This is a genomic window from Clostridium pacaense (assembly GCF_020709765.2).
Classification (GTDB): Bacteria; Bacillota; Clostridia; order Lachnospirales; family Lachnospiraceae; genus Enterocloster; species Enterocloster hominis.
The window spans coordinates 230,685-288,355 of record NZ_JAJFEB020000003.1 but is presented as its reverse complement, the minus strand read 5'-3'; the positions used below and the strand labels follow the sequence as shown (position 1 = coordinate 288,355).

Here is a 57,671-nt window from a genome sequence, read left to right as displayed (position 1 = left end):
TAGGGTTCTCCATGGCAATCCCCATATCGGTTCCCAGTATCTGGGCCAGCAGCATCAGAAGATATTCGCTTCCGGCGCCAATCAGGATCTGATCCGGGCTGCAGTCCACGCCTCTGGCTGAATGGAGATATTCCCCCACCGCAATCCTCAGGGACAGCTCTCCCTGTGGATTTCCGGCTGAGAACATTTCCTTATTGTCATCCACCAGGGTGTTACGGCTCAGCTTCCGCCAGGTATTGAAGGGGAAGCTGTCCAAATCAATGCCCCTTGGTGAGAAATCCACCTCAAACCTATGTTCTTCCCAATCCTTTTCCAGCACAAAAGAACCGGCGGACTTCTGCCGGACCTCCACCAGCTCCTCTATCTTTGAGACATAGTATCCCCTGTAGGGCTGGGCCTCTATATAGCCTTCCGATACCAGCTGGTCATAGGCCATCTGTGTGGTGCTCCGGCTCACCTTCAGATTCTGCGCCAGGATCCTGGTGGATGGCAGCCTGCTTCCCGCCCCCAGCCTTTTGCCCCGTATCTCGTCCTTGATATACTGATAAATCTGCTCGTAAAGCGGGCTGTCGGACTGGCTGTCAAATGGTACGATCAGCTCCATGATACCGCCTTTCTGCCGCAAACTGGCATTGTTATATTGCAATAATTCAATCCGGTCCATCATACCAGAATCAGACCATGCTGTCAATGTGGGAGGCATGCCCTGTGCCGCAGGATGCTTGCCCTATGCCGCAGGATGCTTGCCCTATGCCGCAGGATGCTTGCCCCATACCACCTGCCCTCCCTGAGCCTCCCAAGACCGGATCCCGGATTCCCAATGCAAAATGGCTGCCATACCCAATATTAGGCACAGCAGCCACGATATCCCTGTCACGGTCCAGCCAACAGCCACCCCAGGCATATATGGATTGGCATGCCCTGACCTTACTTTGGCAGCTTAAAGGAACTTTTAAGGGACACAATCCGGTTGAACACAGGGTGCTCCGGCGTGCTGTCCTTACAGTCCACACAGAAGAAACCGTTGCGCACGAACTGGTAGCTGTCATAGGCCCTGCCCTCTGCCAGGGCCGGTTCCACATAGCATTCACTTAAGACAGTCAGGGAATTGGGATTCAGGTTCAGGCTTCCGTCCTCATTCAGCTTGCCCTTTTCCTCATCCACGATATTCTCATAAAGGCGGCATTCCACCTGCCTTGCCGTTGGTATGCTGACCCAGTGGATGGTTCCCTTTACCTTACGGCCTTCAAAACCGGAACCGCTCTTTGTCTCCGGGTCATAGGTCCCGTGGACAACGGTTACATTGCCGTCTGCATCCTTCTCACATCCGGTGCACTTAACAAAGTAAGCGCCCATGAGACGCACTTCATTGCCGGGGAACATGCGGAAATACTTCTTAGGAGGCTCCTCCATGAAGTCATCCCTCTCAATATAGAGTTCACGGCTAAAGGGCACCTTCCTGTCGCCCAGTTCCGGGTTCTCCAGATTGTTGGGCACGTCAAGCATCTCTGTCTGCCCCTCCGGATAATTGTCAATCACCAGCTTGACCGGGTTTAGCACAGCCATCATACGCGGCTTCTTAAGCTTTAAATCCTCACGGATGCAGTACTCTAACATGGCGTAATCCACAGAACTGTTGGCCTTGGAAACACCCACCAGCTCCACGAACATCTTGATGGCCTCGGGCGTATATCCCCTTCTGCGCAGGGCAGCGATGGACACAAGGCGCGGATCCTCCCAGCCATCCACAATCTTGTCCTCAACCAGTTTCTTGATGTAGCGCTTGCCCGTAACCACATTGGTCAGGTAAAGCTTGGCAAACTCAATCTGACGGGGCGGATCCTCAAATTCACACTCCCTGACCACCCAGTCATAAAGGGGCCTGTGGTCCTCAAACTCCAGGGTGCAGATGGAATGGGTGATATGCTCAATGGCATCCTCAATCGGATGGGCGAAATCATACATGGGATAGATACACCACTTGTCCCCGGTGTTGTGATGGGACATATGGGCCACACGGTAGATGACCGGATCCCTCATGTTGATGTTGGGGGAAGCCATGTCAATCTTGGCACGCAGGACCTTTTCCCCATCCTGGTACCTGCCCTCCTTCATCTCTTCAAACAGCTTCAGGTTCTCTTCAATGCTCCTGTCCCTGTACGGGCTTTCCTTGCCGGGGGTGGTAAAGTCGCCTCTGTATTCCCGGATCTGTTCCGCGGTCAGGTCACAGACAAATGCCTTCCCCTTCTTAATCAGGAATACCGCGCACTCATACATCTGTTCGAAATAATTGGACGCAAAAAACAGCCTGTCCTCAAAATCAGCGCCCAGCCACTTCACATCCGCCATGATGGATTCCACGAATTCCGTCTTCTCTTTTGTGGGGTTTGTATCGTCAAAACGCAGGTTGAACTTGCCACCGTACTTCTGTGCCAGACCGTAATTGAGTAATATGGACTTGGCGTGTCCGATGTGTAAATAACCGTTGGGTTCCGGCGGGAAACGGGTCTGGACATGGCTGTACACGCCCTCTGCCAGGTCCTTGTCAATCTCCTGCTCAATGAAATTCTTGGAGATTACCTCCTTTTCCTCTGTTTCCATTACGGTGTCTTTCTCTGCCATGATTGTTCCTCCGTTATTGTTACTTTTATAATCAAGTATAATAAATAATAACATATTTATCTGGTCTATGAAAGGGGAAAATACATTTTATAGTGGAAATCTTCCCTTGTGTCTGCTATACTATATTAATGTGCTAAAATGTGTACATTTATAAGGAGATTTTACATATCATGAAAAAAACAGCAAAGTTTGCCTTAATCAAGACTATCCCTATCTTCCTGGGATATATTTTTTTGGGGATTGCATTCGGGCTCCTGCTTCAGAAATCCGGCCTTGGCGTCCTGTGGGCCTTCCTCATCAGCGCCCTTGTCTACGCAGGCTCCATGCAGTTTGCCCTGGTAGGCATCCTCACCGGGGGCCTGAGCTTCATCACCACGGCCGTCATGACCCTGTTCATCAACAGCCGCCATGCATTTTACGGCCTGACCTTCATTGAACGTTTTAAGGAAATGAAAAAGGCTTATCCGTACATGGTCTTCTCCCTGACGGACGAGACATACTCCCTGCTCTGCTCCATGGCCCGCCCGGCGGATTTTACGGACAGGGAATGGAAGCAGGCCACCTTCTTTGTCTCCCTGTTTGACCAGTGCTACTGGGTCCTTGGCTCGGTGCTTGGCGCGCTCATGGGGGAACTGATTAAGTTTGACACCACTGGCATTGATTTTGCCATGACCGCCCTGTTCGTGGTCATCTGCGTGGACCAGTGGAAGGCGGCAAGGACCCACATCCCGGCCGTGGCCGGATTCATCTGCGGCGCCCTGTTCCTGATACTTATCCGCACATCCAATTTCATCCTGCCTGCCCTGGCAGCCACCGTGGCCATCCTGCTGTTCCTTCGCAGGACCGTGGAACAGAAGATGGAGGAACATAACCCATGATCAATACACTGACCCATACATTGACAGATCCAGCCTATGTGCTGATTACCATCCTGGTCTGCGCCCTGTGCACCCAGGTTACCCGCTGGCTCCCCTTCCTTTTGTTCGGAGGGAAAAAAGAAGTCCCCCGCCTGGTCCGCTATCTGGGCGCCATACTTCCGGCTGCCATCATGGCCGTGCTGGTCGTTTACTGCCTGAAGGGAATCACTCCCCTGGCATATCCATACGGCCTGCCCGAACTTATCTCCGTGGCAGCAGTGGTAGCACTCCACCTCTGGAAGGGGAATACGCTGGCAAGTATTGCCCTTGGCACGGTGTGCTATATGATACTGGTGCAGATGGTATTCTAAGGGCGGATTTCATGTCACTTCCTGCACGCCGGCTCAAACCCGGGCTTGTCCGTTGGCCGTGTGGACAGCATGGAACATGCATCAAACAAGGACTTTAGCAAAGAACCTTCCTGAAACCTTTATAAAGGTCTTGCAGGAATCATACCTCATGGAGCAGAAATGCCGCCCAATCACAAAGCAGGTGATTGGGCGGCACTTTCTTGCATATGCATTCCATTCCAAGGTCACTCCGTGTCCGGCCTCGATGGCATTATGATTTTCCCCTCTGTCATGACCCGGCATTCCTGCCGTCTTCCACCACATCCCCTTCACTCAGCACCGGCTTTACGGTCCCGGATGCAATCAGTTCCACAAACAGGGGTACAAGCTCCGGGTCAAACTGGGTTCCGGCGCCTTTTTCCAGTTCATTGATGGCAAACTCCACCGACATGCTGGATTTATAGCTGCGCTTTGAAACCATGGCGTCAAAGGAATCAGCAATGCAGAGTATCCTGGCTGCCAGGGGAATGTCCTTTCCCGCAATCCGGCGGGGATAGCCTTTGCCGTCGTAACGCTCATGATGGCCGATGACAGCCGGGATGACATAATCCATGGACGGAAGGTGGCGGATGATTTCCACGGATGCCTCCACATGCCGCTTCATGACTTCGTATTCCTCGGCCGTAAGCTTTCCTGTCTTGTTCAGTATGTTCTCGGGAATACCGATTTTACCGATGTCATGGAGAAGCGCCGACTCCTTGAGTATTTCCCTGTATTCCCCGCTGGTGTGCAGGGCCATCCCGATAGCCTCCGCATAATATGACACGTTCTTGGAATGCTGGAATGTATAATGGTCCTTGGCGTCAATGGCAGCTGTCAGGGCATAGATGGTCGGCGCATATTCCGAATACATACTCTTATGCTTTTTAGCCAATCCCTCATTTGTCTCCCGTATTCCTATGATGCCGTCTGAATATACCCGGATACCGTTCTTGCCGGAACGTTTTACATGGTACACGGCACAGTCCGCATTGGATACCAGTTCCTGTATGGACGCTGCCGCATAAGGAATGGCGCAGATGCCGCAGCTGACGGTCAGGGGCTTCAGATAGGTCTCAGAACTGTCACGGTTCATGTTCTGTATCTGCCGTGAGATATTCTCTGCCAGGTTCTGGGCTGAGTAGATATCGTACTCGGGCAGGATGACGGCAAACTCCTTGCCGCTGTACCGTGCGCAGTATCCGTTGTCCCCCACCGTCCCCTGTATGATACGCGCAATATGTATCAGGGCCTGGTCCCCTTCCTGGTTGCCGTAAAGCTGGTTATACAGCTTAAAATCATCCACATTGAAAATGGCCAGGGCAAGGGAGGTGCGGCTGCATTTTTCATATGCATCCTCCAGCATCCCGTAGAAATACTTCCGGTTCAGCAGTCCGGTCAGTTCATCTGTCCTTGCCTCCTCATAGGCCTTTTCATAAAGCCTGGAATTCTTCACAGCAATGGAGCTTACCGACTCTATGGAATTGAGGAAAATGATATCTTCCTCCGAATATCCCGAACGCAGCTTTCCTTTGTGTTCCTTGCCGCCCAGCATCACAAGCCCGGCCAGGTCATCCCCGTCCTTTAATGGAAGGAGGCACTCTATTTTGAGTATTTCCAGCTGCCTTTTCTCCTCTTCCCACATGGATTTGTAATCCACGGTCCGCCTGAAATCACGGAGGAGCAGGCAGGAATCATGGTTCTTAAGCCAGTGGATCAGGGGCGCATCCCCATCCATCATGAAATTCTTGTCATCCAGGGGGCTGCTGCTGAAAACGGCCGGATAATTACCCTGGTCATCCTTGATGCAGATATAGATCTTTTTGGTATGCACCGTATCGGTAATGACGCTTACCAGGCCCTGAAGTATCTCATTCAGACGCAGGGACTGGGACACCAGCAGCGTATATTCGCTCAGCCGCTCGGTCTGGCTGACTTCCTCCCGTATGAACAGCTTGTCAAAAAAGCATTTCGCCAGCTGATAGATGATCAGGGTCACGATCATGGTCAGGGTGGCCACAATCATCACGCTGAAGGATGACAGCATGGGAACGCCGGTCCGTATCAGGTACTCCAGTGTCTGGGCTATATTATAAAATGCCAGCGCGCTGATGCCCATGGCAATGATGTAGCAGTTTCCCCGTGAAACCAGAAGGGTCATCTTAAACACATGTTTGGAATACAGCGTATAGAACATGACCCCTGCATTGACCGCGCCTGCCAGGATATCGATGGGGAACCCGTTAAAGACCGGCACCGCCATGTTGCCTGCAAACAGAAGCAGGATTCCTGACAGAAGGGGAACCACTTTGGAACAGACTGCCCGGTTCTTCCTGGAGCCAAAGATGATTACCGCGGAATGGATGATCACAAGAAAACACAGTCCATACATGGCAGTGACCCGCCAGGTCATATGGTAGACGAAGAAAGCCTTGTCGCCGATTCCCGTAATGGCCGGGGCTTCCAGCAGGTTGCCGGTGGTCATGTTATATAAGTTGACCAGCACGATCAGTATCAGCCATATCCGGTGGGAGGGTTTGGCCGAATGCCCGCAGAAATCCCTGATAAAGCAGAAAAACGCATACGGTACCAGGCAGATTCCTGCCAGTGAAACATGGAACCACATGTGATAGGAAGGCCACGCCATAAGCCTCATGAGAAGCGAGCCGCCCGTCCATAAAATCATAGCACCCAATACAGCAATAAAATCCCTGACCAGCCTCGACTTCTTAGCCGACATGAAGGCCAGCATGAGGAACATGTAGAAATATAATGCTGTAATGGAAATAAAAACATAGCTTCTCATACAATCAGTATCTCCTCTGCCTGTCAAACAGCTCCTGCATCTTCACCAGATCCTGCACATCGTGTATGGATGGGTTAATATGCCGCAGCTTTTTTCCTGTCTTGTTCTTATATTCCTTAAACGTACCGCACCTTAATATGGTAACCTCCAGGGGATTCATGCCCAGGATACGTTTTAGATCATGGTAATCCTGGTCCACATACTTAAAGTAAATGGTAAGATGCTCCTTCAGAAGTTCCCTGCTGACCGCCCGGTTCACCACTGAACCAGGGGACATTTCCACGTACATATGCAGATAAGGACGTCCCTTATCAACAGTGAACTCCTTAAGCGCCACCCAGTCCTCCACCTCCAGCCCTGAAAGGCCGATGACATTCTGGATGGAATTTTCTGATATCCTGGTAAATCCGGCAATATCAATGATATCCGGCACCCGGTCCATGTACTCAAACCGGGGAATCCTTGTCTCATCATCCTTGCTGGTAAGCCCCAGGCACCGGTACATATCCCCCACCCGGTATCTGGCAAAGGCGCCGCCCCTCAGCACGGTGGGCACAAGTTCATAGACTTCTCCCGGAACCACCTCATCCATGCAGACGGTCCTTGGCACATAGGACGGGTCATCCATATTGCGGTACATCTCCTCCTCCGGAATGAATTCATAAAAACATGCGTCCGGGAAAAAGTACAGACCATTGCGGTTCCATGTCTCCGTGCCCACAAAGCTTGGCTCCGTGCCTGCAAACACCTCCACCGGCCTTACGCCCCACAGTTCCTCCAAATCATCCTTGTAGCACCGGTTATCCGTGCCCGCGCACAAAAAGCCCTTGAGTTTAAAAAGGTCCTTTGGCATCAGCGGCCGTTCCTCTTTCCTGCACTGTTTTTTAGCCCTGAGATACTTAAGGGTCATGGACGGAGGCATGGTGAACAGCTTCTTAAGGCTGGATCCGCCCTTCCTACCGCTCTCGGAAAGACTTGCGACACTCATGCTCACATAGTAGGCAACGCTTCCCATCCCGAAGAAGAAATCAATGCCTTTACTTAACCCCATCTTAAAGCCCCGTTTGTTGCGCTCGGAAAAGGTCATATCCACAGCCTCTTTTACAGGCGGAAGGAATTCCATATGGAACTGGTCGGACAGCCCCAGCGGGATCAGGCCCGTGATATAAGGCAATGGCGCCAGGCCATAGAGGAACGTATCCCCGATATCAATATCAAAGCTTCCCCTTCCCTTGCTTGTGGCCATCATAAGACAGGTTATGATATTATTCTTAAAGGTCTCAAGCATACCGCTGGTATAGGGCGCCACTTTAATAGGATGTTTCCCGCCTTCCCATGTAGTCTGGATCCATATGATGGGCTTGTCCGGCAGCATATCCTCCTTTTTCAGGAGAAGCACATCCGCATAATCGTCATAGGTGGTAAGGGGCACCATGGACCGGAACTCCTCAACCGTTGCCGGATTCCTGCCCTTCAGTATCTTTTTTCCGATGGGGCTGCTGCACCAGAGCCGCATCTGCTCCGCCAGCAGCCTTTTCTGTATCTTCATATAGGAATCCATATCCAGGTCCAGGAACCCGCAGTATTCCTGCCATATCCTGTCATACTCCTGGTTCACAAGCTTTTCCTCAAATGTCATAAACTCACCGCCCCTTTTTCATTTTCGGTAACAAAAATGGCACAGACCTCCGGTAATCCTCATAATCAGAAAACTCCCTTACAAAAATATACCGGTCCTGATACCAGGCATACAACAGATTAAGAAGTGACAAAACAAGGCAGAACACAACACGCTCCCCTGTTCCTGTAGACATCCCAAGACAGGAAAAGCAGCCGAAAAACCACCAGATACCCGGATGGCGGCACCAGCCGTATATGCCCGACCTGCACGCCTTATGCTGGTCAGCCTCCCTGCAATAGGTACTGTCAAAGGGAAGGGCAAAATACAGGGTGTAGATAAGGCCTGCCAGGCATATGGCGGACAGGCACAGCCAGAATGCCAGGGACAGGCCTGCCCCCGGTTTCCCTAAGCTGAGTGAAAATGCCTCAAGGACCAACCGGACCGCCACCACGGCCAGGCAAATATTCCCGGCTGCAAATAATGGATTCATCCAGCTTTTTTTTACAAACACACGGTTCCAGTCATATATAAAAAACATTGCAAAGGCTCCCAGGCCAAGCATCCAGTCCAGCATCATTACTCCCCCTGCCCAAACAAAAAACGGAAGCCAGTATTATCTAAAATATCTGACTTCCCAACGTTATCTTCCACCTGTTTTCCCATAATCCCCTCCATATATGATGCAGCCCGTGTAACCGGCATTGTCTCCTGTGAAACGCCCCACAAAAAGATTGTATTTTACGGACAATATTCATCTTATCACAAATAGGCCAAAAACGGAAGGGATTACCCCGGATATTATTTTTCTATTTCCAATTATTTTTGACTTATTTTGTAATTATGGGGAATATTCTAGTAATTACGGACAATTTAAATGCCCCTCCCTGGTATTTCTGCCTGGATAGATACAGGCATGATATCCATTGGACAGGTTCCGGCAAAAACGGTGAGGAATCAAAACAAGTTCATTTTTATTTTTGCAAACATATTGCAGCTTTTTGTCAAGCTTCCACGCAAAAGCAGATGCATCTGCACAGATACACAAAAAACCCTTGAAAATTCAAGGGTTTCACCGAGCTGCTGACGGGAATCGGACCCGTGACCTCCGCACTACCAATGCGACGCTCTACCGACTGAGCCACAGCAGCTTTTATTTTGTTCCGCTCACGCGAACCTTGTATATATTATCATGAGGGGAGAAATTTGTCAACAATAAATTTGAAAAAGTTTTCATTTGACTCAAAATCCCAGAAAGGATCATATCAGCGGCCGATGGATCTGTATTGTCCCTTCGGCTTTCAGGGCTTCCACAATGGAGGAAACCTTATCCTGGGGCATATATAATTCATTTGATACCTGATAGGCCGTGGGTGTGTACCCATGCCTCTTTGTAAATTCTTTTATATAAAAAAGTACCCTATCCCTGTTGTCATTCATAGTATGCTACCTCTTATCTGCGTGATATATGGGATAGTATGCCCCAGAATCAGGAATATCATACACAGCCCCAGCTATCCTTATAATCCCTATTCCTTCCACTTCCTCAGTCTTTCTTTACACTTATCCACAATTATGATACTACCAGATATAGATAAGCACAATACCGACACCAAATATCTTGTACTTCCGGTGGATAATGTGGATAAATATGTGGATATCCTGTTAATTGGGTGTGGACAGATTTTAAGCGCATAAAAACAATAAAATCGTAAAGTTTTTCACATTTAATTTATAGACTGCTCAAACTTTGGTCACAAAAGTCCTGTATACTGTAGTCATAAACAAGGAACCAATCCTTTTGATATAGATTTTCCATACAAAGCCGGTACGTTGTCCCCCATCGTACCGGCTCCTCTCATTCTTAGTGCCAGGCTCCTCTTATCCTCAGTGCCGGCTCCTCTTATCTTAAAAAATCCCGTCGAAACTCTCCCGCAGCGTATCGCATGATCTGCCCAGCTTATCCAGTTCATCCTCTGTCAGCGACAGAGGAAGCACGCGCTGGATCCCATTCTGGTTGATAATACAGGGCACGCCCACATATACATCCCGCTGTCCATATTCTCCCCTAAGCATGGCTGACACGGTAAGCACACTGTGTTCATCCCCAAGGATGGCTTTGGTAATCCTGGTCAGGGCCATTCCGATTCCGTAGTAGGTGGCGTTCTTGGCTTCAATTATCTTATAGGCAGCAGTGCGCACCTCTTCTTCAATCTCGTCAAACCTTCCCCTGCATCCCTCATCCCCGGATTCATTGCAGAGTTCCAGGATGGGCTTGGTGGCCAGAAGGGCCTGGCTCCACGGCACAAACTCACTGTCCCCGTGCTCGCCCATGACATAGGCGTGGACATTCCTTGGATCCGCTTTCAGATAATCCCCCAGAAGGTAACGCAGCCTGGCCGTGTCCAGGGCGGTTCCGCTGCCCAGCACACGTCTTGGATTAAAGCCGGAAAGGGTGCATGTTATCCTTGTCATGATATCCACCGGATTGGTCGCAACCAGGAAAATACCATTAAAACCAGATGATGTCACAGGGTCTATGATGGAGCGGAACACCTCCGCATTGCGTTTGAGCAGATCCAGCCTGCTCTCCCCTGGCTTCTGGGCAACCCCTGCACAGATCACCACGATATCCGCATCCGAACAGTCCCCGTACCCGCCTGCATATATGGTCATGCTGGAATTGGCGAATGCAAGGCCATGGTTCAGATCCATCGCCTCCCCCTCCGCCCGTTTCTTATTCACATCTATTAACACCAGTTCATCACACACTGACTGGTTGAGCAGGCTGTATGCATAGCTCATGCCTACCATTCCTGTACCCACAATTACTACTTTCCGTTTATCAACTTTCATAAAAGACTCCTTTCCCCGGATATCTGCTTCCCCTGCCATAAACATGACAGGATGTATTTCCAGACACGCTCTGGATATAGTATATCTGGAAAGGCTTATCCTTATTCCACGGATCAGCAGCCCGGTATGTAACTTCGATATATAGCCGGACGCCTGCTCCTGAATCACTCCTGTTACCTGGACAGCTTCTTTTCCATCAGCTCACTGTTACTGCTGTAAGCCACTGCATTTTCACGTGATATGGCGCCGTCCCGGTAAAGCTTGATCAGGCTGTTGTCCATGGATACCATGCCCTCCTCCTGGGACGTGGCAATGACTCCGTCAATCTGATGGATTTTAGATTCCCGTATCATATTGCGGATTGCGTTATTCAGGAACATGATTTCAAATGCAGGCTGTACGCCACCGTCCAATGTCGGTATCAGCTGCTGCGATATGACTGCGTCCAGCACCATGGCCAGCTGGGTCCGAATCTGCTGCTGCTGGTTTGGAGGGAATGCGTCAATGACACGGTCAATGGTATTGGCCGCGCCAACCGTGTGCAGGGTGGACAGGATCAGATGACCTGTCTCAGCCGCTGTCATGGCAATGCTGATGGTCTCATAATCCCTCATCTCGCCTAAAAGGATGACATCCGGCGCCTGCCTTAAGGACGCCCTGAGACCGCTTACATAGCTGTCCGTATCCGTCACGATCTCCCTCTGGGTCACAACGCTCATCTTATGCCTGTGGAGATACTCAATGGGGTCCTCCAAGGTAATGACATGGGCATTCCTGGTGCGGTTGATTTCATCTATGATACATGCCAGGGTGGTGCTTTTCCCGCTGCCGGCCGGGCCTGTCACAAGCACCATTCCCTTGGTCAGCCTGGACACATCGATAATGCTCTTTGGCAGATGAAGCTGCCCCGCATCCGGCAGTTCAAACCGGACCACCCGGATGATGCCTGCCAGGGAACCCCTCTGCCGGAATACACTGGCACGGAACCTGGACACACCTGGAATGGCAAAGGAGAAGTCATCATCCCCATGGCTCTGTACCTTTTCCATACTCCGGTTCTTGGCCAGTTCATAAATCTGTTTAATCATACCATTCATCTCGTCAGGCATGATCCTGTCATCTCCCTGATAGATGATCCGGCCCCCTATCTTATAGGAAAAGGGCATGCCGGGAATCAGGAAAATGTCCGCCGCATCCTTTTCCACTGCCGATGTAAGTAATTCCATAACATTCATATATCTATGCTCCTTTATACCATTCTGTATACGCGTTCTCCGAAAAACCAGATACCCTCATGGAGTCCCAGCCGTCCCTTTAAGGCCATCGGCTTACCCTTCTGTGGGAGTCTCCCCGCCCCAGACCGGCATCGATGTATCAATCTCATACTCCTCACTGTTATACACATACCAGGATTTTACCTCGTACCTCTTTTCCCCGCACATCAGCACCAGTTCGATGCGAAGGGACCGGCCCCTGTCCATTGGTATGTCCGTGGATATAAGCCCGGTTTCCCTGTCATAGAGGTCTCCCAGCCTGTCTTTTATCTCCAGGCTGCACTGGGCGGAATCCTGGCCTTTCCCCATTTCTTCCATAAGGACCCCATCCACATCCTTCAGCCACTGCTGTCCTTTATTGTCAGCCTCATAATACCCCTTTACCGCATCCGCATTGCGCCTTGCAAGCTTTAAATCCCCCTGGGCGCTGCTTAAGGAAAGCAGGCCAAAGGTGGCCATGCACAACACAATGAATATCAGTATCAGTGACGAGGCTCCTATACTCACTTTATTCCTGGAACTTTTTTCTGCCATCTGCCATCTCTCTCCTGTACATGATGAATCATACCTTACTGCGCCTCATAGCTTTCTGTCTGCAGGCGGTAGAGAAGTTCCCCCCTGTCATCCCCTTTGCCGTAACGCAGGACCAGTACATCGGTCCTTCTCATGCCGTCCACCGTGCCCTGGTATACAATCCCCAGGTACGGCGTGTTGAAGTCTGGTTCCGTTACCCTCCAGCTGCTGTCCCAGTAAATGGCATGCATTCCCTCATAGCCGTCACTTTCCACCAGTTCCCTGTTCCATTCAGCATAATCTTCATTTTCATCATCTGCTTCCGCCAGATGCTGCCAGATATTCCGGTCCGGCAGCTGCTGGCTCCAGCGCGGTTCTGCGCCGGCCTTCAGCTCCTCGGTCAGGCTCTCTGCCATAAGCACTGCCTGGTTGATGTCCCTGGCTTCCCGGCTGATATTGTCCGACTTTGCAAAAACCATGACGCAGATGCTGGCACAGATAATGAAAAAACCTACCACTACCAGCATTTCCATTAAAAATGGCCCTGAACCGGACCCGCTTTTCCTATTCATCCGCCTCAAGTCCTCCGCTTCTTAAGGATAGGCTCACAGCGCCTCCGCCTTCCCCAAGTGTCTCAATGCGAAGCAGCTTCCCATCCTTTGACAGGTCAAGCCCTCCGCACTCCAGTATGGTCAGGCCGTCCTCCAGTCCCAGTCCGCTGGATGTATCTGTAAATAACTCCCGGATGGTCCCATCCTTCCAGTAAATCCAAGTAACATATTCAGAATCCCCGATTTCCTGCTTCATCTCAAGGACAGGAATCCCGTCCACGTCCACCACATCCACAAGGCCTGCCCGGTCTCCCTGGCGCACCTTGTTGGCAATATAGCTGAGGGCCGTATTGCCCGTGTAGCTTGCATCGCTGCGCACCGTAATGTTCTCATATACCCGGCTTCCGATCAGCACGGTAAAGAGGGCACTCAGAACAAATACCAGAAACAGCAGCATGGTAAAAAGCACACTCATCATATGGCCTTTTTTCTCTGTCTTCTGAATCATTCTGATGCCCCCTGCTCTTCTATGGGTATGATGTTGATCTCCGGCATTACATTGGATGCAAAGCCGTCATAGAACACATTATATTTTTTGCGGTTAATCTGTACACCGTAATTTTCTTCCAGATACTCCACGCTGGGCGGATAGCGCCCTTCAATGGCGTAGCACTGGACCGAAGCCCGGGTAACCGCTTTCTTCAGGGTTTCCTCTTCCCTGCTTCCGGTCCTGCCTGCAAAGCTTATCACGGCTCCCGCAAATATTGTAACAGCAGCAGCCATGGCCGCCGCTGACAGCAGGTAGCCATAGATGCTGCTCTTTTCCTTTTTCCTGTTTTGAACCTTCATAATCCGTCCTCCTTATCCGATTGCGGATAACACTCCCACCAGAGGAAGCATGACAGACAGAAGCACCAGGCCCACGGATACTGCCAGCACCGCCACAATGGTGGGTTCGAACCTGGCTATCATATTATCAATGGAGGCATCGGCGGCTTCCTCGTAGTCCCCCGATATCTCCTCCATGACACTGTCCAGATGGCCGCTTCTGCTTCCCACCTTAATCATCTGTATGTAAAAACCGGAGAACAGCCCGGTATCCTTCATGGACTGGTAATAACTTTCCCCCACCTGCAGCTGCTCCGAGCATCTGCTGATGCGCTCAGCCACCTTTTCATTGTCCACAAGTTCCTTCGCCAGCTCCATGCCCTTTTCCAGTTCCATCCCGCATTTAAGGGTCAGGGAAAGGACTGCAGTAAAGCGGCGGTTGGCCACTGCCAGGGCAATCTTGCTGCGGCATTTGACATAATTGATGAACCGCTCCACCAAACCGAACTTCCTGCCAAACCTGGACGCCACCCAGATACCGCCTGCCAGCAGTCCCAGGAGGGCAGCCACAACCAGGGCCGCGCCGCTGAACAGGCCGCCCAGACGGATGGCGGACAGCGCCACCGGCGACATCTGCGCCCCCAGCTGTTCATATACCTTGTTGAACACAGGCATGACCCGTGTAAACAGGACAAACAGCACCACCAGAAGCATGATTACCATCATGACAGGGTAGGTCACTGCATTCTTAATGGCTTGTATCAGCCGGTATTCCTTTTCATAATATACGGACAGGGATTTCATCATCTGGTCCATGGTTCCCGTGCTCTGGCCCAGCTTTGCCATCTTAACCACATAGTCCGGGAATACCTTGGTATCTTCCAGGACCTTAAAAAACGGGTCCCCCAGTTCCACGCCCTCCGCCATGTAGAGCAGCATGTCCTTTTCCTTTTTGTCAGCCGCATCCTCTGCCATGATGGCAAGCCCCTCATCCAGGGGTACCGCTGACTCCAGAAGCAGGGATACCTGCAGGCAGAAAGCTGCCAGTTCCCGGTAGGAATAGCGGTAATATGCCTCACCTTGCTTTTCCATGTCATTGCCTCCCAATTAATAGCTGTATTTGGCCTTATAGTTAGCGCCGTTGCCGATATACTGCATGATTTCCTGGCTCTGGCCGCTGGAGGACGCAAATGTGGGATCCATCAGTTTCCAGCTGTTGCCGTCAAAATAAATCACATTGTCCACCCAGCCCTGGCCTTCCAGATAAACATTAATCCAGGCATGATACAGGTTGCCTGTATAACCAACCACCAGCTTGGTGGGTATGTCCTGGGAACGCAGCATGGCTGTCATCAGGGCCGCATAGTCAAAACAGATACCCTTTTTCTGCGCCAGCACCACGTCCACATTGGGAAGGTAGCCTGACTGCACGGATGTGGCCTTGGCCGTGTCATAGGTAACATTGCTGATGACATAATTGTAAATATCAGTCACCACGCCAATCTGGTCCGCTGCGCCTGCTGCCACGGCAGCGCCCGTCTGCACGGCAGCGCTGGCAGAGTTAAAATTCACATACTGGTTCGGATATAAAAATGGCCCGAACTGGTTGGTGATACCGGCGTCAATGGACTGGCTGAAAGCCTGGGAATACTGGTTGCCCTGGATATTCTCAAATACCTTCACCTGATAGGAGCCGCTGCCCTCTGACAGCGGGAATACTTCGTACACCCCGCTGTTATTCAGATCATATGTATAGGTCTCAGAGCCGCTTTTTGTAATCTGTATCTTAATCTTTCCCACGCTTCCTGTGTACTTGACCATGATATAGCCCTCTGATACATTGGAAGCATCCAGGGTAGCCTTCTCATTCTTATAGGTGGTCACGCCGGAAGCAATGGGGGTCCGCACATAACTGCCGGCAGGCTTATTATATAAAGGCACCTGGGTATCTTCTATCACCACCGCATCCCGGCCGGACCCGGCCCATGCCGCAGCAGCCGGGAGACTTCCCGATACAATGGCCGCGGCCGCGACGGCAGCTGTTAACTTTATAACTGGTTTACGTATTATTCTCATCATAAATTCACCTCCTGCCTGCCTATGGGGAATATTATGGCATCATGCGCTGTCTCACGATTTCATATGCCAGGACCCCGGCTGCCACGGATGCATTCAGGGAGTCAATATCGCCCTTCATGGGAATGGAGGCCGTCATATCGCAGTGTTCCCTGACCAACTTGCCAACGCCTTCCCCTTCATTGCCAACCACAAGCCCAATGGGGCCTTTCAGGTTCACCTTATACATGATGTCGCCGCCCATGTCCGCGCAGACAAACCACATCCCCTTTTTCTTCAGGTCTTCCATGGCAGCCGTCAGGTTGGTGACCTTTGCAACCGGGGTATAGTTAAGGGCGCCTGCGGATGTCTTGGCAACCGTGGCTGTAAGCCCTGCCGCCCTCCGCTTGGGGATGATGACCCCGTGTGCGCCTGCCAGGTTGGCTGTCCTTATGATGGCCCCCAGGTTATGGGGATCCTCTATGCCGTCTAACAAGATGAGGAACGGCGGTTCCCCTTTCTCCTCTGCAGCCTTCAGCATGTCCTCCACCTCTGCGTACTCATAGGCCGCCGCATAGGCAATCACGCCCTGATGCTTCCCTGTCTCCGATATCTGGTCCAGACGTTCCCTGGCAACGTAATTCACAATGGTATCATGTTTCTTGGCTTCCCTCACAATGGTGCGCACGGGTCCGTCCTGACAGCCGTCCAGCACGAACAGCTTATCAATGGTCTTGCCGGAACGGAATGCTTCCAGAACCGCATTACGCCCCTCTATGGTCAGTTCTTCATATCTCATGTCATGTCTCCTGTCTCTTGCCCAGCCCCGGTGTCTGCGGCTGTCCTGTCCTGCGCTGCCTGCCCATCCATGGCAGCCGTTTCATCTTCCCTGCCCGGCAGTTCCCCAAGCCTTATGAGGCCCTGGCTTACCAGATATACCAGCCTGTCATACCGTTCCTTAAGGAACAGCCAGCCCGCCAGGGCTTCCAGTCCCGTGGCCGTCCGGTAATCAATCACCGATGCGTTCTTGGCCGTTGTCACGGATTTGGCGTTGCGCCCCCGTTTGTACACGGCGTGTTCTTCCTCTGTCAGCAGGTCTTCAATGGCCCTTATAAGGGCTGCCTGGGTTCCTGCCTTAACCAGTCCGGCGCTGCGCTTGTGCATCTTATTCACCTGCATGCTGCCATGGTTGACGACCCTGGAACGGATCATGAGTTCATACACCGCATCCCCAATATAGGCCAGAACCAGTGGCGAGTACATATTCGCGTCCACTGGTTCAAGATTCATACACTGTTTATAATATGTCAGAAAATCAACTGAAGTTACACTCTCTTCCACTTTACGCCCTCTCTGGTATCTTCCAGTACAATGCCCATATCAAGAAGCTTTCCGCGGATTTCATCTGCCAGTGCAAAATCCTTATCTTTTCTGGCCTGCTGTCTGGCCGCAATCATTTCCTCAATGTCGCTGTCCAGCACTTCTTCCTTCTTCTCAGTTATGATGCCCAATACATCGCACAGCTGCTCAATGTTCTTCTTAAGGAAGGACACATACGCCTTGGTGCTGCCGGAATCAGCCGTTGTATTGGCCAGCTTCACCAGCTCGAAGACAACCGAGATGGCATCCGCTGTATTGAAATCATCGTCCATGGCTTCCTCGAACCTGCCCAGCAGCTTCCCTGCCTCTTCCATGCTGCCCTGCTCCGCACAGGTTTGTGCCGCGCCCTCTGCCTTTGCCTCCAGGTCCCGTAACTTATCCACACAGGTCAGGATACGCTCCAGGCCGTTCTTAGATGCCTCCATCAGGTCGGCGCTGAAGTTAAGGGGACTGCGGTAATGGGCGCTGAGCATGAAGAAACGCAGCACCTGTAAATCGTACTTTTCGCTGATTTCACGGACCGTAAAGAAGTTGCCCAGGGATTTGGACATTTTCTTATTATCAATGTTAAGGAATGCGTTGTGCATCCAGTAGGTTGCAAACGGTTTGTCATTGGCGCACTCGCTCTGTGCGATTTCATTCTCATGGTGTGGGAAGATTAAGTCCTCGCCGCCCGCATGGATGTCAATCTGCTCGCCCAGATAGCGTTTGGACATGACGGAACACTCAATATGCCAGCCCGGACGTCCGTTGCACCAGGGTGACTCCCAGAAAGGCTCCCCTTCCTTTTTCGGCTTCCACAGCACGAAATCACTTGGGTCTTCCTTCCCCTCCTCGCCGGTCACCTTAATCTCGCGGAAACCGGACTGCAGCTCATCCAGATTCTTATGGGACAGCTTGCCGTACTCCTTGAAGGAACCGGTCCTGAAATAAACCGTGCCGTCCTTTGCCACATACGCATGGCCCTTGTCAATCAGGGTCTGGATCATCTCCAGCATGCCGCAGATTTCCTGGGTTGCCTGGGGATGTACCGTGGCTGGCTTGACATTCATGGCCGCCATATCCTTTTTGCACTCCTCAATATAGCGCTGTGAGACAGTGTCCGCGTCCACGCCCTCTTCAATGGCTTTCTTTATGATTTTGTCATCCACATCCGTAAAATTGGATACATACTTCACATCATAGCCCTTATACTCAAAATACCTGCGTACTGTATCAAATACAATCATGGGCCTTGCGTTGCCGATGTGGATTAGGTTATACACCGTGGGGCCGCATACATACATCTTGACCTCGCCCGGTGTCAATGGCACAAATTCCTCTTTTCTTCTGCTCAGTGTGTTAAATATCTTCATACTCTTATTCTCCTCGTGGATAAATTCTCTCTTATCTACCTGATTTTCCTTAACCTTTATATGTCTTTTATCTCATCCCCGGCCACAGCCAGGACAGCTTTTACAGCCCTCAGACATCATTTTATTATCATAGCAGTAGTCTGCCGGTTCCGTCAATAAGGTAATTGCCTGAGAAGAAATCCCTTCCCCTGTTCCTGTAAAGCCAAGCCCCTCCTCTGTAGTGGCCTTGACACTGACCCTTCCTGCATCCAGGTGGAGGGCCTCCGCTATATTGGCCGCCATCTGCGGCCTGTACGGTGCAAGCTTAGGTTTCTGGGCAATGATGGTTGCATCGATATTCTCAATCACATACCCCTTCTCATCCAGAAGTTCCCCTACCCTTCTTAACAGTTCTATGCTGGAAATCCCTTTATATGCAGGGTCCGTATCCGGGAAATGCTGTCCGATGTCCCCCAGCGCGGCTGCCCCTAAAAGGGCATCCATCACTGCGTGGACCAGCACATCTGCATCCGAATGGCCAAGAAGCCCCTTTTCATAGGGAATGGCCACTCCTCCCAGAATCAGGCTGCGGTCCTCTGCCAGCTTATGAACATCGTATCCTTGTCCGATTCTCATAGATTCTCCTTACTATATGCTTTACCATATACTTTCTTATCTTGGTTTTCTTTCCATGGGTTTCTTTACCATGGACATCTTTCCATGACGTACTATACCATCATCCTTACCTTCCTGGCAATACATCCCGCCTGGATATCCGTCTGGAGGCCGCAGTTCTCACCATCCGCATGGACCGGAAGGGCCGCCTCCGTATGGATGGCAATCTCCCTGCACTCAAAGCTGCGCACCCCCTTCTGCTTTCCCTTACGCCTTGTGAGGGCTGAAAGCAGGACCGGAATCAGCCTTGCCTTGGCGGCATGGCTGACCACGCATATATTCATCTTCCCATCACTTCCATCCGCTCCCGGTGCAAACAGGAAGCCGCCGCCTTCTGAAGGCTGTATGTGGCATGAGATGAAAAGAATATTATTAAATTCTACTTTCTTCACCCCGTCCAATACGATATAGCCCTTGGAGGACTTACATCGGAAAAACTGGCGTATCCCAAAGATGATATAAGAAAGTCTTCCCAATCCCATACGGCTTAAACGCCTGCTGCACCCGCATGACAGTACATCCTGGCACACGGATGCATCATAGCCAATTCCCGCGCTTACAAGGAAACGCCGGTGTGACAATTCATGCTCCCCGTAAGAAAGCACGCCATAATCTATCATGGTAAAATGCCTGGGTGTCAGCTGCTTTTTCAGGCACTTAAGCACACTTCTCGGCATGCGGAGACTCCGGGCCAGGTCATTACCCGTGCCGGCGGGTATATATCCAAGGCTTAAAGGCGCATGGAAAGAAACGCCGTCCAGGACCTCATTCATGGTCCCATCGCCGCCGACCGTGATGATGTAGCGCGGCTCGCGGACACCATCGGTCAGCTTCCTGGCAATGAGCCTGGCATCACCAATCCCCTCTGTCAGGAAAGCTTCATATTCTATATTATGATTGTCCATATAGCGGGCCATGGCCTTCCAAAGCTTCATGCCTCTGCCGCTTCCCGCGTTGGGGTTTACGATAAAGTTATACATGAGGGGTATGCAAAGTCCTTTCCAGTGCATTGATTAATTTCTAATATCTGTCGATTATTATACCATAATCCCATATAAAACACTAAGAAAATTTCTATAAAAAAAATAGTTAAAAAAGTCTTGACAATTACCACAATTTATCATATACTGTACAGGCAGTCGCGATTGAGCTGCTGCGAAGCCTGGAATGTGGGGTCTTAGCTCAGCTGGGAGAGCATCTGCCTTACAAGCAGAGGGTCACAGGTTCGAGCCCTGTAGGCCCCACTACCTACCAAAATTTAATATGGCGGAATAGCTCAGATGGCTAGAGCACACGGTTCATACCCGTGGTGTCGAGAGTTCGAATCTCCCTTCCGCTACTTCTTAACAGCCCTGAAAGCTTGAGGAATCAAGTGTTTCAGGGTTTTTGCTTTGGAAAATCTTTGATAACACTTGGTAACTTTTGATAACACTTTTATATCACCATTCTTTTGTTTGCAGCTTTTTCTAATTCCCGTTCCCTCTCAGATACGTCTTTTGGTCAAAACAATAATTATTCAAGGATCTTCTATTGAATAGTATTAAAAAATGAGTTTACTCTGTCTTAGGGTAAACTTAGGAATGTTATGCCAATGGCCTACGCTTTATCCGCCAAAGGCGAAGCAAGAATAATTCGTACACAGTTCGCAATGGCTCTCATTATAGAACAAACTGTTCATTCGCTTGTGTTATTGCATCTTTTTTTCAAGAATAAAACTTCCTTCTTCAATGTCTTTGGGGTTTTCAATTCTTACAACATAGAATCCGCATTTATTGATGTAAAAATTATGATTTCTACGAGAAAAAATAGGGGTTTCTGTTTTCCATACCTCTGTATCCGAAAACTCATGTTCAACAAAATCCCATACTAATTTTCCAATACCTTTGTTCTCTGCTACCGGGTCAATAAACACATTGCCAAGAAAGTTTTGCTTGGTGTCTGCATTAATCCAAAGTATTATTGCACCAATAACCTTTCTATATCCTCATCCTCTTCCCCCTTCACGCCCAATCTTTGGCATAGGCGTTGATAGGCATTCATTATCTCTGCATATGCCTGTTCACATACCTTACCTTCCTCGAATTCATCTTCCACACGGAACCATTGTGGCCTTTCACAGCGTGATTTAGCTGATAAACTCCAATTAGCCGACTTAAACTTTGATAAGAACATAATTACCCGGATTGAAACCAGCAGCCGTTTTGTGAATGACTTTGAATTAAAAACATTGTCTAACTTTTTTGGTGTATCCTATTCTTATTTGCTTGATGGGATTCCGACATCTGAAGACTTGGAAAAATATCCGGATTTACTTCCATGATAATATATAGAGGGGATACCTCCATTAATGTTTATTTTAAGGGGACACCTGCAACAGGATGTTCCCTTTTTGTCGTAATGCCATTATAGCTGTAACGCCATTATATAAGTTTCCTGCATGGCACATAAAAACCAGAAAAAATAAAATCGTGATGGATTATCCCCCATAAATGGTGCTATTATTAAAGTAAACCAACAAACCACCTTTACACCACCCACGGAGGAATCAAACATGTGGCTTCTTTTCGCATTAGCTTCATCCCTGTTCGCAGCATTGACTTCGATTCTGGCAAAGATAGGAATCGAGGGAGTGAATTCCAATCTTGCAACCGCCCTGAGGACCATGGTCGTGGTAATCATGGCCTGGGGAATGGTATTCCTTACAAACTCCCAGGGCGGGATTGTCAGCATAACGAAAAAAAGCTGGCTTTTCCTTATCCTGTCAGGGATGGCCACCGGCATATCCTGGCTCTGTTATTATAGGGCATTACAGATTGGGGAGGCATCAAAAGTAGTCCCGGTTGACAAATTAAGCGTTGTCGTGACAATCATATTGGCTTTTGTTTTCTTACACGAAAGCATCACCGTCAAATCGGTCATCGGCATGATATTGATTACGGCAGGTACCCTGTTCATGGTTTTATGAATCAGCCGGACATACAGCAATCGCAATCAGCCCCATCCAAACCGGCCACTGGATTCCAGCCCCCGTATCTTCCTTTTAAAAGCGGGGACCGTTCATATGGCTCTCCTGCCTGCTGAAAGCCTTCATGCTCCCCTATGACAAAAGAAAAAAGGCCGCCTCCCACTTCCATTTATCCACAATCATGATACCACTAGATATAGATAAACACAATTTCCAGCCAAAATATCTTGTATTCCCGGTGGATATTGTGGATAAGTCTGTGGATGATTTGTGAATTATATGTGGATAGGTACGCCTGTAGCAATCCTTGAAACCCTTCCTTAAACTGTTGGGGAATGCAGTTTCATAGTCACATTCATTTACAGCTTTTATTGAATACTTATGGGCAGGCAGGAAAACGTCACCAATGATAGTACGGACCGTCCAAAGCGTCCCTTCATGGCCATTCCTTTACTGATACGGCCCCTTTTTTATTGCCATCATGATCAAGGCCACATCCAGGTTAACCTTTGCCTTCTCATTACTAATAAATTTCTCCCAATTTTCATCAGCGCTGTCCGGAAACAGCTTCATGGCTGCAAACATATCCTCAGCTGCCTTTATTGACTGATATATGACATATGATTCCCACATCTTACTATCCCCATATAAATTATTTATACACTTGCCGTGCATTGCTATACCATTCTAAATTCCTAATCATTGGAAATCAACCGGATATTTGTGCACATAGGCACATAGTATGGATTTTCAGGGTATAAAAACAGCAGCCCCTGCGGGAAATGTTCCCGAAAGGCTGCTTAAGACAGATGGCTGGAATGAATGTTCAAACACCCCCTAATACTACCTAATCTTCCCTGTCCGTCCTGTCCAGATAATCCAGTATCTCCTGGGCATTGGTATCTGGCTTTGCCTTTTCAAACACTTTTTCAATCACGCCGTCTTCATCAATCACATATGTGCTTCTTACCACACCCATGGATACCTTTCCATAAAGTTTCTTTTCCTTCCACACATCATATGCCTGGATGGCTGTCAGTTCCGAATCCGACAGGAGGATGAAGGGCAGGTCATGCTTGGCTGCAAAGCCTGCATGTGATTTCTCACTGTCCTTGCTCACCCCGATAACCTCCACATTCCTCTCCTTAAAACCACTATAAGCCCCCGCAAACGCACAGGCCTGCCTGGTGCACCCCGGCGTATTATCCTTCGGATAAAAATACAGCACCACCTTCTTACCATTAAAAGAAGACAGGGTAACTTCCTTCCCCTCCTTATCCCTAAGTGTAAAATCCGGCGCCTTTACTCCAACTTCCAGCATGTTCTTTCCTCCTACTGCACTTTGTGTTTCTTATATGTTTCATACGTGTATCCTATGTGATACACATCTGAATCCATATTATTCCCTCATCTGCAAGTTGTCAAGGCAGAATATGTTCCTGGATACTGCTCCCGTCTGCCTCTCCCGTCTGCCGTCACAGGCCGCTGTTCCTATCTGCTGCTCCCGGCCGCCTCTCCGGTCTGCTGTCCCAGGACGCTGTTCCTATCTGCTGCTCCCGGCCGCCTCTCCCGCCTTCTGTCCCAGTCCAATGTTCCTATCTGCTGTTCCCGGCTGCAAAGCAGGCAGCCCCGCCTGAAACGCCGGAACTGCCTGCCAATACAAATACTCCCTTTATTCATTTACATTCTTTTTAAGGAACCCAAGGATGACACAGCCCACTGCCGCCCCTGCCACAACCGCAGCCAGATACATGAACGGATTGCCAATGGTAGGCAGTACGAAGATGCCTCCATGGGGTGCGCGCAATGTACAGCCAAATGCCATGGAAAGCCCGCCTGCCAGCGCGGAACCGATGATACAGGACGGAATGACACGCAGCGGATCCTGTGCGGCAAAGGGAATGGCTCCCTCCGTGATGAAGGATAGTCCCATGACATAGTTTACAATGCCGGACTGGCGGTCCTTTGCCGTGAATTTCTTTTTAAAGAAGGTGGTGCATAGCGCAATGGCAATGGGCGGGACCATTCCTCCTGCCATCACAGCCGCCATGACTTCGAAGTTGCCCTCGGCCAGCTGGGCTGTTCCGAACACATAGGCTGCCTTGTTGAATGGTCCGCCCATGTCGATGGACATCATGCCGCCCAGCACCATGCCCAGCACAATCCTGCTGGCGCCGCCCATGCCGTTCAGGAAATGGGTCAGTCCGTCATTAATCATTCCCATGTAAGGATTGATGAAGGTGGTGACAACGGCTGCCAGGAAAATCCCGATAACCGGATACAGAAGTACTGGTTTGATTCCTTCCAGGGACTTGGGAAGCTTTGAGAACAGCTTTCTCAGGCCAACCACGATATATCCGCCTACAAAGCCTGCAAACAATGCTCCCAGAAATCCAGCATTCACGTCCCCGCCCGCCGGATTTGCAAAAGTGGCGCCCATCTTTGCAATCATACCAGCCACAAGGCCGACTGCCAGTCCCGGACGGTCGGCAATACTCATGGCGATAAATCCTGCCAGGATGGGAAGCATCATACCGAATGCCTGCTCCCCGATGGTCTTAAGATATGCTGCCAAAGGAGTGTTCTTACCAAAATTGGACGGGTCAATGGAGTAGTCATCAAAGAGGAATGCCAGTGCGATAAGGATGCCGCCTCCGATTACAAATGGAAGCATATGGGAAACACCGTTCATCAGGTGCTTGTAAATGGTCCGTCCCACACTGTCATTGCCGCTGTCTGATGATACACCTTCTGAACCGGTATGATGATAAACCGGAACCGTTCCGCTCACAGCCCTGTTAACCAGTTCCTCCGCCTTGTGGATACCGTCAGCAACCGGTACCATGATAACCGGCTTCCCGTCAAACCGGGCCATCTCCACGTTCTTGTCAGCAGCAATGATAATGGCGTCAGCCGCAGCTATCTCCTCCCTTGTGAGTACATTCTGGGCGCCGCCGGATCCATCGGTTTCAGCTTTTAATGGAATTCCCAGCTTCTTACCCGTGTTCTCCAGGTTCTCGGCAGCCATGTAGGTGTGGGCGATTCCGGTGGGGCAGGCAGTGACCGCAAGCACGCGATAGCCGCCGGACGCCTTGGCATTTCCACCCAGACCGCCTGACGCCTTGGCATCTCCGCCCATACCGCCGGACGCATTGCCTTTTCCAGCTGATTCCCCATCCGTCTGGCCATTCCCAACCAAATCATCCGAAGCCTGCCCATCCTTCCCGGCGTCCGCTCCCTCCGGAGCGCCAAAGCGGGCAACCTCTGCCTCATCAATGATCTTCAGGAATTCGTCCTTATCCTTTGCAGCAATCAGGTTCTCCTTAAACCCCGGATTCATTAAAAGGGTGGACAGACGAGACAATGCCTCCAAGTGTACGTCCGCTCCGCCTGCCGGGGCAGCAATCATGAACAGCAGATGGGCCAGGGAACCGTCAAATGCCTCATAGTCCACTCCGTCCCTCACCACCATGGCCGCCAGCCCGGGTTCCTTTACCGCTTCCACCTTTGCATGGGGGATGGCAATCCCTTCGCCGATTGCCGTACTGCCAAGGGCTTCCCTGGCAAGGATCCCTTCTTTATATCCAGCCTTGTCATTCAGGCGTCCGCCTGCATCCATGAGTGATACCAGTTTATCAATGGCTTCTTCCTTGGAATCAGCCGCAACATCCAGTCCAATACTTTCTCTTTTTAATAATTCCGTTATGCGCATACAACTCGCCCTCCTGGTTCATTAAAGTGTTTCCATAAGTTTCATGATATCCTGCCTTGTTCCGATTCCATCTGAAAATGCCGTCGCTCCGCCGCATGCAGTGCCCAGCTTCAGTGCATACCTGTAATCGCCTGTTTCCAGGTACCCGGCGATGAACCCGGCCACCATGGAATCCCCGGCCCCGACCGAATTCTTAACCGTCCCCCGTGCAACGCCCTGCCTGTAAATACTGCCGTCCTCCGCCACAAGGATTGCCCCGTCCTTTGCCATGGATACCAGCACGTTGACCGCGCCCATTTCCTGAAGCTTTCCTGCGTAGGCCGCAATGTCCTCATCCGTGGTCACCGTGACACCGAACATCTGCCCCAGTTCATGGTTGTTGGGCTTGATGAGGAAAGGATGGTACTTCAGGACATTCAGCAGCAGGTCCTTTTCCGCATCCACGACAATCTGGATTCCCCTGCCGTCAAGCATCTCCATGATACGCTCATAGATATCCGCATCCATGCAGGCCGGAATGCTTCCGGAAAGCACCAGCACATCCCCCTGTTCCAGACCGGACAGCTTATCAAAAAGCACCTTCACATCCCCGGCCGTTATCTCAGGGCCCATGCCGTTGATTTCGCTTTCCTCATCTGATTTCAGTTTCAGGTTTATCCGGGACATCCCCTTCCCCACCTTAATGAAGTCTGACTGAAAGCCAAGTTCCTTAACTCCCCGCTCAATCTCATCCCCTGTGAATCCTGCCACAAACCCCAGTGCCGTGCTTTTATACCCCAGGTTTGCCAGCAACGCCGATACGTTGATGCCCTTGCCTCCATAAAAGATGTTCTCCCTGACCGTCCGGTTGACCCTTCCCAGTGTGAAATGATTTACGGTTACCACATAGTCCAGCGCCGGGTTGAACGTTACTGTGTAAATCATATATCACTTACCTCTCTTTTCATGAAAATTTATTTCTTTGTTGTCTTAATCATAATACGATATTGTTTTTTCGTCAATAGTTATTTATAAGAAAATATATTTCTTATCACATTTCATCACAATATACAAACAGGCAGCCTGTATATGTAAAAAGCCGCCTGTTTTTTGTGCATTTTTTCTATTTTCTCTTCTGTAATTTTACGATTATTTCCAAATCACTTTTTATCTGGCGATATGGCATTTTCATGACGGCGGATATGGTCCACCGCATCCTTCTTCCCCGCCATCAAAAGCAGGTAGAGTATCTCCATGACCGCCGTGGCCGTTACCCTTGAGAACCAGAATTCCTCTGTCAAAAGCTTTTCCCTGGTGGCAGTGACAATCCTGTAATCCGATATGGCTGCCAGGGGAGAATTGCTGTTATTGGTAATCAGTATGAGCGTGCACCCATTCTCCTTCGCCCCCTGTGCCAGGGTCATAAGGCGCTTGGACGAGCCGGAATTGGATATGATGAGGATTACATCCTCAGGTCCCAGATTAAAGGTATAGGCGGTCTGGCTCTCCCATATATCCCCGGCCACTGCCGCAATCCCCAGCTGGTTAAACTTAAATGCGCCGTCCAGGGCAACGGGAATGGTGTTGCCCACCGCCGCAAGCTGTACCATACGCGCGTGCTCCAGCTTGTCAAGGATCTGCTCCAGGTTCTCCGGCTTCATCATGTTCACTGTCTCGGTCAGTTCCGCCACCTTATTGGCAAGGATGTTCTGCAGGGACTGGGACAGGTCATGCCTGTCAATGTCATTGGAAATGTTCACGTCCCCCCGTTCTTCCTCCAGCACCTCCCTGGCCAGTGCCAGCTTCAGGCTGTGGAATCCCTTAAACCCGCATCTCCTGCAAAAACGCGATACCGTGGCGTCACTGGTGCCGCTGGCCTTGGCCAGTTCACCTACCGTCATATCCACCACATCCGCCTTATGCTCCATCATATAATCCGCTATCTTTTTTTCTGCTTCAAAAAATCCGTCATAGGAGGAGCAGATGACTCCCAGTGCGCTTCGTGTCTCTCCCATATCACATTCCGTCCATTCTGTGTAAATTTATTTCATAGGTTAAATATAGCACATAAAAATTAAAATTAAAAGCTGTTTATCGGCATATATTATAAAGCTTTCTAAAGGTTTATTAACTTTTTTGGAAGCCCCTTGTATTTCTAATTTCAGTGTGCTATAATCTCAGAACGTTGAGATATTTTTAACACTTTCTTTACATTTTTGTGATATTTATTTTTTCAAACAGAGAAAGAGGCTGATACTATGAACAGTATAAAAGCATTTCTTTACAAGTACAGGCACGCGTGGATATTGTCCTATGCATTCATCTATATCCCCTGGTTCTGTTACCTGGAAAAGACGGTCACCCGCAACTACCATGTCATGCACGTGGCACTGGACGACTTCATTCCATTTAACGAATATTTTATTATTCCCTATATGATGTGGTTTTTATACGTGGCAGGCACCATCCTTTATTTCCTGCTGACCAGCAGGGAGGATTTTTACAGGATCTGCACCTTCCTGTTCTCAGGCATGACCATCAGCCTGATTATCTGTACCTTTTTCCGCAATGGCACGGACTTCAGACCGGCGCTGGATTCAGGGAAGAATATATTTACCAGTATGGTCGCCGCCCTTTACAGGACTGACACACCTACCAACGTGTTCCCAAGCATCCACGTGTACAACTCCATCGGCACCCACATCGCCATCATGAAGAGCGAGGCGCTGAGGAAGCACCGGCTGGTACGGGCCGGTTCCGGCATACTGATGGTCTCCATCTGTCTGTCTACCGTGTTCCTGAAGCAGCACTCCGTCATTGATATGATAGGGGCAGCCATCATGGCTTATGTGATTTACGGGATTGTATATGGATACAACTGGTCCACAGAGGAGAAGAAGGTCAGGGAGAAGGCTCTTAGCTGACAGCCTGATTGAGGCATCACATGAAAGGCATACAAAAGACATTCCATCAATACAAAGGGATGTTGGAAAACTAACCCACGTTAGTCTTCCAACATCCCCTTTTTATTCAGGCAACCGGCCCCAATTAAGGCCGGGAGCCTGTAAAACTAGGGTGTGTTTGAAAATTGCTTTCCGTCAGCTGTGCGTCCCACTTCGTGGGAGATTTGGTCCCGATGAGGGAGGCGTAGCGGGCTACATTGACCGAATTGGGACCAAATATGCCGCGAAGTGGGGCGCGCAGATGGCGGGAATGAATTTTCAAACACACCCTAGTTAAACCCATAAAACTTCTGTGTAATCTTATACCCCAGAATCAGAAGCTCCCGTCCCCCTTTACCCGGAAGGTTGCAGCCCTGGCCCAGGAATCCAAGACGCAGGCGCAGATACAGGGGCAGGTTCATTTTCTTCAGGTACTGCCAAAGTTCCTTTTTCTTCTCCAGATTCTCCTCTGTCCCTGACTTGATGGCCAGTACCGAGGACACGGTCATCATGATTTCCAGATACTGGATCATATAGTGGCGCAGCTTCCTGCTGCTTATCTTCATCACATCATAGTATCCAAGCATCAGCTTGGTGACAAGAAGCTGCTGGTCAATCCGCCCAATCATCACCGACTCATTCACGGACTGATCCTGCCTGCCGATAAAATACCGGTAGAAGTTCACATCCAGATAATAGATATGTTTCACATGAGGCAGGGGCTGGTACACGAAAATGTTGTCCACATAGAAGGTATGCTTTGGCAGTTCCAATCCGCACTGCCTTAAAAGCCCTGTCCTGTATATGACGGAGTGCATCAGTATGTACTGGCCTGTCATGAAGAATTTGACGTCATTCCACCCAAACACCTTCTCCTTCGGGAATGCGGTATGGTACTTCATGACCTTCTTGCGCTTTGCCCCCTGCTTCTCATATACAAAGTTGGTGACCAGCATGTCCAGGGTCTCTTCCCCGTACACAAAACGGCGCAGGGTTTCAAGCACGCTCTGGAATGCCTCTTCATTCACCCAGTCATCGCTATCCACCACCTTAAAGAAGATTCCGGTGGCATTTTTAAGGCCGGTATTCACAGCCTCTCCGTGTCCTCCGTTCTCCTGATGGATTGCCCGGCATATGGTCGGGTATCTCCTCGCATATTCATCCGCAATCTCTGCTGTCCTGTCCTTTACGGAGCCATCATCCACAATGATGATTTCCACTTCCTCCCCGCCCGTAAGCAGGGTACTGATACAATGTTCCATATAACTTTCCGAGTTATAGCAGGGTATTGCTACGGATAATAACTTCACTTTTTCTCCTCCTCGTCACAAGCAGTCAGCGCCTTTCCTCAAGACGCCTGCCATCACAGTCCAAATACCGCCAGGGCTGTCAGGTTGGCGGCCCAGTGCATCAGCACGGCCATGGGGTACTTCCGGTACGCGCTGGTCTCATATCCCCATGCCAGTATCATGCCTAAAATAAATGCATACGTTCCCTGTACCCAGTTTCCGTGATATAATCCAAATGCCAGGGATGACAGGGCAGCGGATAACCAGAATCCCGTGCACTGTCTGAGCCAGCCGTACAGGAACGCCCGGAACAGCAGTTCCTCTGCCAGCGGCGCGGTAAACAGCGTGACCACCATAAATGCGGCCGGCCGGGCTGTGGCCGGTTTCATGGCAGCCTCAAAGGCAGCCAGACTGCCCACGGACCATGGAACAGCCCTTATCAGCAGATTGCCGGCAAGGGCTGCCGCCGCCGACACTTCCATCCGCAGCCACCATCCGTCCGGCAGCATCTTTCTTCCATCCTTCATATGCCTCTTATCTTCCTGTTCCCATTCTGCTGACAGTATAGCATGACTGCATTGTTTTTGCCACCATATTTTACTCTCTTTTCATTGCATTTTTTCCCAATTTCACCTATAATTAACTTAATTTATATGACAATTCAGAGACAAGCGAGGTATGGATTATGGCAAAAAAACGCATTGTATTGGCCATTGGCCACAAAGATTTGGGAACCAATCTTCCGGAGCAGAAGGCTGCTGTGGCCAGGACTGCAAAGGTCATTGCCGACTTTATCCAGGAAGGCTGGCAGGTAGCTATCGTACACAGCAACGCTCCCCAGGTAGGCATGATCCACACTGCCATGAATGAATTCGGCAAACAGCATGATGGATACAGCAAGGCCCCCATGTCCGTATGTTCAGCCATGAGCCAGGGCTATGTGGGATACGACCTTCAGAACGGCATCCGCGCCGAACTGATTAAGCGCGGCATCTATAAACCGGTCAGCACGGTCCTGACCCAGGTTACCGTGGATCCTTACGACGAGGCCTTCTATACACCCGTGAAGGTGGTGGGACGCGTCATGACAAAGGAAGAAGCGGAGGAAGAAGAAGCAAAAGGCAACCATGTAAAGGAAGTGGGGAATGGATACCGCAGGATTGTGGCTTCCCCGCACCCGGTTGCCATTGTGGAGATTGACGCCATCAAGGCGCTGATGGACGCCGACCAGATTGTCATTGCCTGCGGAGGCGGCGGAATCCCTGTCATGGAGCAGGGCTACAACTTAAGGGGCGCCAGCGCCATCATCGAGAAGGATCTGGCAACCGGGCTTCTGGCCAAGGAGATTGACGCGGATGTGATGATGATACTCACCAGCGTTGAGAATGTGACCCTTAACTACGGCACCAAGGATGAACAGCCCATCGGGCATATGAGCATTGAACAGGCAAAGGATTATATCAACCAGGGCCAGTTTGAATTTGCATCCATGCTGCCGAAGATATCCGCATCCATTGATTTCCTGGAAAGCGGCAAGGGCCGCAAGGCCATCATCACCACCCTGGACAAGGCCAAGGAAAGCCTTAAGGGGAACGGTGGGACGGTCATCGAATAGTGCATATATCCAGGCACTCAGTATCACATATATCATCAGGCAGGGCAATCAGCAGGAACCTTGTCTGTCCATAAAAATTTCAAGAGGGATTGCATTGCCTGCAATCCCTCTTTTAATCCATCTGTTCCTCATCCACCACCCGGGACTTAATATAATCCACCACTTTTTCCCTGGGCATTTCCAAGGATAATGCCAGCTCTGAATACAGGTTTTCCTCAGCCGTCTTAAAATACCGCTCGTCCAGGTCCGTCATCTTCTTGCCCTGCCTGGTCCTGTCCTGCCGCCGCAGGTACAGCGCCTTAATCATGCTGACCCACACATGGCAGTCGCAGGTTTTCAGCGCTTCCTTGTACCGCTCTTCCCTCTGCTTGTCTTCGGTCACTTCCATCTCTTTCACATCCTGGATCCTGTCAATCAGACATAGGGCCTCATCCCTGGTAAGGAGCGGCCGTATGACAGTCTTGTCCGAATCCACAGGTGTCACGATTTTACAGTCCTGATGATAATAGGGTCTCAGCTCATAATAAAGCTTGCCCTTAGGCCCGCCAGGCCTGTCTATCGTCTTAATGTCCATGATTTCACAGACCCCCCTGATTCCATAAATGATATATTGGCCTTTCTCAAACATATTTTACCGCCTGCTTCCCTAATTTTATAATACTATTCTATCATTAAAATTTTGTCGATGTCAGGCGTTTTTTGTGAAAGCCTTTATTTTCGTGGATTATGTCTTATATAGGCCACAGATGATTTGTGCATAATTACAACATCATTCTTTTCTTGACATACCTATGTAATCTATGTATAATATCAAATATACCTAGATTATCTATGTGATATGAACCATTTACCATTATCAAAGGAGGTCATCCCATGGACAAACGCTACATGGCCCTTGCCACTTCCATGCTGGTCCTTAAACTGCTGGACCGCCAGAGCATGTACGGGTACCAGATCATCCGGGAACTGGAACAGCAGAGCCAGAACGTATTCAGGCTGCAGGAGGGCACCCTCTATCCTGTCCTTCATGCGCTGGAGCAGCAGGGCGCGGTATCCACATCCCAGCAGCTGGCGGACAACGGCAGGATCCGCAAATACTATGCCATCACATCCCACGGACAGAAGCTGTTGGATGAAAAAGAAAAGGAATGGCGGGTCTATGAATCCGCCGTCAACCAGGTGATGGGAGGTGTTCTTTTTGGATAAGGAACGATTCCTGGACGAGATAACCCACCAGATTTCCTACCGGCCCCTGCGCCCCTCCATCCGCCAGGAGCTTGAGTCCCATATAGAGGACAGGATTGAGGAATATGAATCCCTTGGATTTTCCACCTCCGATGCAACTGAGCAAGCGCTGGCCTGCATGGGGGATGCGGTGTCCATTGGCACCGGACTGAACGAAGTCCACAAAATCCAGAAGGCCCCGCTGCTTTCCATCATCACCGCCCTGCTCTTCCTGACAGGTTTTGCAGCTGCCTGTTTCAGGTTCCTGCGGTGGTCGCCGCAGCAGACGGTCAATGGGGCCATATGTTATATCCCGGGAGGGATCCTTCTTGTCATGACGGCATTAAAAGGATATCCCCTGCTCATCCGCTTCCGCAAGGTCCTGGCTTTTGCCATCCCCCTCCTGTATCTGGCGGTCCAGGTCCATGAAATCATTTTCACACGGATAAACGGCCGTTATTTCAATATCGCCAACATCACTTATTTTGCCGCCCTGTTGTTTGCCCCTGTGGCTGTCGCGCTGTTATATGGCTGCCGGCAGGACAGGAAACATTTCCTGGCCGCTTCATTTACGTGTACCGGCCTGTGGGCAATGCTGATGTATTTTTCCCTGTCATATGAAGGTGGGACTGCGGCGCTTATTTCCATCCTGACCATGGTCTGCACCGCCTGTTTCATGATTCACCGGGGGATCATGAAAGGCAGTAAAAGAAAACCATATACCGGAGTCCTGGCAGCGCTGGCCCTGCTCTCAGGCCCCCTTTTCCTGACCGCCCAGGGCCGCAGCAATCTGCAGGCATTCCTTTCGCCGCAGTCTGCAATCAGCAGCACCTGGGATGATACATACAACGGGATCCTCATACGCAGCCTGATTGCCAGGACCCCGCTTACCCATGGAATCAGCCTATCCCCGGAGGAGATGATGGACTATGGAACCGGCGCATGGTACTTTGCCTCCCGCAATCCGCGCCAGATTGGGATTGACGCTGCCGGACATACCTCCAACCGGCAGTTATTCGAATCCTATGGGGAGTGGGAACCGGGAAGCGCGCCCCGGTACATCCACTACAGCGCGGAAAATGTAACCCTCCGGGATATCCTCCCACAGCACTATTACAACAACTATATCATCGCCGTATGTATCCTTTTATACGGCTGGCTGCCCGGACTGGCGCTGATTGGGGCCGTGGCCCTTTTCTATCTTCTCCTTTTTGCCTGCATCACCAGGATCCGCGGGAAACTGGCTTCCTCCCTTGCATTCTGCTGCGGTCAGTGCCTGCTGTGGCAGGGAGTCCTGTACCTCCTTGGGAATCTTGGATACCAGTATGCCTCGTTCTCCAACCTGCCCCTGATTTCAGAGGGACGGATGAGCATCATGGCCAACATGCTGCTATTGGGAATGATTTATTCGGCCTACCGATTTGACCGGGTGGTGGATGAAGGAATACTGGAGTTAAGGGAAGCAGAAGCATAGGTGCATCCAGCAAACAACGTTACATCCACCAAACAAAGACAGGGGCGGATTCCTGCATCCAAGCAGGACATCCGTCCCTGTCTTTTACTTCATCATGGCCCGCGCCTCAGAAACACGCCCCAGGCGCTCCATCCACACAGCCGGCAGGCATCCGGCAGGGCCTTAAACCCGCTTCCCGCTCCTGTCCAGCCGGTATCCGTCAATGGTACAATCCACGCGCATCACACCGTTATCCGGGTTCAGGTAATACCAGTCGTCCTTGTATTCCTGCCATCCCGTCTTCATATAGCCATCCGTGCCGAAATAGTACCAGTTGTCGTTAATCAATGCCCAGGATGTAAGATTCTCTCCCTGGTATTCGTACTTCCAGCCCTTGCTTTCTTTTAACCACTTACCCAGAAGGATATTGCGGTATTCATTCATGCCGCTCTCCGGCAATACGGAAAAATACAGGTTTGTCCTGGCATCCCTGTAACGGAACTCCACCACGTAGCAGCGGTCCAGCGTATCATAGAGATTGCCTGCATTCTTCTCCCGCTCCACTGTCTCAGGACGCACAATGGGATAATGGGTCCCTTCCTTAAGGCCTGTAACCGTGCATTCCAGATACTTCTGGGTCTCACCGTCATAGGTGATTAGATAATAATTCATTGTCACGTCATCCAGATTGATGTCGTTCTTGTCTTTTGTTACCGTAAATGTATCCTCTTCCGAAGCCCTGTAGCCGAGCACATAGGACGAGTAACCATCATATATGGAAGTCTTCCTGCTGTTAAGATCCATATGCATGGTCACAGGTACATCAGGTGTTATGGCGGCGGCTTCTGATACAAACACAGAACCTATACTCAGGACAGCTGCAAATACAATGGCTCCCAGCTGCCGGACCGGTCTGATCATCCTCATCCGGTACCCTCCTCTCAATCTTCTGACTCCGCAGGGCTGTTATCTGACAACAACCTTCATGAAATTCTTCTTGCCCCGCTTAAATACCATGCCATCTCCTGCAAACTGGTCTTTTGCAAACGCTGCCTTGATATCCTTTACCTGGCTGCCATCCACGGATACGCCGCCCTGTTCCACATTCCTTCTTGCCTCGGAACGGGAAGCGCAGAGTCCGGACTTCTGAAGCACGCCCAGGATATCAATGGAACCATCCACAAAATCTTCCTCTGAAAGCTCAAATGTAGGCATATTGGCAGTGCTGCCTCCAGCGGCAAACAGCGCCCTGGCGCCTTCCTGTGCCTTCGCTGCCTCTTCCTCGCCATGGACCAGCTTGGTCAGTTCAAATGCAAGGATCTCCTTGGCCTGGTTAAGCTGGCTGCCTTCCCACTGATCCATCTCGTCAATCTGTTCAATCGGAAGGAATGTCAGCATGCGCAGGCACTTAAGCACATCCGCGTCCGCCACGTTCCTCCAGTACTGGTAGAACTCAAAGGGAGTGGTCTTGTTGGGATCCAGCCACACTGCGCCGGACTGTGTCTTGCCCATCTTCTTGCCCTCGGAATTCAGTAACAGGGTAATGGTCATGGCATGGGCGTCCTTGCCCAGCTTACGGCGGATTAACTCTGTGCCGCCCAGCATGTTGCTCCACTGGTCATCCCCGCCGAACTGCATGTTGCAGCCGTAGCGCAAAAACAGCTCATAGAAATCGTAGCTCTGCATGATCATGTAGTTGAACTCCAAAAAGCTTAAGCCCTTCTCCATCCTCTGCTTATAGCACTCTGCCCTCAGCATGTTATTCACAGAGAAGTGAGGTCCTACTTCCCTGAGGAAATCAATATAATTTAATCCCATCAGCCACTCGGCGTTGTTGACCATCATGGCCTTGCCTTCGGAAAAATCAATGAAGCGGCTCATCTGCTTCTTGAAGCAGTCACAGTTATGCTGGATGATCTCCGGTGTCATCATGGTACGCATGTCGGAACGGCCTGAAGGATCACCTACCATACCTGTGCCTCCGCCAATGAGGGCAATGGGCTTATTGCCTGCCATCTGAAGGCGCTTCATCAGGCACAGCGCCATGAAATGCCCTACATGAAGACTGTCAGCCGTAGGATCGAAGCCAATATAGAAAACAGCTTTTCCTTCATTGACCATCTTCTTAATCTCTTCTTCATTCGTCACCTGGGCAATTAATCCCCTGGCAACTAATTCTTCGTAAATCTGCATGGTTGTTCTCTCCTCTTCCTACTCTAAATATTTTATCATATTTCCTGTTTCATGCAAGGGCTTGATTCTTACGTTTTTCTATCAGCCGGTGTCCACGGCCCGGATAACAAAAAAAGGCCCGTCCCATTCAAAAGGACGAAGCCTGGACTCCGTGTTACCACCTGATGTTCACAGACAGCTCGCGCTGCCCGCCTCTTCGGGTACTGGAGCGCATGCCTCTCCTGAATACCCTAGCACGATAACGTGTGCAGGACCCGTCACAGCCTACTGGGCATCCGCCGTTGGGTGTGAAGCTCTAAGATGTATTCGTGACCTGCTTTCCATGCGCCTCTCATCACCCGGCTGCTTTCTGTATGCTTTTGCAGATCATTACTTGTTCCCGTCATAGCCAATTCATGAAATTATCCCCATTATAGACAGGTCCGGCTGTTTTGTCAACCCCCTGTCTGCTTTTATCCGGGGTTTATCCTTCGTTATCCTGCAAATCATCCAGCATTATCCACCGCTATCCTGCGGATCATCCGCCATTATCCACCGCTATCCTGCGTTTCATCCATCCTCACGCCGTCCGGCCCCGGTCTCTGGGCAAATGTCAGGACAAACACAGCGCCCAGGATTAGGGCAAACCCGGCAAAATCAGCCGGGGTAAAGGATGTCTTAAGCCAGAACACGGAAATAATGACTGCCGATATAGGCTCCACGCTGCCCATGACGCTTCCCTTCAAAGGCCCGATCATACTCACACCCTGAAGATACAGGCCAAAGGCCAGCGCGGTCCCCACCACGATAACCCCGCCAAGGGCGCCTGCCGTGCCCGCGTCCCAGACAGGCTGATAGGTCCACGGACGCACGGATATCCCCATCACAATGCCTCCGATAAACATCCCAAAGCCCAGCACCTGGTAGATGTCATACCTGAGGATCAGCCCGCCCGGTATCATGGTATAAATCATGGCGCTGACAGCTGCCAGAAGCCCCCAGAACAGGGCTTCCCCCGTAATGTGGAAGGAATGGATGTCCCCATGGGTGCCAATGACAAATGTCCCCAACAGGGAAAGTCCGATTGCCCCAAGCTCCAGGCCCCTGGGAAGCCTTTTTCCCCTGATGCACACCACCATCAGGATCAGCACAGGCGACAGGTACTGAAGCACGGTTGCAGTGCCTGCATTGGATGCCTGGATAGCCATGAAATATGTAAACTGGCAAAATGTGATACCGAAAACAGCAAACAGCAGCAGGTGGACTGCATCCCGTCTGCGCTTAAATATGTCCAGGTTCCGTCTTCCATTCAATCTGAACCCAATCATGATGAGGATCATTCCCGCAAAGAAGAGGCGCACCGTGACCAGCCACGGCGCCTGCACTTCCTTCTGTTCAAATAAAAACTGGCCGCAGCACCCGGAAAAGCCCCAGCAGGTGCCTCCCACCAATGCCATCATGGTACCCAATGTCTGTCTGTCCTGTGTCTTCATATTCCCCGTACTCCTATCCTGTCATGCTCTATTTATACTTATAAATGCCCGGATTGTCAACATTTTCGTGGTATTAACCCTTTACGAATCCCGGTTTCTATACTATAATGAAGCATTGAAATACATCCGTGCACCCGGAACAGGCGGACACCAAAGGCCGCCCTTTACCGGGCGCGGTATTTATACATGGGAGGACATAAGATATGGGATTCACATTTATCAACAAGCTGCCTTCACCGGCAGAGATACGGGAACAGTTTCCGCTGGCTCCTGAACTGGCAGAAATCAAACGCAGGCGGGACGAGGAAATCAGGGAAGTATTTACCGGGGAAAGCCATAAGTTTGTTGTGATCATCGGCCCCTGTTCTGCTGATAACGAAGAGGCTGTATGTGATTACACCAGCCGTCTTGTAAAGGTCCAGGTACAGACAAAGGACAAGCTCATCATCATACCCAGGGTGTACACCAACAAGCCCAGGACCACGGGCGAAGGCTATATGGGAATGGTACACCAGCCTGACCCGGAGAAAAAACCGGATATGTTCGAGGGCATACTGGCCATCCGCCACATGCACATGAGGGTCCTGCGCGAAACAGGCTTCCCCACTGCGGATGAGATGCTTTATCCTGAGAACCTGAACTATCTCTCCGACATGATGTCCTATGTTGCCGTGGGCGCACGTTCCGTGGAGAACCAGTTCCACCGCCTGGTGGCCAGCGGCTGCGATGTGCCTGTGGGCATGAAGAACCCCACCAGCGGCGATCTGACCGTCATGCTGAACTCCGTTGTGGCTGCCCAGCTCCCCCATGACTTCATCTTCCGGGCCAGCGAGGTACAGTGCCCCGGCAACCCCCTCACCCACACCATCCTCAGGGGAGCGGTGAACAAAAGGGGCCAGTGCATCCCCAACTATCACTATGAGGATTTAAAACTGCTCTTTGACCTATACGCCAAGCGTGATTTGAAGAACCCGGCCTGCATCGTGGATACCAACCACGCCAACTCCAACAAGCAGTATAAGGAGCAGATAAGGATTGCAAAGGAAGTCCTTCACAGCCGCCGTCATTCCGGCGATATCAAACAGCTGGTAAAGGGCCTTATGATTGAGAGCTACATCGAACCCGGCAGCCAGAAGATCGGCCAGCACTGCTACGGCCAGTCCATCACGGACCCATGTCTGGGATGGGAAGATTCAGAGCGGCTGCTGTATGAGATTGCAGATAACCTGGATTAAGAAAACATATAAGGGAGCCTGGATCATGTGATGAATCATCACTTGATCCGGACTCCCTTATTCCTCTTAATCCAATGGGTCTTACATCCCCAGGAACATTTCATTCACAACAATCGCCAGAGGCCCGATGTATCCAATGCGGTCACTGAGGCCGGATTTCAGGATATAATCCCCGTCATACAGGGAATCATAATACGTACAGAAGTCCAGGAACCGTTTCTGGATATGGTCCATTTCAAACATGAACCCATAGATGATGACCTTATCCGGGGCCAGCAGGGTGATGGTGTTCACCACGGTCCTGGCCAGCCGCTCCACAATATCATCAATGATTTTCTGAAGTCCCGGGTCTTCTATCTCTATCCACTGTTCCATGTTCCTGACTTCAATCTTTTCCACATCCCCGTCCACGAATGCATAGAGTCCGGGCATGGACTCCTTTGTGCAGGCCCGCCTCACGCGCTCGGCCATGGCATGGGTGGCCACATGGGTCTCCAGGCAGCCCCGTCTGCCGCAGCGGCAGGGAAGCCCGCCCGGCTCCACGATATAGTGGCCGATTTCCGCGGTCTTGGAATTCTGGCTGTCATATATCTTATTCTGTATGATGATGGCAGAACCGACACCCGGCCCCCATTTGATGAACAGAAGGTTTTCCTGATTTTTGCCTGTGCCGTATATCAGTTCCCCCTCGGCAAATGCCTTTACGTTATTTTCCACCACCACGGGAAGGTCCAGGTACATCTTCATATACTCCCCAACCGGCACCGCCTCATTCCATATACGGTAAGCATGAAGGCTGACTCCTGTATCCCGTTTCACGGGGCCGGGAAGGGATATGCCCGCGCCGAGAACCGATTCCTTTGATATCCCCTGTTCCCACATAAGGGACTTGCCCTCATCCGCCACCTGCTTTAAGAATACCTGCGGCTCCAGGGCGCCGTCTGTCTTCAGCTTCCTGCCTGCAATCAGCCTGCCCTTCAGGTCGCTGATGGATATACAGGTTTCAGGGGCTTCTATGCTCACGGAAAGCACGTATTTATACTGATAATTAATATCAATGGATACCTTTTTCCTGCCTGCCCGCTTCTCCTCTTCCATCTCCCCTTTTTCCACAAGGATTCCGGCAGAGAGCAGCTGGGTGCAGATCAGGGTAACCGTGGCCGGGGTCAGGCCCAGTTCCAGGGCTATGTCCTTTCTGGACATGGCGCCATGGTCATTGAGAAGTTTCAATATGGCGCTGCGGTTACTCACTTTTACATTTTCAAGGTTAATACCCGTATAGCCCATATCTTCTCCCTCCATCTCATTTCCCGGTCCACCGGGATATTGTAAATCACATCTCATATCAGTATAGGCGTAAACACATTTAAAATCAAGGAAAACTTGGATACCGGGCAAAGCAATACCAGGCAAAGCACAGCCGACGGAAAGCAATTTTCAAACACGCCCTAATATACGCAGGCCTCCATCCCCATCATATGCGCCAGCATGGTAAGCTCCTGGGCCGCATCCCCGTAAATCACCACAAAATGCGGTTCCCAGCCACCCTTAACACTCTTCACTATGATATCCTTGGCATCATGTTCTGTCTTCACCACCACGGAAGTCCCGCAGAACTGTTTTGGACGGTCCAGGGCCTCGCCGGAGGCGATGAAGAACCGGAAGCTTCCATCTGCCTTACGGCCCACCCGGAAAATGGTCACTTTCTCACATGCCCGGCATCCAAAATCCATGACCGGGCCAATCTTGCGGTTGGGGTGTACGCCCACCTGGGCCCCGGTATCCTTTCTTGCCAGGGTGCAGGCCGCCATTCCGCAGTGCCAGAAGGTAATGGTCCCTTCCTTTTCATCCATGGACACAGGGTCCCCGAAAAATGCGGCATTGCCGGTCAGCTGTGTCCCGATGTACATGGACAATGCCCCGTATACGTCGGATTCGCAGCTTGCGGCAATCCCCGACGCATTGAGCATGGCCAGCACGGAACATACCGGGGTCCCAAAGGATGTAAAGAAGTCCGGCCAGCACCTGGAAGATAAGGCCCCGATATGGTTCCCATCCACATAATCCTTGTAAGCCTTATATAGTCTGGCAAAATCCTTCACGTTCTTCTCCGGCGTGCCCTCCAGCCCCACCATCATGGCCTTTGCCTCCTCCAGGCAGGGAGCGCATTCCTCATCCGTAAATGACTTTGCCTTGTCAATCAGTTCCCTGGCTTCAATGGATTCCAGGGTCACCCCAAAGGCGCGCATAAGCTCGGAATCCAGCGCCCTTCCGAACCCAAAGCCCTGGGGCGTATGGCCGATGGAAGCCATTTTCAGCTCCCGCATCTGGTGCTTTATCCTGGCTGCGCCAATGGCTGCCTTAACAGCGCCAGCCACCTCATCTTCTTCCGGCGAACCGAAGACATATTCAAATTCGCCGTCCCTGAACGCACGCAGGGCATTGCCCGCTGAGAATGCCCCGGTCAGGGAATTCAGCCTCAGGCGTCCGCCGTCAATCACCGGCTCCCTCAGGGTCCACAGCAGCACAGGGCAGGTGAAGCGTTTAAGCACCTCACTTGCAAAGGCCGCATTGGCAAAGGTGATGTTCTGCAGGATGATAAGACCAGGATTAATTGTATCCAGAAAGGCGCACAGGTCATCCATGGACAGAAGCATTTTATCCGGATAAACGCCGTCCTCTGTGAGGGAGGAAATCAGGCCCAATGATTTATCAAATTCCACCTGGGCGCTTTCCAGATGAAAGGTAGGTACTCCAATCGGTATGTATGCAACTTGGTATTTCATGTTTTTATATCTCCTTTACTTTATTAACAGGGAAATTCCCGATAGAAACAAAAGTACATATGTAATCAGCATGAACAGGCGCTGGCTCATCTTCGCATAAAGACGGCTTCCAACCGCCATGCCAGCCAACAGGAAGGGAATGGAAACCACCTGTATCTTTACCAGCTCCGGGTTCCATAACCCTGAACGGATATCATCCAGCATGATGATGGTGTTGAGCACCACCCACACCGTGGAAATGGTGGCCCTGAAGCTGACCTTATCCTGGATCCGTCTGGTCAGGTAGCCGATTAACAGGGGGCCGCCCGATACGAAAATACCATGGACAATCCCGGCCAGGCCAAGAAGAAGGTACAGGGCCGGGGTGGTTTGGGATTCCTGGGCCGATGATTCCCTGAATGTTCCTGCTGCCTGCGGCTCCACGGCTTTAGCACCACCTGGCCGCAGCCCTTCCGTTCCTTGCCCGCCTGCCTTATCCGGCCCTCCAGCCTGGCCCTTTGCCTCCTCCTGCCTTTCCATCCGAAGCTTCCACAGCCCCTGAACGGACAGACAGACAACAAACAGTCCCAGCAAAGCGTAGAGCATCCTCTCCCTTCCCGCAAAAAAGCCTTTCAGGAAAATGCCTCCCACAATCCCAACTGCCATCACGGCCACGATTTTCTTAAGCTCGCCCCAGCACACATGCTTCCTGTGCCCGGCAAACACGTATATCCCGGACAGCAGGCCCAGCACGTTAAGCACCGGCTTGGCTGTATTATACCCTACCAGCATCAGGCTGGGAGGCATTGCAAGGATGGTCCCTGCAAAGCCTGTAATTCCCTGGATGATGTTGGACAATAATATGACAAGGAAAAATGCTGCGTATCTCATATCCACACCTTAATCCCTGGACGCCGCTGTCCCATATTTCCTGCGGATTTCCTCAAACAAAGGCGCGTACGATGAATCCTTCAGGTAAAATGCCGGGGTGTAGCCCAGAGGCGCTTCCACGTTCACATCGCCGCCCTGATACACATCCCCTGTCCACAAGTGGACCCATTCGCCTTCCGGAAGATACACATCCCAGTCTTCCCTGGCCTCAAGGTAGACCGGGGCCACCAGAAGGTCACGTCCCAGCAGGTATTCATACTGGATGCCATATGCCTTCCCATCCTCCTCATAGTGAAGGAACAGCGGTCGCTGCACCGGGATGCCCTTTTCGGCATTTTCCTTAACCAGGACCTTCATGTACGGGGACAGCATGGTGTAGATATCCACCAGTCTTGCCAGCTGCTCCATACAGTCCTCATCCTCATAGTACTGGAAATTCGTGTCCGGCCGGTTCCCCTCATGGGTGCGCATCACCGGCGTGAACATGGCCATCTCGGACCATCTTAAGAACAGTTCCTTTGTCCTGGTATTGTCAAACAGGGAGGTATAGCCGCCGATATCACTGTGGCTCAGTCCGCATCCGGTCATGCCCGCGCTTAGGGCCGCGCAGATTACCGTTGCCAGGCCGTCATGGATGGTGAAGTCCACGGACTGGTCCCCTGCCCATAAAAGGGTACAGTACTTCTGGCTGCCGGTTCCGCCGGCGCGCATGAAGTATACAACCTCTCCCAGCCTGCCCTCTTCCTTTACCGCATCGTAGTTGCATTTTGCCCAGAGGGCCGGCCAGCGGTTGTGTTCCATCATGGGGGATTTACCGCTGTAAAGCCTTAAGTCATCCGTTGGGAGATACTCCCCAAAATCAGCCATCCAGCCGTCAATGCCGATGTCCAGGCTGTGCTTCTTAATCACTTCGTCCTTAAACCACTCATATGCGTCCGGGTTGGTCAGGTCCACCACGCCGCAGTAAAACTCGCCGAAATCCACCAGGTAATCGCTTCCGTCCCCCTTGGTGGCAAAGTAGCCCTTTGCCTTCCCCTCTTCATAAAGGACGCCGTCATTGACCAGATAGGGATTGATATAGCCAAGGAACCGGATGCCCCTGGCGTGAAGCTCCTCAATGCGCTTTGGCAGGTCCGGGTACATTTCCTTATGGTACTGCCAGTCCCACTGAAGACGTTTTCCGAAGGACGTGACACGTTTGCCGCACCAGTCCTGGCACCACAGGCCGGACACCTTGATTCCTTTTTCCAGGGTCCTGTCAAGAAGTCCGAAGGAGCGTTCATTGCCTCCCTGTACGCCGATGATCAGGCCGTTGTATACCCATTCAGGAAGTTCAGGCTGGCGCCCGAGGAATGCTGTCAGCTTTTCCAGCAGTTCCACAAAGGTGGGGGCTGCCTCTATGCGGATGGATGCAGGCACTTCCCATATCTGCAGCTCATGGAACTCCCTGTTCCTGAAATCAAAATCAGCATAGGCAGTGGAATCCACATGGAGATAGTAATGCCTGGAAGAGACATAGGTGGGTTCCGGATAGTTGGTGTTATAATAATCCCCTCCCGCCTTGTTCTCCACATCGGAGCGCCAGGTCACATAGGTGGTCTTATCCCTTCCCACCCCCGGTTCAGAGGTCCACAAAGGGAAATGCCTTCCCCTCAGGTTAAAATACGACATCTGCTCGCCGCAGCCGTAACAGCACTCTTCCTCATCCGCATCCACCCGGAACCAGAACCGGTTGATGCGCGGATCCACCTGGGTAAAGGAGAGGAGCGCGCACTCTCCCTCAACCCTGACCGTAAGCGTAAGCTGCCCTTCCATGTCCATGGAAATGCCCTCCGGTCCTTCTGTAATCCCGGTCACATGTAAAGGACGCCGTTCCACCACATAATCCTCAATCTTAAAATTTCCCCTGTACATATCTACGGATTCTTCCCCGTATCCAACGTAAATCATGGGCTTGCTGCTTTTGCATTCCAGTATGCTGCGGCCGTTTGCATTTAACTCCCAGTCCATTTCCTTACGAATAAACTCCATATGAAACCTCCTTGCCTGTAATTGATAGCATCCAGCGCCCTCCGGCAGTGCCAGGGCGTGTCTGGAAATAGCCTTCCGCCAGCTGTGCGTCCCACTCTGTGGGAGATTTAAATCATTTTCCTATCCTTCCGCATTTACTGTCTGGCACGCGTTTGTGCTTACCCGTTTTTTTTTCTCCATCAGATAGAGGATTACGGTTTCAGCCGCAAGAGCCAGGGTCACGCCGCCGATCAGGCCCATGTTCCTGTCCGGTGTGGCAAAGCCGGCGGGTGAGAACAGGAAATACTCATATACCAGGAAGGAAACCAGCCAGATGGCAACTGCATTTTTATGTACCCACGGCGTCATGTCATAGCTGGCATTCTTCTGGGTGCTGTTGTCAAATATCTTGTCATTGGGCTGTATCTTGGCACATACGAAAATGATGACCAGCATGATGATGAACGAAATCGCGTAAATATGCATATAGTTGATGCCCAGGACCGCATTGGTAAAAGGCATGTCAATGTATTTGAACCAGAACTTATAGCCTGAATAAAAGAATACATGCCATATGGATGCCGCAACCGCGCCCAGGGATGAACCCTTTTTACTGAACATACCGATTAAGACCAGGGTAATGATGGGGATGTTGTAAAATCCGGTAAAGCTGCGCCCGAAGTCATAAAGGCCAGTGCTCAGGACCTGAAGGAACGGGGTAAAGCAGATTGCGAATGCTGCAAAGCCCCAGCCAATCCTTTTTGCATAAACCACTGTTTTCTCATCTGACAATCCGGGGTTGAAAATCGGTTTATAAATATCTACCATGAATACGGTGGAAGCCGCATTCAGGAAGGAGTTATAAGTGGAGATGACGGAACCGAACAGCGCGGCGCAGAACAATCCTACCACGGGCCACGGAAGGGCTTTGGCAACCAATGTGGGATATGCGAAATCCTTGCTCTCCAGACCGGTCCCAACCAGCGCGGCAGCGATGACGCCCGGAAGCACCAGAAGCATGGGAACCATCATTTTCAGGAAACCGGAAATCAATACCCCCTTCTGCCCTTCCTTCAGGTTCTTTGCGCCAAGCGCCCTCTGGATCAGCACCTGGTTGGTGCCCCAGTAAAACAGGTTTGCCAGGACCATGCCGGTGAAAATACATGCAAAGGGCACCGGGTCATTCTTGCCGCCAATGGCATTTAACTGCATATAATTGTTATCCAGCACATAGTTTACGCCCGCAGCAAAACCGCCGTCCGCCTTGGCATTGCCTACTGCGATGAATCCGAATATTACCACTAAAAGGGAACCGCCTACCAGCAGGACGCCGTTGATCGTATCGGATACGGCAACTGCTTTCAGACCTCCGAGTACAGCATACAGCGCGCCGATAATGCCAACCAATACAATCAGGATGGTAAGCGCTGTCTGGGAACTGATGCCGAAAATACTCGACAGGTCAAATATCTGGTTAAAACCGATGGCCCCCGCGTACAGACAGACAGGAATGCCTATGAGCAGGTATCCTACCAGGAAAAACAAGGAAACCATCCTGCGCACAAAGATGCCGTAACGCTCTTCCATGAACTCAGGAAGCGTGGTGTAGCCTTTCCTCAGATACAGCGGAAGGAATACAAAGGCCATGACAATGGTTGCAATCACAGCCGTTGCCTCCCATGCCATTCCCGACATATTGGCTGCGTAAGACTGGCCCGAAAGCCCTACCAGGTTCTCGGCCGAAAGGTTGGTCAGCAGCATGGAACCGGCGATGAAGGTACCGCCCAGACCGCTTCCCGCAAGGAAATATCCCTTTGCCGTCTTCTGGTCATCCCCGCCCTTTACTATCTTTGCAGATATCACACCCACCAGGGCCGTAAAAAGAATGAACGTCACTAATGTAAACATTAAATGTTCCATAAATATTCCCCCGTTTTTTAATTTTGTACAATTTACCTGTATACTCAGCCGGGCCGTTGTGATACCATTGATATGCGTTGATGGTACACGTGCCTCAACTGTACGCCGCCCGGGTCCAGCCCCATCTGCCAGGATACAAGTTGGACCTGGGCGGTGTTTTATTGTTTATGTTAATCCTAAAGCCTGATTTAATACCTAAGCTCCCTGTTCTCTCCCAGAAGCCCCGGGAATGCGCCCTGCCGGATTAAGGGTTCCCGGTCAGGATGGGCAATGACCCATTTATTACATTGCAGAAGCAGCTTTTCCTCGTCCGTGGCCGGAGCCGTCCGGTTCTTTAATGGCGTGTTGGTTCCCTTTGGAAGAACCACGATATCCTTAAATCCCTGGTCCGTCACACGGCAGGGGGATAAGTGAAGCGTGGTCTGGTACATCTCAATGGCTGTCCCCTTTTCCACAAAAAACACGCTGGCGTCCTCCACCCTGTATGTGTTGTCCTTTATCTCCCATGTATGCCCCAGCACCAGCATGAAATCCGTCACTGCAATGTTGATCTCGCTTCCCTTGTGATACTCAAATCCGTTGTATGTAGTGTTCCTGCCGTTGCAATATCCCACCTGGATGTCCATGCCGCCGTAGAAACCGTCCCGCAGACGGGCCGTCACAGGCGCCTCCTCCATCCCGGGAACCGATGGCAGATAGATATTGCCGTTCTCCGGGATGTCTGACTTTGTCTCCATATAAGATATCAGGTCAGAAAAATCATAGCCCGTTATAATCCGTCCATATGTCTCAAACTCTTTGGAGTCCACAGGGCGGACCGGAATGCCGTTGACCTGGTTCAGGCGTTCCATCATTGTATTATCCATGTTCCGTCTTTCCTTCCTCTCTCCGGATCAGCCTCTCACTACCTTTATAGTAGCACAAAAATCCTCTTTCCCATATCCCTGTTCCAGGGCCTTTTCATAAACCTGGCCAGCCGCCTGTTCACCCGGCATGGAAAGTCCGGATTCCTCTGCCAGCTTCATGCAGATATTCACGTCCTTGGCCATGTTTTCCACGGAAAATGCAGTGGTATAGTCCTCTTTTTCTATCACACCCTTCTTGGAATCCAGATAGAAATTCTGGCCTCCGCCGTAGGAAATGGCTTCCGCGTAATCCATGACGGAAATCCCGTTCCTTCCCGCCAGGCTGATGGTTTCATTGACCCCGTTCTGAATCTGGGAAACCAGGGCATTGTGGCAGATTTTCATCACAAGTCCTTTGCCGTTCTCTCCCATGTGCTTTACATTCTCACCCATGTAAAGGAGGATGGGGCGCATGGCCTCGTATGTCTCCCTGTCTCCGCCCACATAGATTCCCAGCTTACCTGCAACGGCGGCGGGTTTGGATTTGACAACCGGTGCATCGATGAATCCGGCGCCAGTTTTTTTCACCATCCCGGCAATCTCCACGGATACGCTTGGGTCGATGGTGCTCATGTCGATACAGGTCTTGGTGGAATCCAGCACGTCCAGGATTCCCATGTACACAGACCTTGAATGCTCTGACTTTGGCACCATGGAAATGATTACGTCCGAATTCCTTGCCAGTTCCACGGAATCACTGCAGGCCACGGCTCCCTTGGATGCCAGAAGCTCTGTCTTTTCCTTTACAAAGTCAAATACGTACACCGTGTCATTGTGTTTCTTTACAATATTCTCACTCATGGACTCACCCATGATTCCCAGTCCGATAAACCCTATCTTCATATCTGTCCTGCTCCTTTTATTCTGTAATCGTATAATCCCATGCATCAATGAAGGTGCCGATTCCCTGGTTAGTATAGGCATGCTTCATGGTATCCTGATACACGGCCAGTCCGGTTGTTATGATATCCGCCCCGGCCACGGCGCAGTCCACAATCTGCTTTGGTGTCCGGATTGCAGCGCAGATAATCTGGGTCTTTCCGTAGAATCCGTAGTTCTTGTAAATGTCCACAATATTCTGGATATATGCCTTACAGTCCTCTCCGTTGGCTTCCTTCCAGCCAATGAACGGGGATACGAACAGTGAGTGGTTCTTTGCCGGGAGGATGGCCTGGGCCGGAGAAAATACCAGGGTCACATTGGTCCTGATTCCCTCTGTCTCCAGCTTCCTGGCTGCCGTGACACCTGCCTCGGTTGCCGGGATCTTGATTACGAAGTTAGGGCTGATGGCTGCAATCTTCCTGGCCTCTGCCAGCATTGCCTCTGCCTCGTCCAGATGGGGATTAATCTCAACGGAGACCGGGAAACGCTCATATCCGTCCAGTCCTTCGGACTTAATCCAGTCCGCAATGCCCTGGATGGCTGTGAGGAACGGCTTCCCGCTGAGCATGATATGCCTTGGGTTGGTGGTAACACCGTCAATACCAAATGTGTTGTAGGCTAACTGGATCTCATCAAGCTTTGCACTGTCTAAGAAATACTTCATAATCTTACATCCTCCTTGTTTTGACTCTTGTTTAATTTGTTAATTTGATTAATCAATTATTGCAGCAAGGGATTGGGCCTATGAGAGTTTGTATACTTATCCGCTTACCACAAGTTTGTAACTCAATAATATAGTCAAAATGACTAAATGTCAATGGGATTTATGGAAAATTTTACGTTTCGTCATATTGTTTAATTCATTTAATTAATTTTGTACAAAATGACAAATGCTTTTTATTTCCAGTACCTCTCTGCTTCCAGGAATCCTAAACAGCCGCATTACAAAGGACAGCCGTGCTTTACCTTGTTTTTTTGCGGCTCAGCTGTCTGACCGGGCTGTAACAGGGTATATCCCCAATTTATCATAAATATCATGGTACATTTTAGCCAATGAACGGGTTTTCATATCTTCCTCGCTGATTGGCGGTCCAAAAACAGCCCTTTTCACGTCCTCTTCTGTTATATAGATTTTTCCCGAATCATTTAACTCCTTAAACATTTTCTGAAATTCTTCTATCTGGCTTTTGGAATATTCCATTTGTTTCTCTATTATCATCTTAATATCGCGCTCATGAATTGCATAAGCCTCCCGGATTTTCATATGCTCAAGGTTATTTTTCATGCGTTCATTGTCTGTCTCAATATTGACGATGTACCCGTCATCTTGGGATTCGTATGAAAATCTCACTTCCTGGTTAAAATTAATTTCCTCATCAAAGGGAGAGGCGAACGCTTTGCTGCCTCCGCTTTTAATACGGTTGCAGTTCCCGCAGGCCGGAACCAGATTGTAAAGGCTTACTGCAAAAACCGGATACTTTGAGCGGCTGAAAAAATGGTCCAGCTGCGCCCCGGATGCATTCCGTGCCCTTGCATTAATATAATCCCTGTTGCAATACGGACATACCGTCAATCCGGTGTTCCCTACCAGCCTGACCCGCAGCGACTTCCCGTCCTTCTCAGACTTCGCCACATCACGAAAGGCTTTGTATAACCTATAATATAAATCCGTTAATTGCGGCTTATGGGCTGAATGATTGTCACGGCATTCTGCCTCCATTTCCGCCATTTTATTTTTCCTTATATACTGCTCAGCCTCCTTCAGCTTTTTATAAGGGGCCAAAATCAATTCCCTGAACCGGCCCTCTGCATCCTTTGCAGTGAAAAAATCCAGAGGCAGGAACTTTTTGCTGCTGGCTGCAACTGCTTTCATGTCCCCTATGCCGACGTTCTTTCGTACTGCCTCAAAATATTCCTCCTGGAATCCATTTGAATATGTATGAATCTTAATCATGCTTCAGCCTTTGTATCCTTTCCTCCAACTGCCGGATTTCCTTTTGCATCTCATTTATCTGCCATTCCTTATCTTCTGCCTTATATATGCTTACAAGTTTTTCCAGATTATCCCTATAAACAGGTTCTCCTATCTGGTCAATCAATCCCTGTATGGCCTCACATTCCTCCCCGTCCTCTAGTTCGGAATAGTACTGGTGCAAAAATGTGCGGATATCTTCCATCCTTGCCGCCTTACGCTTCCTCCCGCCCTGCAGAACGCCTATCATTTCCTGGATCATTGTCTTCGCATATTCCCCAATCGTAGCTTCCATAAAGAAATTCCTGCGAAGCAGACGGTGGATATTCTGTCCAAATGTGATTTCCTTTTCCCGCATTTCCGCGGCTGTCTCCTCTTCCCCTGAAAGATAAACCACGTCTTCCCTTAATACATCTGACAGGATAAAAGGAGAGTTGGTTGTAATCACAATCTGTACCCGCTCCTGGTTTAATTTTTCATTTATCATGTTTAAAAGCGTATCAATATAACATCTCTGCCACTCCGGGTGATAGTAAACCTCCCCTTCGTCAATAAAAATCATAGCCGTCTCCCCCGGCAGCAGCGTTTCCTCACTGCCAAAGATATTCTTACCCACCAATTCCTCATAAAACGTTTTCTCATACTGACGGCCTTCAAGCATCCAGAACAGCCTTGCCAGAAATGCAAATTTTGCATACTCCCCGGATGAGAAATATTCTATCTTTGCATCCGGACAATGTACAAACTTTTCCAGCAGGCTTTTGACCTTTTCATGGTTATTTTCAATCTGACCCAGGGTAAACTGTTCTTCTGCCTCATTTTTATCTTCTGACATCACCCTCCTCACATGGAATACCTTATCTGCCTTTAAATCCAGCAGACGGTTCACCCTATCCTGTCCCATGCATTTCAGAAAGGTAAACTGGTAACATAACTCCTTATTGATATAATCCTCATCCCCTGCCATCCCTTCCTTCCAGCACGTGATTTTCTCCGTAAAGCTTTCCATTTCAGAGTAATCATACTGCTTAAAGTCATCCAACATCACTGCCTGTTCCTGCTTGCCGCCGTTCTTCCCATCCCCTCTTTGCGCCGTGTCCGCAAAAGGTTCTAAATCATTCTTCAACAAACCGGAGAAATAGAACAGCTTGCTGATTTCATTGAAGCTTCTGATGATTCCCCTATTAAAAGGTTTTAAAGGTATGGCCTGATCCACCCTAAGTCCGTCTATATTCGTCACATAATATGCGTCATCATCCAGGCGGAACACCACCAGGAACTCCGTATCCTCCTCTAAGATATGATAATCCCGGACCGCATCTTTCTGAATGAAGCCATCCTCCAATATGATATCGGTTTCCTCCATCAGCTTTAACAGCCTTAGGAATGTTCCCCTCAGGAAATCCACGGTGCTTGATTTGCCACTTCCGTTCTTTCCCACAATGCAGGAAAGGGAGGACACGGCCTTTCCATAAAAATGATGGATCCGTCTCCCCTTCTCCTGGCTTAACTGTAATTTTTTTCTCCGGATATCGTAATGATACCGATGGTCAAAATCAATCTGCTGTTCTTCCATCCCGTGATATCGGTTTAGGTAAAGCAGCGAAAACATCATCTGCCTATAATTGATTTTCTCCCCCGAACTGCCATGAACAACTCCGTAAAGTTTCTGTTCCTCCTGCCGTCCGTAGTAGCCATCCAACCGCCAGTCTCCAATGTCAAAAGGAAAATCTTCCTTGACATGAGCGTTCTTATTTAATACAGTCACATTACCTTTATATAAAGAGATGGTATACTCCAAAATATCATTCAGATAAAATGACCGGTTTCCAATCCCGCCATTCCCCCAATATCCCCGTGGATTTTCAAAGACCTCCAGAGAATCCGTATCCAGGTTTATATCCCCAAGAAATGCCCTTTCCACGTCTTCCGTTTCCGACTGCAGCTTCTTATATAGGATTTTATTCAGGATATCTGCAAGAATCAGTGAGTCCAGATACCAGAATTTATACTTTTTCTGTCCATCACCAGATAATGAAGACCCTGTTATAATCGCGTGAATCTGGTGCCGGTAAACCATATTATTAATAATGCCATACAGATGATACTGTTTCAGGACTTTCTCCAGAACCGTCACCGGAACATTACGGATGTATTTCTCAATCATCTCAATCCCATGATATGCATATCCATGGTCCTTCAAAGAACCCGCATGCCGGATATGCGTAAAAAGCGCCTCTGCCGTCCTGTCCCCGGAAAGCTTGGGTATGTTTCCTTCGGGGTAAAACCTGCACATTAACCGGATTGCCTCTTCATTATCAGCAAACTTCCCAATGAAATTCCGGTAAAACTCTATCAAAGCCGGAAAGGCAGTATGAACCGGCTCTGGGACGTTTTGCATATACACTGTTTCTCCGTCTTCTAAGTTATCCAGATTGTGAAAAAAGGCATAGGCCATGTGCCTTCTGGTATAAAGCGTTCTGTATGTTTTAGCAGACGCTATTTCCCCCTGATTCCGGAATAATGCCTGGTCCAAATCTATGGCAAAGGACATGATGCCTTTTTCATAGTCATCTGTCACAAACGGTTTCTGATGCTCTTTATCAATTTCTTTTTGTTCTTCGTCAAATATGCGGCATAATAACCGGCAGAGTTGTTCTTCGTTCTCAACCAAAGTATTTTGTGATATGGCGTAACCTATCCGTAAATTAGTTTTTCTTGATTCTATGATGATTTTTATCCTATCGATAACAGACATTTCCAACCCCTCCCTCTTTCTTTCCCAGTATAGCATTCCTTGTCTTATTCCGTCAATTATGACCGCCCAGGTCATCCATCCACCGTTCGCCCGTTGGAGGGCGGCCATGGCGCGCACAGCCAAAAAGACCGCCCTGTTTCCAGGACGGTACAAAAGGTTTCAGTATAACCGTATCAAACCAATGTCTGAATAGAATAAACACACCCTAGCTGGCCAGCGCCGTAATCCCAAAATAAGCCAGCACAATCACTCCCAATATAATCCTGTAATAACCAAAGAACTTGAAGTCATGCTTGCGCACATAGCTCATCAGGAACTGGATGGAATAGATGGATACCACGAACGCTATAAGCATGCCCAGGATTGTGTAAAACACCTGCGGACCTGAGAACACATTGCCAGCCACAAAATATTTTACCAGCTTTAAGAGGCTTGCTCCAAACATGACCGGGATTCCAAGGAAAAATGAAAACTCCGCGGCAGCTCCCCTGGAACACCCCAGCACCATGGCTCCCAGGATGGTGGAACCGGAACGGGAGGTTCCCGGAATCAGGGCCAGAAGCTGGACCATGCCGATAAAGAACGCTGTCTTTGCAGAAATCTGCCCAACCTTGTTAATACTCGGATTGGCGCACACGCTGCTGTTCTCCAGGACAATGAAAAGCACACCATATATGATTAAGGCAGCAGACACCACATACGCATTAAAGAGATGGGCTTCCATCCAGTCATCCAGCAAAAGTCCCAGGACGGCTGCGGGGATGCAGGCAATGACAATCTTAATCCACAGGGACCAGGTCGCATCCTTCTGCCTGCTGCTCTTACTGGGGCTGAAAGGATTCAGTTTATGGAAATACATGACCACCACTGCCAGGATTGCCCCCAGCTGGATGACCACCAGGAACACGTCCTTAAACGCATCCGGCTGGTTCAGCTTGATGATCTCATCCACCAGTATCATATGCCCGGTACTGCTTATGGGCAGCCATTCCGTGAATCCCTCCACGATTCCCAATACAATTATCTTCAACACTTCAACTAAAGTCATAAATTCTCCTTACCGCATCTTTGCCTGTAATTCCCGCATCATGCCCCTTACATGGATGCCAAGGCTGTATGCTGTACATTTTATGTAATCTTATGCGTCACTATACCTGTTTTATATATTCTCAATCTGCCAGTCCACCGGCGCCAGACCATGTTCCTCAAGAAATGCATTGGTCCTGCTAAAAGGCCTGCTGCCGAAAAATCCCCTGAACGCGGATAACGGACTTGGATGAGGCGCTTCCAGTATCATATGCTTTGGATTGGTCAGCATGGGTTTCTTGGACTGGGCCGGCCTTCCCCACAGGATGAATACCATGGGACGGTCCTGTTCGTTGAGAATCCGGATGGCGGCGTCCGTAAACTGCTCCCACCCAATATCATGGTGCGAATTAGCCTGGTGGGCACGCACGGTCAGTACGGTGTTAAGGAGCATGACGCCCTGGTCCGACCACTTCTTCAGATATCCGTTATTGGGGATGTAACACCCCAGGTCGTCGTGAAGCTCCTGATATATATTCACCAGGGACGGCGGGACCTCCACATCCGGCTTTACGGAAAAACACAGGCCGTGGGCCTGTCCGTCATTGTGATAAGGATCCTGCCCCAGGATGACCACCTTTACATCCGCCAGAGGCGTAAATGCAAATGCATTGAATATATCATCCGGCGCCGGGAATATCTTCCTTGTCTCATATTCGTGTTTTACGGTCTGATACAGCTTTTTATAATATGCTTTCTTAAACTCGCCACTTAAGGGCTGCAGCCAGTCATTGGATATCGCGGCCATCTCCTGCATCTCCTTTTCTTCTACATGTTTATCCATATTTTCATATTTTAGCATAGGAATACAAAGGAAACAACGGATATATACAAAATATTTGTCAAAGAAAAACGAAAATACGGTTTCCGGACGGAAATATGGTTTTAAGACGGAAATATGGTTTCAGAACCGTAATATGGTTTCAGGCAAAAGCACGGACAGGGCGGCGGCACCATTGCCAGGCGCCGCCGCCCTGTAATCCACCCCCGCCTTACAGCCGGACCGGTATCCCCTTCCCGGCCAGATATTCCTTAAGGTCCCTTATCTCCAATTCCTTATAATGGAACAGGGACGCCGCAAGGGCTGCGTCCGCCTTCCCCTTTGTCAGGGCTTCATGGAAATGTTCCTTTGTGCCTGCACCGCCCGATGCAATGACAGGAACCGAGACATTTTCCGCAATCAGGGAAGTCAGCTCGTTATCATACCCGGCTTTGGTCCCATCGCAGTCCATGCTGGTGAGAAGGATCTCCCCTGCACCCATCCGGTCGGCCTTCATGGCCCACTCCACGGCGTCAATGCCCACATCCACACGGCCCCCGTGCTTGAAGATGTTCCATCCCGACCCGTCCGGCCTGCGCCTGGCATCAATGGCCACCACCACGCACTGCCGCCCGAACTTATCCGCCGCATCGCTGATAAGCCGGGGGTTATCAATGGCTGAGGAATTAATGGAAATCTTATCAGCGCCTTCCCGCAAAAGCATGCGGAAATCTTCCACCGTGCGGATGCCTCCGCCGACAGTAAAGGGGATGAACACGGTTTCCGCCACCTTGCGCACCATGTCCACCACCGTATTCCGGTTGTCCGAGGAAGCAGTGATGTCCAGGAATACCAGCTCGTCCGCACCGGCCTTATCGTAGGCGGCGCCTATCTCCACCGGGTCCCCTGCGTCCCGCAGGTTCACAAAATTCACGCCCTTTACAACACGCCCTTCATTCACATCCAGGCATGGGATTATTCTCTTTGTAAACATAGCACTCTCCTACAGTTCGATGAAATTTTTTAATATGGTAAGCCCCACCTGGCTGCTTTTTTCCGGGTGGAACTGGCAGGCAAACACATTATCCCGCTCAACCGCCGCGTGTATATGGGTGCTGTATTCCGTGGAAGCCGCCACAATGGCTTCATCCTCCGCCTTCAGATAATAGGAATGTACAAAATATACATACGCCCCATTCCCAATCCCCTTAAACAGCCTGGCTTCCGGCTTTATGTCCAGGGAATTCCATCCCATATGGGGAATCTTAAGCCCCGGGCAGTCCGGTATCTTGAGGATGCGGCCAGGAAGGATATCAAGTCCTTCCACTCCCGGACTCTCCTCACTGCTTCCGAACAACAGCTGCAGTCCCAGACAGATTCCTAAAAAGGGGGTTCCCTTTTCCACCGTGTCATGGATCACATCCACCAGGCCATACTGGCGCAGGCGGCCCATGGCATCGCCAAAGGACCCCACTCCAGGCAGGATGACCTTGTCCGCATCCAGTATGGTCTTCCCATCCCTTGTGATGACCGGTGATTCTCCCAGGGATATCAGTGCTTTTTCTACGCTGCGCAGGTTGCCTGCGTCATAATCAATTATGGCAATCATATTTTTAACCTCGCTCCTATGATTTAACATTTTAGCATGGTAACGTAATAAAGGCAATATGTTTTTTAAATTCCTGCTAAATCCCGGATGAAATCCACGGAATTGCAGTGGATTCCATATGCACGTTCCTGGGCTTCCCTGGGTATCTGGTAAAAGCTTTCATGGATCCTGAAAAACAGGGACTTCTGGTTAAAAAATGCAATCTTTTCAAATGGCCATCTCATGACCGTCGGGGTCCCAAACCCTTCTCCCAGTTCCAGGATCACAAGGGCACGG

General features: G+C 50.3%; 56 protein-coding genes, 3 tRNA genes and 2 pseudogenes (2 of these 61 cut by a window edge). 11 read left to right on the top strand and 50 right to left on the bottom strand.

All coding sequences use genetic code 11. The annotated features are described in order from the left end of the window. Nucleotides 1–667: the start of a MocR-like pyridoxine biosynthesis transcription factor PdxR gene (pdxR, locus tag LK536_RS37445; protein ID WP_506092100.1), read on the bottom strand. Its footprint begins 797 nt before the window's first position; 667 of the gene's 1,464 nt are visible here — the first part of the coding sequence; its start codon is at nt 665–667; its stop codon lies off the left edge, out of view. Between the two features lie 260 nt (nt 668–927). Beyond that, nucleotides 928–2,622, bottom strand: coding sequence for a glutamine--tRNA ligase/YqeY domain fusion protein (locus LK536_RS37440; protein ID WP_227795302.1), 1,695 nt, complete (start codon nt 2,620–2,622; stop codon nt 928–930). Between the two features lie 170 nt (nt 2,623–2,792). On the opposite strand from LK536_RS37440, the gene LK536_RS37435 reads away from it, so the two are divergent. Then, on the top strand, nt 2,793–3,500 hold the full coding sequence (locus LK536_RS37435) for an AzlC family ABC transporter permease (RefSeq protein WP_008721703.1): 708 nt from the start codon (nt 2,793–2,795) through the stop codon (nt 3,498–3,500). Beyond that, on the top strand, nt 3,497–3,850 hold the full coding sequence (locus LK536_RS37430) for a branched-chain amino acid transport AzlD family protein (RefSeq protein WP_330507572.1): 354 nt from the start codon (nt 3,497–3,499) through the stop codon (nt 3,848–3,850). Before LK536_RS37435 ends, LK536_RS37430 begins: the two co-directional genes overlap by 4 nt. Before the next feature lie 268 nt (nt 3,851–4,118). Here the strand turns inward: LK536_RS37430 and LK536_RS37425 are convergent, their stop codons facing one another. The 18 genes from LK536_RS37425 to LK536_RS37340 all read right to left on the bottom strand — a co-directional run bounded on the left by LK536_RS37425 (nt 4,119) and on the right by LK536_RS37340 (nt 20,738). Continuing rightward, the gene (locus tag LK536_RS37425; protein ID WP_025483197.1) at nt 4,119–6,674 is read right to left on the bottom strand and encodes a histidine kinase N-terminal 7TM domain-containing diguanylate cyclase/phosphohydrolase; all 2,556 of its coding nucleotides are present in this window, start codon (nt 6,672–6,674) and stop codon (nt 4,119–4,121) included. Nucleotides 6,675–6,678: 4 nt separating this feature from the next. Further along, on the bottom strand, nt 6,679–8,313 hold the full coding sequence (locus LK536_RS37420; protein WP_227795301.1) for a GH3 domain-containing protein: 1,635 nt from the start codon (nt 8,311–8,313) through the stop codon (nt 6,679–6,681). 4 nt (nt 8,314–8,317) lie between these two features. Then, nucleotides 8,318–8,869 carry a hypothetical protein gene (locus LK536_RS37415; protein ID WP_329602204.1) on the bottom strand — a complete coding sequence of 184 codons (552 nt, stop codon included), beginning with the start codon at nt 8,867–8,869 and terminating at the stop codon, nt 8,318–8,320. Nucleotides 8,870–9,370: 501 nt separating this feature from the next. Then, nucleotides 9,371–9,443, bottom strand: a tRNA-Thr gene (locus LK536_RS37410). A 109-nt stretch (nt 9,444–9,552) separates the two neighbouring features. Continuing rightward, on the bottom strand, nt 9,553–9,732 hold the full coding sequence (locus LK536_RS37405; protein ID WP_008721688.1) for a hypothetical protein: 180 nt from the start codon (nt 9,730–9,732) through the stop codon (nt 9,553–9,555). Nucleotides 9,733–10,200: 468 nt separating this feature from the next. Further along, nucleotides 10,201–11,148, bottom strand: a complete 948-nt coding sequence (locus LK536_RS37400; RefSeq protein ID WP_025483201.1) for an L-lactate dehydrogenase — start codon at nt 11,146–11,148, stop codon at nt 10,201–10,203. 173 nt (nt 11,149–11,321) lie between these two features. Continuing rightward, entirely contained in the window at nt 11,322–12,383 is a 1,062-nt protein-coding gene (locus LK536_RS37395) for a type IV pilus twitching motility protein PilT (protein WP_227795299.1), read from the bottom strand. A 93-nt stretch (nt 12,384–12,476) separates the two neighbouring features. Then, nucleotides 12,477–12,956, bottom strand: a complete 480-nt coding sequence (locus LK536_RS37390; RefSeq protein ID WP_227795298.1) for a hypothetical protein — start codon at nt 12,954–12,956, stop codon at nt 12,477–12,479. Between the two features lie 35 nt (nt 12,957–12,991). Continuing rightward, nucleotides 12,992–13,507, bottom strand: coding sequence for a type II secretion system protein (locus LK536_RS37385; RefSeq protein WP_227795297.1), 516 nt, complete (start codon nt 13,505–13,507; stop codon nt 12,992–12,994). Beyond that, nucleotides 13,500–13,994, bottom strand: a complete 495-nt coding sequence (locus tag LK536_RS37380) for a DUF4860 domain-containing protein (RefSeq protein WP_008721676.1) — start codon at nt 13,992–13,994, stop codon at nt 13,500–13,502. The genes LK536_RS37385 and LK536_RS37380 overlap by 8 nt, the downstream gene beginning before the upstream one ends. Next, on the bottom strand, nt 13,991–14,335 hold the full coding sequence (locus tag LK536_RS37375; RefSeq protein ID WP_227795296.1) for a hypothetical protein: 345 nt from the start codon (nt 14,333–14,335) through the stop codon (nt 13,991–13,993). The genes LK536_RS37380 and LK536_RS37375 overlap by 4 nt, the downstream gene beginning before the upstream one ends. Nucleotides 14,336–14,347: 12 nt before the next feature. Continuing rightward, a complete protein-coding gene (locus LK536_RS37370) occupies nt 14,348–15,406 on the bottom strand; it encodes a type II secretion system F family protein (RefSeq protein ID WP_008721671.1) in 1,059 nt (352 codons plus the stop codon). Nucleotides 15,407–15,421: 15 nt separating this feature from the next. Continuing rightward, a complete protein-coding gene (locus tag LK536_RS37365; protein ID WP_330507571.1) occupies nt 15,422–16,393 on the bottom strand; it encodes a transglutaminase-like domain-containing protein in 972 nt (323 codons plus the stop codon). A gap of 31 nt (nt 16,394–16,424) precedes the next feature. Then, entirely contained in the window at nt 16,425–17,168 is a 744-nt protein-coding gene (gene rlmB, locus LK536_RS37360) for a 23S rRNA (guanosine(2251)-2'-O)-methyltransferase RlmB (protein WP_008721666.1), read from the bottom strand. Next, nucleotides 17,165–17,659, bottom strand: coding sequence for a ribonuclease III domain-containing protein (locus LK536_RS37355; protein ID WP_235712101.1), 495 nt, complete (start codon nt 17,657–17,659; stop codon nt 17,165–17,167). Before LK536_RS37355 ends, rlmB begins: the two co-directional genes overlap by 4 nt. A gap of 35 nt (nt 17,660–17,694) precedes the next feature. Beyond that, complete coding sequence (cysS, locus tag LK536_RS37350) at nt 17,695–19,104, bottom strand: cysteine--tRNA ligase (RefSeq protein ID WP_008721663.1); 1,410 nt, start codon at nt 19,102–19,104, stop codon at nt 17,695–17,697. 72 nt (nt 19,105–19,176) lie between these two features. Next, complete coding sequence (gene ispF, locus LK536_RS37345) at nt 19,177–19,719, bottom strand: 2-C-methyl-D-erythritol 2,4-cyclodiphosphate synthase (protein WP_008721661.1); 543 nt, start codon at nt 19,717–19,719, stop codon at nt 19,177–19,179. A gap of 92 nt (nt 19,720–19,811) precedes the next feature. Beyond that, the gene (locus LK536_RS37340) at nt 19,812–20,738 is read right to left on the bottom strand and encodes a diacylglycerol/lipid kinase family protein (protein ID WP_025483208.1); all 927 of its coding nucleotides are present in this window, start codon (nt 20,736–20,738) and stop codon (nt 19,812–19,814) included. A gap of 191 nt (nt 20,739–20,929) precedes the next feature. Here LK536_RS37340 and LK536_RS37335 point away from each other — a divergent pair. Both LK536_RS37335 and LK536_RS37330 read left to right on the top strand, forming a co-directional pair. After that, nucleotides 20,930–21,002 (top strand) — tRNA-Val (locus LK536_RS37335). A 21-nt stretch (nt 21,003–21,023) separates the two neighbouring features. Beyond that, nucleotides 21,024–21,097: transfer RNA gene (locus LK536_RS37330), tRNA-Met, on the top strand. Between the two features lie 348 nt (nt 21,098–21,445). On the opposite strand, the gene LK536_RS37325 is transcribed toward LK536_RS37330, so the two are convergent. Beyond that, nucleotides 21,446–21,727 (bottom strand): GNAT family N-acetyltransferase, encoded by a 282-nt coding sequence (locus LK536_RS37325; RefSeq protein ID WP_474912284.1) that lies wholly within the window; start codon nt 21,725–21,727, stop codon nt 21,446–21,448. A 582-nt stretch (nt 21,728–22,309) separates the two neighbouring features. On the opposite strand from LK536_RS37325, the gene LK536_RS37320 reads away from it, so the two are divergent. Next, entirely contained in the window at nt 22,310–22,723 is a 414-nt protein-coding gene (locus LK536_RS37320; protein ID WP_008721651.1) for an EamA family transporter, read from the top strand. Between the two features lie 450 nt (nt 22,724–23,173). Here LK536_RS37320 and LK536_RS37315 read toward each other — a convergent pair whose 3' ends face one another. The 6 genes from LK536_RS37315 to LK536_RS37290 all read right to left on the bottom strand — a co-directional run bounded on the left by LK536_RS37315 (nt 23,174) and on the right by LK536_RS37290 (nt 28,429). Continuing rightward, the gene (locus LK536_RS37315; RefSeq protein ID WP_227795294.1) at nt 23,174–23,356 is read right to left on the bottom strand and encodes a hypothetical protein; all 183 of its coding nucleotides are present in this window, start codon (nt 23,354–23,356) and stop codon (nt 23,174–23,176) included. 214 nt (nt 23,357–23,570) lie between these two features. Beyond that, nucleotides 23,571–24,044: a thioredoxin-dependent thiol peroxidase gene (bcp, locus tag LK536_RS37310; protein WP_227795293.1), complete on the bottom strand. Its 474-nt coding sequence runs from the start codon at nt 24,042–24,044 to the stop codon at nt 23,571–23,573. Between the two features lie 170 nt (nt 24,045–24,214). After that, nucleotides 24,215–24,403, bottom strand: a complete 189-nt coding sequence (locus LK536_RS37305; RefSeq protein WP_025483212.1) for a hypothetical protein — start codon at nt 24,401–24,403, stop codon at nt 24,215–24,217. Next, nucleotides 24,396–26,435 carry a PTS fructose transporter subunit IIABC gene (locus tag LK536_RS37300; protein WP_227795292.1) on the bottom strand — a complete coding sequence of 680 codons (2,040 nt, stop codon included), beginning with the start codon at nt 26,433–26,435 and terminating at the stop codon, nt 24,396–24,398. Before LK536_RS37300 ends, LK536_RS37305 begins: the two co-directional genes overlap by 8 nt. Before the next feature lie 21 nt (nt 26,436–26,456). Continuing rightward, on the bottom strand, nt 26,457–27,359 hold the full coding sequence (pfkB, locus tag LK536_RS37295) for a 1-phosphofructokinase (protein WP_227795291.1): 903 nt from the start codon (nt 27,357–27,359) through the stop codon (nt 26,457–26,459). 215 nt (nt 27,360–27,574) lie between these two features. Further along, a complete protein-coding gene (locus LK536_RS37290) occupies nt 27,575–28,429 on the bottom strand; it encodes a MurR/RpiR family transcriptional regulator (protein WP_008721638.1) in 855 nt (284 codons plus the stop codon). Between the two features lie 243 nt (nt 28,430–28,672). On the opposite strand from LK536_RS37290, the gene LK536_RS37285 reads away from it, so the two are divergent. Next, on the top strand, nt 28,673–29,338 hold the full coding sequence (locus tag LK536_RS37285) for a phosphatase PAP2 family protein (protein WP_130789426.1): 666 nt from the start codon (nt 28,673–28,675) through the stop codon (nt 29,336–29,338). A gap of 124 nt (nt 29,339–29,462) precedes the next feature. Here LK536_RS37285 and LK536_RS37280 read toward each other — a convergent pair whose 3' ends face one another. Beyond that, a complete protein-coding gene (locus LK536_RS37280) occupies nt 29,463–29,597 on the bottom strand; it encodes a DUF6783 domain-containing protein (protein ID WP_327395102.1) in 135 nt (44 codons plus the stop codon). Here LK536_RS37280 and LK536_RS37275 point away from each other — a divergent pair. Then, nucleotides 29,556–29,654 (top strand): annotated as a pseudogene (locus LK536_RS37275) (DUF6783 domain-containing protein); the annotation flags it as partial. The gene LK536_RS37280 and the pseudogene LK536_RS37275 sit on opposite strands and share 42 nt — an antisense overlap. Here LK536_RS37275 and LK536_RS37270 read toward each other — a convergent pair. After that, a complete protein-coding gene (locus LK536_RS37270; RefSeq protein WP_025483218.1) occupies nt 29,647–30,666 on the bottom strand; it encodes a glycosyltransferase family 2 protein in 1,020 nt (339 codons plus the stop codon). The pseudogene LK536_RS37275 and the gene LK536_RS37270 sit on opposite strands and share 8 nt — an antisense overlap. 53 nt (nt 30,667–30,719) lie before the next feature. Further along, entirely contained in the window at nt 30,720–31,172 is a 453-nt protein-coding gene (locus LK536_RS37265; protein WP_227795290.1) for a CPBP family intramembrane glutamic endopeptidase, read from the bottom strand. Between the two features lie 158 nt (nt 31,173–31,330). On the opposite strand from LK536_RS37265, the gene arcC reads away from it, so the two are divergent. Further along, a complete protein-coding gene (gene arcC / locus LK536_RS37260) occupies nt 31,331–32,260 on the top strand; it encodes a carbamate kinase (protein WP_008721628.1) in 930 nt (309 codons plus the stop codon). Between the two features lie 112 nt (nt 32,261–32,372). Here arcC and LK536_RS37255 read toward each other — a convergent pair whose 3' ends face one another. Then, entirely contained in the window at nt 32,373–32,888 is a 516-nt protein-coding gene (locus LK536_RS37255; RefSeq protein WP_008721627.1) for a CarD family transcriptional regulator, read from the bottom strand. A 245-nt stretch (nt 32,889–33,133) separates the two neighbouring features. Between LK536_RS37255 and LK536_RS37250 the strand changes: the two genes are divergently transcribed. Beyond that, entirely contained in the window at nt 33,134–33,466 is a 333-nt protein-coding gene (locus LK536_RS37250) for a PadR family transcriptional regulator (RefSeq protein ID WP_008721625.1), read from the top strand. After that, on the top strand, nt 33,450–34,958 hold the full coding sequence (locus LK536_RS37245; protein ID WP_227795289.1) for a permease prefix domain 1-containing protein: 1,509 nt from the start codon (nt 33,450–33,452) through the stop codon (nt 34,956–34,958). Before LK536_RS37250 ends, LK536_RS37245 begins: the two co-directional genes overlap by 17 nt. A 162-nt stretch (nt 34,959–35,120) precedes the next feature. On the opposite strand, the gene LK536_RS37240 is transcribed toward LK536_RS37245, so the two are convergent. The 3 genes from LK536_RS37240 to LK536_RS37230 all read right to left on the bottom strand — a co-directional run bounded on the left by LK536_RS37240 (nt 35,121) and on the right by LK536_RS37230 (nt 38,602). Next, the gene (locus tag LK536_RS37240; RefSeq protein WP_227795288.1) at nt 35,121–35,864 is read right to left on the bottom strand and encodes a hypothetical protein; all 744 of its coding nucleotides are present in this window, start codon (nt 35,862–35,864) and stop codon (nt 35,121–35,123) included. Between the two features lie 39 nt (nt 35,865–35,903). After that, complete coding sequence (gene tyrS, locus LK536_RS37235) at nt 35,904–37,130, bottom strand: tyrosine--tRNA ligase (protein ID WP_008721620.1); 1,227 nt, start codon at nt 37,128–37,130, stop codon at nt 35,904–35,906. Between the two features lie 527 nt (nt 37,131–37,657). Next, on the bottom strand, nt 37,658–38,602 hold the full coding sequence (locus tag LK536_RS37230) for a DMT family transporter (RefSeq protein WP_008721619.1): 945 nt from the start codon (nt 38,600–38,602) through the stop codon (nt 37,658–37,660). 203 nt (nt 38,603–38,805) lie between these two features. On the opposite strand from LK536_RS37230, the gene LK536_RS37225 reads away from it, so the two are divergent. Next, nucleotides 38,806–39,837, top strand: a complete 1,032-nt coding sequence (locus LK536_RS37225) for a 3-deoxy-7-phosphoheptulonate synthase (RefSeq protein ID WP_227795287.1) — start codon at nt 38,806–38,808, stop codon at nt 39,835–39,837. A gap of 81 nt (nt 39,838–39,918) precedes the next feature. Here LK536_RS37225 and LK536_RS37220 read toward each other — a convergent pair whose 3' ends face one another. The 16 genes and pseudogenes from LK536_RS37220 to LK536_RS37145 all read right to left on the bottom strand — a co-directional run. Then, nucleotides 39,919–41,124, bottom strand: a complete 1,206-nt coding sequence (locus tag LK536_RS37220; protein ID WP_040381299.1) for an ROK family transcriptional regulator — start codon at nt 41,122–41,124, stop codon at nt 39,919–39,921. A gap of 161 nt (nt 41,125–41,285) precedes the next feature. After that, a complete protein-coding gene (locus tag LK536_RS37215) occupies nt 41,286–42,623 on the bottom strand; it encodes a fucose isomerase (RefSeq protein WP_227795286.1) in 1,338 nt (445 codons plus the stop codon). 15 nt (nt 42,624–42,638) lie between these two features. Then, nucleotides 42,639–43,493 carry a sulfite exporter TauE/SafE family protein gene (locus tag LK536_RS37210; RefSeq protein ID WP_227795285.1) on the bottom strand — a complete coding sequence of 285 codons (855 nt, stop codon included), beginning with the start codon at nt 43,491–43,493 and terminating at the stop codon, nt 42,639–42,641. A gap of 9 nt (nt 43,494–43,502) precedes the next feature. Further along, nucleotides 43,503–45,524, bottom strand: a complete 2,022-nt coding sequence (locus LK536_RS37205) for an alpha-glucosidase (protein ID WP_227795284.1) — start codon at nt 45,522–45,524, stop codon at nt 43,503–43,505. Beyond that, nucleotides 45,508–45,630: pseudogene (locus tag LK536_RS37200) on the bottom strand (hypothetical protein); the annotation flags it as partial. The pseudogene LK536_RS37200 and the gene LK536_RS37205, both read right to left, overlap by 17 nt. Nucleotides 45,631–45,644: 14 nt before the next feature. Continuing rightward, a complete protein-coding gene (locus tag LK536_RS37195; RefSeq protein WP_130789419.1) occupies nt 45,645–47,423 on the bottom strand; it encodes a solute:sodium symporter family transporter in 1,779 nt (592 codons plus the stop codon). A 188-nt stretch (nt 47,424–47,611) separates the two neighbouring features. Next, nucleotides 47,612–48,289, bottom strand: a complete 678-nt coding sequence (locus LK536_RS37190) for a DUF4867 family protein (protein ID WP_227795283.1) — start codon at nt 48,287–48,289, stop codon at nt 47,612–47,614. Nucleotides 48,290–48,316: 27 nt separating this feature from the next. Continuing rightward, nucleotides 48,317–49,171 carry an NAD(P)-dependent oxidoreductase gene (locus LK536_RS37185; RefSeq protein WP_025483230.1) on the bottom strand — a complete coding sequence of 285 codons (855 nt, stop codon included), beginning with the start codon at nt 49,169–49,171 and terminating at the stop codon, nt 48,317–48,319. Between the two features lie 16 nt (nt 49,172–49,187). Next, complete coding sequence (locus tag LK536_RS37180) at nt 49,188–49,874, bottom strand: transaldolase family protein (RefSeq protein ID WP_227795282.1); 687 nt, start codon at nt 49,872–49,874, stop codon at nt 49,188–49,190. Nucleotides 49,875–50,192: 318 nt separating this feature from the next. Further along, nucleotides 50,193–51,164, bottom strand: coding sequence for an HNH endonuclease family protein (locus tag LK536_RS37175; RefSeq protein ID WP_227795281.1), 972 nt, complete (start codon nt 51,162–51,164; stop codon nt 50,193–50,195). Continuing rightward, nucleotides 51,157–53,583, bottom strand: a complete 2,427-nt coding sequence (locus tag LK536_RS37170) for an ATP-binding protein (RefSeq protein WP_227795280.1) — start codon at nt 53,581–53,583, stop codon at nt 51,157–51,159. Before LK536_RS37170 ends, LK536_RS37175 begins: the two co-directional genes overlap by 8 nt. Before the next feature lie 562 nt (nt 53,584–54,145). Next, nucleotides 54,146–54,988, bottom strand: coding sequence for an undecaprenyl-diphosphate phosphatase (locus tag LK536_RS37165; RefSeq protein WP_227795279.1), 843 nt, complete (start codon nt 54,986–54,988; stop codon nt 54,146–54,148). A 111-nt stretch (nt 54,989–55,099) separates the two neighbouring features. Next, nucleotides 55,100–55,774, bottom strand: a complete 675-nt coding sequence (locus LK536_RS37160; protein WP_008721596.1) for a uracil-DNA glycosylase — start codon at nt 55,772–55,774, stop codon at nt 55,100–55,102. A 244-nt stretch (nt 55,775–56,018) separates the two neighbouring features. Then, nucleotides 56,019–56,780, bottom strand: coding sequence for an imidazole glycerol phosphate synthase subunit HisF (gene hisF / locus LK536_RS37155; RefSeq protein ID WP_008721593.1), 762 nt, complete (start codon nt 56,778–56,780; stop codon nt 56,019–56,021). A gap of 9 nt (nt 56,781–56,789) precedes the next feature. Beyond that, nucleotides 56,790–57,395, bottom strand: coding sequence for an imidazole glycerol phosphate synthase subunit HisH (gene hisH / locus LK536_RS37150; protein WP_025483240.1), 606 nt, complete (start codon nt 57,393–57,395; stop codon nt 56,790–56,792). A gap of 65 nt (nt 57,396–57,460) precedes the next feature. Further along, nucleotides 57,461–57,671, bottom strand: partial view of a hypothetical protein gene (locus tag LK536_RS37145; RefSeq protein WP_331472109.1) — the 3' end only. Its footprint extends 464 nt past the window's final position; only the last 211 of its 675 coding nucleotides appear in the window; its start codon lies off the right edge, out of view; its stop codon occupies nt 57,461–57,463.

Coding starts and splice junctions, on each gene's coding strand:
- LK536_RS37440 (WP_227795302.1), bottom strand. CDS start 2,622: ATGGCAGAGAAAGACACCGTAATGGAAACAGAGGAAAAGGAGGTAATC.
- LK536_RS37435 (WP_008721703.1), top strand. CDS start 2,793: ATGAAAAAAACAGCAAAGTTTGCCTTAATCAAGACTATCCCTATCTTC.
- LK536_RS37430 (WP_330507572.1), top strand. CDS start 3,497: ATGATCAATACACTGACCCATACATTGACAGATCCAGCCTATGTGCTG.
- LK536_RS37425 (WP_025483197.1), bottom strand. CDS start 6,674: ATGAGAAGCTATGTTTTTATTTCCATTACAGCATTATATTTCTACATG.
- LK536_RS37420 (WP_227795301.1), bottom strand. CDS start 8,313: ATGACATTTGAGGAAAAGCTTGTGAACCAGGAGTATGACAGGATATGG.
- LK536_RS37415 (WP_329602204.1), bottom strand. CDS start 8,869: ATGCTGGACTGGATGCTTGGCCTGGGAGCCTTTGCAATGTTTTTTATA.
- LK536_RS37405 (WP_008721688.1), bottom strand. CDS start 9,732: ATGAATGACAACAGGGATAGGGTACTTTTTTATATAAAAGAATTTACA.
- LK536_RS37400 (WP_025483201.1), bottom strand. CDS start 11,148: ATGAAAGTTGATAAACGGAAAGTAGTAATTGTGGGTACAGGAATGGTA.
- LK536_RS37395 (WP_227795299.1), bottom strand. CDS start 12,383: ATGAATGTTATGGAATTACTTACATCGGCAGTGGAAAAGGATGCGGCG.
- LK536_RS37390 (WP_227795298.1), bottom strand. CDS start 12,956: ATGGCAGAAAAAAGTTCCAGGAATAAAGTGAGTATAGGAGCCTCGTCA.
- LK536_RS37385 (WP_227795297.1), bottom strand. CDS start 13,507: ATGAATAGGAAAAGCGGGTCCGGTTCAGGGCCATTTTTAATGGAAATG.
- LK536_RS37380 (WP_008721676.1), bottom strand. CDS start 13,994: ATGATTCAGAAGACAGAGAAAAAAGGCCATATGATGAGTGTGCTTTTT.
- LK536_RS37375 (WP_227795296.1), bottom strand. CDS start 14,335: ATGAAGGTTCAAAACAGGAAAAAGGAAAAGAGCAGCATCTATGGCTAC.
- LK536_RS37370 (WP_008721671.1), bottom strand. CDS start 15,406: ATGGAAAAGCAAGGTGAGGCATATTACCGCTATTCCTACCGGGAACTG.
- LK536_RS37365 (WP_330507571.1), bottom strand. CDS start 16,393: ATGATGAGAATAATACGTAAACCAGTTATAAAGTTAACAGCTGCCGTC.
- rlmB (WP_008721666.1), bottom strand. CDS start 17,168: ATGAGATATGAAGAACTGACCATAGAGGGGCGTAATGCGGTTCTGGAA.
- LK536_RS37355 (WP_235712101.1), bottom strand. CDS start 17,659: ATGAATCTTGAACCAGTGGACGCGAATATGTACTCGCCACTGGTTCTG.
- cysS (WP_008721663.1), bottom strand. CDS start 19,104: ATGAAGATATTTAACACACTGAGCAGAAGAAAAGAGGAATTTGTGCCA.
- ispF (WP_008721661.1), bottom strand. CDS start 19,719: ATGAGAATCGGACAAGGATACGATGTTCATAAGCTGGCAGAGGACCGC.
- LK536_RS37340 (WP_025483208.1), bottom strand. CDS start 20,738: ATGTATAACTTTATCGTAAACCCCAACGCGGGAAGCGGCAGAGGCATG.
- LK536_RS37320 (WP_008721651.1), top strand. CDS start 22,310: ATGTGGCTTCTTTTCGCATTAGCTTCATCCCTGTTCGCAGCATTGACT.
- LK536_RS37315 (WP_227795294.1), bottom strand. CDS start 23,356: ATGTGGGAATCATATGTCATATATCAGTCAATAAAGGCAGCTGAGGAT.
- bcp (WP_227795293.1), bottom strand. CDS start 24,044: ATGCTGGAAGTTGGAGTAAAGGCGCCGGATTTTACACTTAGGGATAAG.
- LK536_RS37305 (WP_025483212.1), bottom strand. CDS start 24,403: ATGAATAAAGGGAGTATTTGTATTGGCAGGCAGTTCCGGCGTTTCAGG.
- LK536_RS37300 (WP_227795292.1), bottom strand. CDS start 26,435: ATGCGCATAACGGAATTATTAAAAAGAGAAAGTATTGGACTGGATGTT.
- pfkB (WP_227795291.1), bottom strand. CDS start 27,359: ATGATTTACACAGTAACGTTCAACCCGGCGCTGGACTATGTGGTAACC.
- LK536_RS37290 (WP_008721638.1), bottom strand. CDS start 28,429: ATGGGAGAGACACGAAGCGCACTGGGAGTCATCTGCTCCTCCTATGAC.
- LK536_RS37285 (WP_130789426.1), top strand. CDS start 28,673: ATGAACAGTATAAAAGCATTTCTTTACAAGTACAGGCACGCGTGGATA.
- LK536_RS37265 (WP_227795290.1), bottom strand. CDS start 31,172: ATGAAGGATGGAAGAAAGATGCTGCCGGACGGATGGTGGCTGCGGATG.
- arcC (WP_008721628.1), top strand. CDS start 31,331: ATGGCAAAAAAACGCATTGTATTGGCCATTGGCCACAAAGATTTGGGA.
- LK536_RS37255 (WP_008721627.1), bottom strand. CDS start 32,888: ATGTTTGAGAAAGGCCAATATATCATTTATGGAATCAGGGGGGTCTGT.
- LK536_RS37250 (WP_008721625.1), top strand. CDS start 33,134: ATGGACAAACGCTACATGGCCCTTGCCACTTCCATGCTGGTCCTTAAA.
- LK536_RS37240 (WP_227795288.1), bottom strand. CDS start 35,864: ATGAGGATGATCAGACCGGTCCGGCAGCTGGGAGCCATTGTATTTGCA.
- tyrS (WP_008721620.1), bottom strand. CDS start 37,130: ATGCAGATTTACGAAGAATTAGTTGCCAGGGGATTAATTGCCCAGGTG.
- LK536_RS37230 (WP_008721619.1), bottom strand. CDS start 38,602: ATGAAGACACAGGACAGACAGACATTGGGTACCATGATGGCATTGGTG.
- LK536_RS37225 (WP_227795287.1), top strand. CDS start 38,806: ATGGGATTCACATTTATCAACAAGCTGCCTTCACCGGCAGAGATACGG.
- LK536_RS37220 (WP_040381299.1), bottom strand. CDS start 41,124: ATGGGCTATACGGGTATTAACCTTGAAAATGTAAAAGTGAGTAACCGC.
- LK536_RS37215 (WP_227795286.1), bottom strand. CDS start 42,623: ATGAAATACCAAGTTGCATACATACCGATTGGAGTACCTACCTTTCAT.
- LK536_RS37210 (WP_227795285.1), bottom strand. CDS start 43,493: ATGAGATACGCAGCATTTTTCCTTGTCATATTATTGTCCAACATCATC.
- LK536_RS37205 (WP_227795284.1), bottom strand. CDS start 45,524: ATGGAGTTTATTCGTAAGGAAATGGACTGGGAGTTAAATGCAAACGGC.
- LK536_RS37195 (WP_130789419.1), bottom strand. CDS start 47,423: ATGGAACATTTAATGTTTACATTAGTGACGTTCATTCTTTTTACGGCC.
- LK536_RS37190 (WP_227795283.1), bottom strand. CDS start 48,289: ATGGATAATACAATGATGGAACGCCTGAACCAGGTCAACGGCATTCCG.
- LK536_RS37185 (WP_025483230.1), bottom strand. CDS start 49,171: ATGAAGATAGGGTTTATCGGACTGGGAATCATGGGTGAGTCCATGAGT.
- LK536_RS37180 (WP_227795282.1), bottom strand. CDS start 49,874: ATGAAGTATTTCTTAGACAGTGCAAAGCTTGATGAGATCCAGTTAGCC.
- LK536_RS37175 (WP_227795281.1), bottom strand. CDS start 51,164: ATGATTAAGATTCATACATATTCAAATGGATTCCAGGAGGAATATTTT.
- LK536_RS37170 (WP_227795280.1), bottom strand. CDS start 53,583: ATGCAAAACGTCCCAGAGCCGGTTCATACTGCCTTTCCGGCTTTGATA.
- LK536_RS37165 (WP_227795279.1), bottom strand. CDS start 54,988: ATGACTTTAGTTGAAGTGTTGAAGATAATTGTATTGGGAATCGTGGAG.
- LK536_RS37160 (WP_008721596.1), bottom strand. CDS start 55,774: ATGGCCGCGATATCCAATGACTGGCTGCAGCCCTTAAGTGGCGAGTTT.
- hisF (WP_008721593.1), bottom strand. CDS start 56,780: ATGTTTACAAAGAGAATAATCCCATGCCTGGATGTGAATGAAGGGCGT.
- hisH (WP_025483240.1), bottom strand. CDS start 57,395: ATGATTGCCATAATTGATTATGACGCAGGCAACCTGCGCAGCGTAGAA.